Raw genomic sequence first — 57,671 nt, 5'->3', positions numbered from 1 at the left:
GTACCGCGGTACCACTGGGACGCTCGCGAAACGATCGGGCTAGTCCTTCCGCGACCACGCCTTCGCCAGGGCGAGCTTGCCCCCGGTGTGCAGCAGTGACCCCGAGTACACCCGGCTCGCCAGCAGCACGATCAGCACGACCGTCCCGGCCAGCAGCCCCAGGGCCACCAGCGGCTCCCACAGCGACACCTGGCCCGCGAACAGCCGCACCGGCATCGCGATGGCCGACGAGAACGGCACGTACGACAGCACGGTGAGCACGATGGCGTTGTCGGAGAAGAACAACACGCCGAAGTACGGGCCCATCACCAGCATCATCACCAGGCCCATGCTCGAACCCAGGTCCTCCTGCCTGCTGACCACAGATCCGGCGACCGCCCACATCGCCGCCAGCAGCACGAAACCGAGCACCAGGAACGGCACGTACCAGCCCAACGCGGGCGCGACCAGCGCCAGCAGCTCCGAGTGCCCACCCAGCCGCAACGCGATCGGCGCGACCACCGCGAGCACCAGGATCTGGCCGATGGCCAGCAGCGAGTGACCGACGATCTTGCCCGCGAGCAGCGCCCGCACCGGGATCGTGGACACCAGGATCTCCACGATCCGGGTCTGCTTCTCGGTGACCGTGCCCTGCGCGATGGCCGTCCCGCCCATCCCGAACAGCAGGAACACCATGGCGAACACCATGATCACGATTTGCCGCGGTCCCTGCCCGACCTCGGCGGGGTCGAGCAGGTCGACCGGCGGCGCGGTGCGCAGCGCGGCCACCACGTCGGTGGGCGGATCGGCCAACGCGATCACGCGCACACCCGTGGACGACTCGGCGGTCGTGTCCGGCACGACCGCCGCCTCCACCTCCTCGGACCGGACCAGGGCCTCGGCGGCGGGCACGTCGGCGACCGCCCGGACCTCCAAGTCCGTGCCCGCCAACGCCTCCGCGGCCTGCGCGCCGACCGTGACGACCTTGGTCTGCCCGCCGCCGAGCACACCGGGGAGGATCGACATCGCGAACAACCCGATGATGATCACCCCCAGGCCGATCCAGAAACCCTTGGCCCGCAGGAAGGTCTTGATCTCGCGTTCGGCGACCAACCGGGTGGCGGCGGCGAAACCCCGGGTCTCGTGCTGCGTCACGCCGTTCATCAGATCGCCTCCATGAAGATCTCGCCCAACGTGGGCACGACGGGGGTGAAGCTGCGGACGGTGCCCCGCCGCAGCGCGGCTTGCAGGACCACCTGGTCCGCGCCCGCGTCACCGTCCAGTTCGAACACCGCACGCGGGCCGTCGACGTCGACCACCCGGACACCCGGGACGTCGCGCACCCACCCGGCGTCGGACGCCACGACCAACTCGAAACGCGCGGGCCCGTACTGGGCGCGCAGCTCGTCCCGCGCGCCGCTGACGGCGATCTTGCCGCCGGAGATGATGACCACGTCGTCGCACAGCCGTTCCACCACGGACAGCTGGTGGCTGGAGAACAGCACGGGCACACCGTTCGCGGCACGCTCGCGCAGCACGCCCAGCACGGTCTCGACGGCGATCGGGTCCAACCCGGAGAACGGCTCGTCGAGGATCAGCATGACGGGGTCGTGCACCAGCGCGGCGGCGATCTGCGCGCGTTGCTGGTTGCCCAACGACAGCTCTTCGAGCTTGTCCTTCGCCCGGTGGCCCAGCTCCAGCTGGTCGAGCAGGCGTTCGGTGTTGCGCTTCGCGGTGGCCTGGTCGAGGCCGTGCAGCCGGCCGAGCCAGCCGATCTGCTCGGCGACACCCATCTTCGGGTACAGGCCGCGTTCCTCGGGCATGTACCCGAACCGCTGCCGCACCGCGCCCGTCATCGGCGAGCCGTGCCACGCGACCGTGCCGCCGTGCGCGGCGAGGACGCCCAGCACGATGCGCATGGTGGTGGTCTTGCCGGACCCGTTCGCGCCCAGGAAACCGGTCATGCGGCCGGGTCGGACCTCGAACGACACCCCGTCGAGGACCTGTTTGTCGCCGAAACTCCGGCTGACCGACGTCACTGTCAACATGGCCGCAACGCTATGCGGGCAGCGAGCGCGGCACGTCCGGCGCGAGATCGACTTCGCGGGTCATCCTCGCGGAGGACCCTACGGCCGGCCGGGCGCGACGATCCCCTGCTCGTAGGCGAACACGACGGCGTGCGTGCGGTCGCGCAGGCCCAGTTTGGCCAGGATGCGCGACACGTGCGTCTTCACGGTCGTCTCCCCCAGGTATAAGGCCGCCGCGATCTCCGCGTTGCTCGCCCCGCGGGCGAGGTGGACCAGCACCTCGAACTCGCGGTCGGTGAGTTCCGGTGGCCGTCGTGACGGCGTCGACGGGACCGGTGCGGTGAACCGGGCGATGACGCGGCGGGTGACCTCCGGTGACAGCAGGGCGTCGCCCCTGGCGACGATCCGGACGGAGTCCACCAGGTCCTCCGGTGAGGCGTTCTTGAGCAGGAAACCGCTCGCGCCCGCCCGCAGGGCCTCGAACAGGTAGTCCTCCCGGTCGAACGTGGTGAGGATGACGACCTTGATCGGGTTGCCCGCGCCGGCCGGTCCGAGGATGCGCCGGGTGGCCTCCAGGCCGTCGATGCCGGGCATCTGGACGTCCATCAGCACCACGTCCGGCTGGAGGCGTGCAACCACGTCCACGGCCTCCAGACCGTCCCGGGCCTCGCCGACGACCTCGATGCCGTCCTCGGTGCCGAGGATGACCCGGAAGCCCGCCCGGACCAGGTCCTGGTCGTCGGCCAGCACCACGCGCAGCGAAGTCGTCATGCCGGGAACCTCGCACGGACCCGGTAGCCGCCGTCCCGGCGGGGTCCGGATTCGAGTTCGCCGCCGTGGACCGCGACGCGTTCCCGCATGCCCACCAGGCCGAAGCCGCCGCCCTGGTCCGACGTGCCCGCCCCGCCGCGCCCGTCGTCGGCGACCTCGACCTCCAACGAGGTCTCCAGGAACCGCACGCGCACGTCGGCCTTGCGCGCGTCCGCGTGCTTCACCACGTTGGTCAGCGACTCCTGGACGATCCGGTACACCGACAGCGCGACGCCTTGCGGCACCGGCCGCGGCTCGCCGTAGACGCCGTGGTCCACCTCCAGCCCGGCGGACCGCGCCATGGCCGCGAGTTCGGGCAGCTGGTCCAGCCCCGGCGACGACGTCTCCCCCGTCACCTCCGGGACGTCCTCCACGGTGTCGGCACGCAGGACGCCGAGCAGCCCGCGCAGTTCATCGATGGCGGTGCGCGCGGTGTCCTCGACCGTCCGCAGCGCCTCGCGCGCCAAGTCCTGGTCGCGGTCGAGCACCCGCCGGGCCGCGCCCGCCTGGACACCCATCACCGACACGTGGTGCGCCACCACGTCGTGCAGGTCCCGCGCGATGCGCACGCGTTCGGCGACGATCGCGCCACGGGTGTTCTGCTCCTGGGACCGGCGCAACTGCTCCGCGCGGTGCTCCAGCTCTGCCTGTCGGCGCGCCGACACCCAGGCCATGTCGCCGAAGAAGTACGCGGCCAGGAAGAACATCGCGTTGAACGCGATGCCGTACAGCACCGACGCGAACACCGGGGCCAGCGGGCCGGCCGCGTCCTCGAACGGCGGGGCCGGCCGCACGAGGAACCCCACGAGCCAAACCCCGTGCCAGAGGAACATCGCGGCGATCACCGCGATCCGCGTCCACCGCCCGCGCGTCCGGTCCCGCGCCCACGCGCCCGCGCTGTAGATGGCCAGTAACAACGCGATCGCGGACACGACGTTGTCGCCGGTATGCCGGACCTGCGCGGCGATGAACAGCACGCCGACGACGAGCAGCACGACCAGCGGGAAGCGCCGCCGCAGCATCAGCGGCAAGGTCATCGCGGCACCCCAGGCGAACTGCTCGGCCAACGTCGGCGCCTCGCCCAAGGAGAACGCGCCCATGCTGTTGATCAGCACGGTCACGCTCACCGCGCCCGCCAGCACCGCGAACCCGAGCCAGACGTCGTAGCGCTGTTGGGCCGAGGAGGGCCGGGGACGCCGCCACTGGCTCCACACCGGCTCGTCCACGGGCGTCCCCTCGTCCGGACGGGCGGACAGCACGGCAGGACCAGTCATACCTGAGAACGTAACCCTGCCGGGAAGGGCCTCGACCACCGGACGCCCCGCCCGTTGAGCGGGACGACCGGCGGCGGAAGGGGCTCAGGCGAGCACGAAGTAGCGCAACCACAGGTAGGGCGCGGCGAGCAGGATCGACAGCGCGGCAACGACGATGCCGTAGCGGGTGAACTGCCAGAAGCTGATCGGCGTGCCGTTGCGGGCGGCGAGGCCGAGGACCACGACGTTGGCGCTGGCGCCCACGGCGGTGGCGTTGCCGCCCAGGTCCGCGCCCAGGGCCAGCGACCACCACAGCGACTCGGCCTGCGGTGTGCCGCCTTCGGCGGCGACGAGGTCCCCGACGATCGGGGCCATCGTGGCGACGTAGGGGATGTTGTCCACGATCGCCGACAGCACGGCGGACACACCGAGCAGCGCCATCACCGCGACCAGCGGCTGTCCGCCGACCGCGTCGGCGAGCGCCTTGGACACCTGGCCGATGACACCGGTCTCGACCAGGGCGCCGACCATGACGAACAGACCCATGAAGAAGACCAGGGTCTCCCACTCCACGTCGGCGATGGCCTCCTCGGTGGTGACCTTCGAGACCAGCACCAACAGGCCCGCGCCCAGCAGCGCGACCACGGACGGCTCGACGTGCAGGACACTGTGGAGGGTGAACCCGACCAGCACGAGCGCGAGCACGATCAGGCTCTGCACCAACAAGGTCCGGTTCTTGATCGCCTCCCGTTCGGACAGGGCCATGACCTCGGCGACGCGCTTCTCGTCGTAGTGGAACGCGTCCCGGAACAGCCACCGGCACACCACCACGAACACGATCATCAGCACCACGACGAACGGGGCGAGGTGGATCAGGAAGTCGTTGAACGTCAGGCCCGACCGGCTGGCGATGATGATGTTGGGCGGGTCGCCGATCAGGGTGGCGGTGCCGCCGATGTTGGAGGCCATCACCTCGGCGATCAGGAACGGGATCGGGTTCAGGCCCAGCCGGTCGCACACCAGGAACGTCACCGGCGCGATCAGCAGCACGGTGGTGACGTTGTCCAGCGCCGCCGAGGCGACCGCCGTGATCACCACCAGCATCACCATCATGGCGTAGGGCTTGCCCCTGGCGCGCTTGGCCGCGGCGATGGCGAGGTACTCGAACAGGCCGGTCTGCTTGATCACCCCGACGATGATCATCATGCCGAGCAGCAGGAACACCACGTTCCAGTCGATGCCCGCCTCGACCGAGTGGAACGCCGTCTCACCGTCGGTCAGGCCCAGTCCGAGCATCAACGCCGCGCCGCCGAGTGCCGCGGCGACCCGGTGGACGCGTTCGGTGGCGATGAGGATGTAGGCGCCCACGAAGACGACGACGGACAGGACTTGGGCGAAGCTCATGCGGGCGGCTCCGGGGTGGTGTGCAGGATGACGGCGAGCAGGTGCGAGGCGGTGACCACGCCGTGGAAGGTGTCGCCGTCGACGACCACGACCAGCGGGGTGTGCAGGCGCGCCATGGTGGCCGCGATCTCCAGCACCGTCGCGTTGCCCGACACCGCGGGCATGTCGTGGCGCTTCTCCTTGGGTGGCAGCACCTCCTTGACCGTGCGCCGCGCCAGGTTGTCCACGCACACCTCGGCACCGCCGCGTTCGTCGTAGACGCGGGCCAGCGACGGGTCGTCCTGCACGTAGCCGGGCACGCTGAACCGCAGCACCTGCGACCCCGGCAGCACCGTCACCGGCATCCCGTCGTCGTCCACCACGACCACCGCCGGCCGGTGCTGGTCGGCGATCAGCCGGGCCGCGCTCAACGCCGGGTCGCCCAGGCGGACCAGCTGGTAGTCCTCGGCGAGATCACGAGCGCGCATGGTCGCCACCCCCGACCGCGATGACCTCAGGCATGTCCGGTCTCACCGTCACTTTCCTGTTGATCGGCACGTTCCTGCCCGCCGGTCCGGGATCGATCGCCTCGACGGGCCGACCGGGGTGACTCGCGCAGGGCGGGCGGTGCAGGTGTGATGACCTCGGGGAGTCCCGTGCGGTGCGGGCGTCCATGAGCGGCTCCCGTGGGTGGGCGGCATTCCACTGCTCGCCGACCAGGCTTCCCGGCACACCGGTGAGTCAGCCTAGCGGTGGTCCGCCCCCGCGGCCGTTCCGTCCCCGAACCGCCGGCTACTTGTTCTTCACCAGTGCTTCGATGCCGTCGAGGACGCGTTGGAGGCCGGCGGCACCAAAGGGACGACGGTGAACGGCGCACCGTGCCTGCTGCTGGACTACCGGGGCCGGCGCAGCGGCCACTGGCGCCGCACGGTGCTGATCTACCGCCGTGACGGCGGGTCGTTCCTGGTCGTCGCGTCCAACGGCGGCGCGGACAGCGATCCGCAGTGGTACCGCAGCATCGCGGAGAACCCGGACGTGAGGGTGCGCGTGGGCCCCGACCGGTTCGCCGCCCGCGCGCACACGCTGTCCGGCGACGAGAAAGCCGACGTGTGGCCGGGACTGGTGGGAGGTGTTCGCGCCGTACGACGGGTACCAGCGGAAGACGTCCCGTGACATCCCGGTGGTCAGGCTGCGCCCGACGGACGGCTAGAACGCACCGCCTCGGCCTCGGCGAGGTGATCACCCGATAGTGGACGATCATCTTCATGGGCAGTGTGAACTCGACCGACCCCGTTGAACCGGAAGGACCGTTGTCGATCCGGTCCCCGCACCGCGGACCTCACCCACTAGACCGGGGTGGGCGCGGTGCTCCACCGGCTGCGCAGCAGGGAGACGTGGGCGGCGAACTCCTTGACCATCGGGACGCGGTCGGGCGCGACGAGCCACTGCTGCTGGAGCCCGTCCATCACCGCGATCGTGGTGTGGACCAGGGTCGGGACGGGTGCGTCGGGGTGGATCTCGCCGCGCTCCTGGCCGGTGTGGATCGCGTCGGTCAGCCACGCCCCCACCCCGGCGTAGTGCTCCTTGATCCAGCCGTGCGCGGGGTGCCCCGGCTCGGTGGCCTCGGCGGAGAGCCGGACGAACAGGCCCACCAGGTGGGGCCGCGTCGAGTTGCGCGCGACGAGCGCCGCGAGCGCGTCGAACGCGGCCCACCCCAGTGGGACCTGCCCGTCCTCGGTCGTCAGGAACCGCCCGTCCTCGGCGTCGCGTTCCTCCAGCACGGCCGCCAGCAGCGCGGCCTTGCTGGGGAAGTGGTGCAGCAGACCGGACTGCGACAGCCCGGTCTTCTCCGCGACCCTCGCCACCGAGGTGCCTTTGAACCCGGAGGTGGCGAACAGCTCCACCGCCGCCTGCACCGCCTTCGCGCGCGACGCCTCCCCGGAGAGCTCTCCCCTGGACTTCGCCCGCGCGGTCCGGTATCGCGGCGGGAACGACATGCTCGGCCCCTGTCTCTAGCTCTGGTCAGCCCTCACCGGCAGGGTAACCCGGATGTCACCGAGGCCGCGGGCGACCAGCACCTCACCGCCCAGCGGCAACGACTGCCACGCCCCGTCGACCCACCGGCGTTGCACCCGCCCGTCGCACGGCACGTCGACCCGCGCGGTCCGCCCCGGTTCGAGGTCGACCCCGGCCCACCCGATGAGCCGCACGGGTTCACCTTCCGGCCGCCAGTACACCTGCACGACCTCACGCCCGGCGCGATCGCCGGTGTTGGTCACCTCGACCCGCACGGACCGGATGTGCCCGTCGGTGGTCAGCGCCGCGTCGCCGTAACCCCATTCGGTGTAGCCGAGGCCGTGGCCGAACCAGAACAACGGCTCGGTCCGCCACCCGCGGTACCCGACCGCGGTGCCCTCGGCGTACGCCAGCTCGCCGTGCACGGGCACCGTCGACCACGCCGGGCCGTCGCCGTCCCGCGCCGGGAACGTGGTGACCAGCCGGCCCGCCGGTTCGACCTCGCCGGTGAGCGCGGCGGCCACCGCGGCGCCCGCCTCCTGCCCCGGCAGACCCGCCCACAGCACCGCGTCCACCTGGTCCAGCCACGGCATCAGCACCGGGGTGGCGGCGTTGACCACCACGACCGTGCGCGGTGCCGCCGCCGCGACGGCCGCGACCAGGGCGTCCTGGTCGCCGGGCAGCGCCAGGCTGATCTTGTCCTCGCCCTCGGTCTCCTGCTCCTGCGTGAGGCCGACGACGACCACGGCCACGTCGGCCTCACGTGCCGCGTGGACGGCGGCGCTGATCGCGGCGGCGGCGGGCTTGGTCGCCTTCCGGGTCACCAGACCGACGACCCGGAACGACTCTTCGGCCGTGGTGACCGCGGTGAGGCGCGCACCGGGTTCGAGGTGGACGTCGACGGTGCGGGTCGGTGGGTGCAGCACACCGCCGCCCGGCCCGCCGGGCGCGTGCAGGCGGACCTTCTCGTGGTGGCCCGGCGCGGTGAACTCCCACTCGCCGGGACCGCGGACCCCGATCTGGAGCCGTCCCGGCTCGGTCAGGGCGACCTCGGCGGACAGTTCGACGGTCGCCGCCACGTCGAGCCACCCGCCTTCACCCAACACGACCTCGGACGACTCGACGTGCCGCGACTCCAGCACCGCGCCGGCCGCGTCACGCGTGGTGACGCGCATGCCGAGCTCACCGGTCTCCGGGTCCCGCAGGGCGCCGGGCGCCGCCGAGAGCGGTTCACGGCGGATCTCGACCCCGTCCACGACGGACACCCGATCGCCCAACGCCGAAGTGATGCCGTCCGCGACGCTGATCACGTGCGGCGGCCGGACCTGCGCGGAACCGCCGCCCTGCGCGATGGTCTCCGTCGCGTGCCGCCCGATCACCACGACCTTCCCCTCGGCCGCGAGCGGCAGCACCGAACCGCGGTTGACCAGGACGGTCATCCCGCGCGCCGCCAGCAGGCGGAGCTGCTCGCGCCGTTGCGGGCTGTCGGGCGGCAGCACGTCGGACGACCGTTCACCGCCGGCGCCGAGCGCGCCGACCCGTCCCGCCAACCGCAGCAGCCGCCGCACGTGCTCGTCCACTGTGGACTCGGCCACCTCGCCGGCCCGCACCGCCGCGACCAGTTGGTCGCCCCACGGCCCCACCGGTCCCGGCATCACGAGGTCGAGGCCGGCGTTGGCGCTCGCGGCGGTGGAGGTGGTGGCGAACCAGTCGGACATGACCAGCCCGTCGTAGCCCCACTCCCCCTTCAGCACGCCCTCGACCAGCGGCGCGTGCTCGGTCGCGGTGATGCCGTTGATCCGGTTGTAGGACGCCATGATCGCCCACGGGTTCGCCTCGGCGACGGCCATCTCGAACGGCAGCAGGTACACCTCCCGCAACGTCCGCTCGTCGACCTCCGAGCTCATCGTGGTGCGGTCGACCTCGGACTCGTTGGCCAGGTAGTGCTTCGGCGTGGCGGCGACGCCCTTGTCCTGCAGGCCCTTCACGTACGCCACCGCCAGCGCGCCGGTGAGCAGCGGGTCCTCGCTGAACGCCTCGAACAGCCGTCCGCCCAACGGCGTCCGGTGCAGGTTGATCGTCGGGCCGAGGACGACGTGGACGCCCTGCGCCGCGGCTTCGTCGGCGAGCAGCGCCCCGACCTCGGCGGCGGTCGCGGTGTCCCAGTGCTGGGCCAGCAGCGTGGCGTTGGGCAGCAGGCAGGTGATGCGGCCACCGGCGAACTGGGTTCCGCGCACCCCGGTCGGTCCGTCGGAGAACACCATCTCGTCGAGTTCGACCCCCGGCTCGGGGTGCAGGGTGAACAGCGCGGCTCCGGTGAGCAGCCGCACCTTGCCCTCCAGGTCGAGGGCGCCGATCGCCTTGTCGATCCGGGATTCCAGGTCGGTCACGGTAGTCCTTCGGGGGTCGGCGGTTGTGATTGGCACTTCAGCGCACGTCGTGCGTCAGCGCACCTTTTTGATGGGCAGGATGGCCAGCGCGCCCACGACGCAGATCGCGGCGGCCGAGCCGAGCAGCAGGTCGTAGTTGTGCCCGCCGCCGATGCCGATGAGGAGCGCGCCGAGCGCGGGCGCGAGGGTCTGTGGACCGGCGTTGGCGATGTTGAGCACGCCCAGGTCCTTGGCCGAGTCGTCCGGGTCCGGCAGCACGTCGATGACCAGCGCCAGGTCGACGCCCATGTAGACGCCCATGCCGATGCCGAGGACCACCTCGGCCAGGTAGAACCCGTCCACGGTGTCGGCCTGCACCAGCAGCACCATGCCGATGCCGAAGACCAGCGTGGCGGCGGCGACGAAGACCTTCCGCCGCTGGAGCCGGTCGGAGAGCCACCCGGCGGCCTGGCCGGTGAGCGCGGTCATGATCGTGTAGAGCAGGACACCCGTCGCCATCACGGCGGTCGCGTCGGCGATCGACAGCGCCAGCTCGTGCTGCATGTACAGCAGTCGGTACGTGGTGAACATGAACGACGCCAGGATGATCATGAACCGGGAGACCCAGGCGAACGCGAAGTCGGGGTGCTTGCGAGGGCTGACCACGAAGGTCTTGAGGATCGTGCGGAAACCTTCGCTCGGCGGGCGTTGGGGCAACTGCTTGTCCGGCAGCACCACGGCGAACAGCAGGGTCAGCGCGAGCCCGACCAGACCGGGCACCATGAACAGCAGCAGCATGTCGGAACCGAGGAACTGCGCCGCGTAGGCCGAGCCGAGGATGCCGACCTGCTGCATGACGCCGATCAGGCCGCTGACCTTGCCGCGCTGCAGGGGCGGCACCTGGTCGGCGATCGTGGCCGTCAACGCGGCGAGCGCGGCGTTGGCGAGCAGTTGCGCGGCGAACCAGGCCAGGGTGATCACCAGGACGTTCGGCGCGACCGCGATCACCAGCAGGCACGCGGTGAGTCCGACGGCACCGATCACCAGCCACGGGCGGCGGCGCCCGAACCGGCCGGTCGTGCGGTCGCTGAGGCGGCCGAAGATCGGGTTGGCGACGAACGCGGCGATCGCGCCGATGCTCGTGACGGTGCCCAGCGCGGCGACCACGCCGTCCTCGCCGACGAGGGACTGCACCTTGATCGTCAGGCTCGCCATGACCGGGGTGAGCAGGGCGAAGAAGAGGCCGAGCTGGGCCAGCGCCATGGTCGTCACGACCCTGGGCGGCGCCTTCCGCACAGGCGGGAGGATGCGGGAACCGGACGGGGCAGCAGCTGCTGTCATGGCCATGATCGCCTCCTTGCGAACTGGCACGCCTTGAATGCCGGTCATGACACCACGCGGACCGACCGAGCACTCGGTCGGTATATGAGAACGAGACCTACGCGTTATCTCCGCTTAACCTGGAGATTGCTCGGCACATGGTTCGGCCACCGTCCGCTCGACGGGTTCACCGAACGGACGGTGGCCGTGTTCGTGCAGGTGAGAGCCGGTTTAGCGAGGGCGGCGGCGCCGGGGATCCGCGCGACTGGGTGGTCGGCGAGGGTGTCAGCTCGGTCGTACGCGGAACCAGTCGAACTCCGCCTCACCGGGCCTGTTCGCGGTCTCCGGGCTGGTGGCGAAGAGCCCCACGGTCGCGCCGATCCACCGGCCCGGCGTCGCCGTGAACGGCGCACCGATCGGGCTGAACCCGCGACCGTCCACATCGGCCTCGAACTGGCACACCGCTCCCGCGCTCACCGCGACGCGGAGCCGCACCGAGGCGTGCCACCTACCCAGCGGCACGGGTGGGGCGGCGTCCACCTCGGCGGCGTCCTTGGCCGCCGTGCGGTACACCAGCGAGATCCGGTCACCGTCGTGGCGCAGGCCCACCCAGGCGTAGGTGTCGCCCAGCACCACCAACCCGGCTCGGGCGCCCGCGGTCGTGGTGGACAGCGTCATCGAGGTCGTCGCGGTGAAGGATTCCGCGGGCAGCCGCTGCCCCAGCACGTTGGGCAGCAGCCGGAGGTTCTCGGTGGCCGCGCTGGGCCAACAGGTCAGCGCGAGCCGGTGCGGGAACCGGCGCAGCGACCACCACGGCGCGGTGACGTTCGCCTGCCACACCCACTGCTCACCCAGCTCCGCACCGGTGAACTCGTCGCTGACGGCAGGCGCGGTCACCCTCGTCCGGCCCTCGACCCGCGGCTTGGCGTGCACCAGCAGCGGGGAACCCCGGCCGGTGCCGTCGTCGACGCCCATGACCGGCCAGCCGTCGTCGCGCCACTTCATCGGCTGCAGGTGCACCACTCGTCCGTAGGCGTCGCGGTCCTGGAAGTGCAGGAACCAGTCCTCGCCGGCCGGGGTGCTCACCCACGCGCCCTGGTGCGGACCGTTGATGGCGGTGTCGTTCTGGGCGAGCACGATGCGGTCCTCGTAGGGACCCCAGATGCTGCGCGAGCGGAACGCCGACTGCCAGCCGTACTTGACCCCACCGGCGGGCGCGAAGATCCAGTACCAGCCGTCCCGCTTGTACAGCTTCGGCCCCTCCAGCGTGGTGTAGCCGGGGATGGTGTTGCCGTCGACCACGATCCGGCCCTCGTCGAGCACGCCGGTGCCGTCCGGGCTCATCTTGTGCAGTGTCAGGATGTTGTTGATACCGCTGCGGCTCTTCGCCCAGGCGTGGACCAGGTAGGCCTGCCCGTCGTCGTCCCACAGCGGGCACGGGTCGATCAGGCCTTTGCCCGGCTTGACCGGGTGCGGTTTGGTCCACGGACCGCTCGGGTCGGTGGCGGTCACCACGAAGATGCCGAAGTCCGGGTCGGGGTAGAAGATCCAGAACTTGCCGTCGTGGTGCCGCAGGGCGGGCGCCCACACCCCGCCGCCGTGCCGCGGCCGGCTGAAGTGGTCCTTGGGCTCCAGCTCGGTCAGGGCGTGCCCGATGATGGTCCAGTTGACCAGGTCGGTCGACCGCAGGACCGGCAGTCCGGGGATGCGGTTGAACGTCGAGGCGACCAGGTAGAAGTGCTCCCCCACCCGGATCACGTCGGGATCGGACCAGTCGGCGTTGAGCACCGGGTTCTGGTAGCGGCCGTCCCCCAGGTCGGCCACCCACGGCAACCGCGCCCGTGCCGGGCCGCCCGCGGCTTCGCCCAACTCGACCGGGCCGCCGCCCACCTCGACCCCGCCCACCTCGACCCCGCCGGCCTGCGCCGCGGCCTGGCCGGCGCCACCCAGCCCGCCGAGCACCACCGATCCGGCCACCGCGCCGAGACCGGCCCGCAGCACCCGCCTGCGACTGTGTTCGCTCACTTTGTCCTCCACACCTGTAATCCGGTTGTGCGCCATCCCCAGGACGGCCGTGAGCACACCCACGGCCGGCGACGGCGTGACGATCAGGCGGCGGCGGTATCAGACAAGAGGTCAGGCGGTATCGGGAGTCAAGCGGTATCGGGCAGGCGTCGGCCGTTCTCGTAGACCTCGCGCAAGCGCAGGCCGGTCACGTGCTCCACGATGTCGGGTTGGCTGACCTGCTTGAAGTTCACCCTGGTCAGCCGGACGTCCTGGATCGGGGCATCGGCGTAACCACGCAGGGAAAGAGCGCGCTGGGCGGTGTCCACGGTCATGTCGCGGATGTCGATACCGCGCACCAGCGGGTTGAAGCCGTGTCCGGAGCCTTCCTCGTAGTTGAAGTCGATCACGATCGCCGAGGTGGCCACGGTCCCGACGGTGATGTCCCTGGCGTTGAAGTTCTCCACGAAACCGCCGCGCACCGAGTTGGTCTTGAACCGCAGCGCGATGTCGAGGTCCGGGCTGCTCATGTGCAGGTCGCGGGCGAACACGTCACGCACGCCACCCGACATCTCGCTGCCCACGGTCACGCCACCGTGGCCGGCGCGGAACCGGCAGCCCTCGATCAGGATCAGCTCGCTGGGCACGTTCACCCGCCTGCCGTCGGCGTTGCGGCCGGACTTGATCGCGATGCAGTCGTCGCCGGTGTCGAACGTGCAGTCCCGGATGACCACGTAACGACTGGACTCGGGGTTGCAGCCGTCGTTGTTCGGCCCGTGGCTGTCCACCGTCACGTTCCGCACCAGCACGTTCTCCGACAGGACCGGGTGGATCTCCCACATCGGGGAGTTGACCACGGTGATGCCCTCGATCAGCACGTCGCGGCACCGGTAGGGCTGGATGAAGCTCGGCCGCAGGTAGCCGCCCTCACCGAAGACCCGTTCCGCGACCGGGACCCCGTTCTCGGCCATCGCCCGGAGCCTGTCGCGTGCCGCCGTCTGGCTGGGTTGCCCCGGCTGCCAGCCGTACGACGTCTTGCCGGACCACGGCCACCAGTGCGCGTTGTCCGACTGCGCGTCCACGGTGCCGGTGCCGGTGATCGCGATGTTGCGCCGGCCGTACGCGTAGATCATGGGCGAGTAGTTGTGCAGCTCGGTGCCCTCGAACCTGGTCAGCACCACCGGGAGGTAGGCGCGCGGGTCGGGGGTGAACGCAATCGTGGCGTCCGCGGTGATGTGCAGGTCGACGTTGCTGAGCAGGTGGATGGCGCCGGTGGAGAACCGCCCGGCCGGTACCACCACATGGCCGCCACCACTGCGTGCGCACGCCTGGATCGCGGCCCGGAACGCGGCGGTGCAATCCGTGACGCCGTCGCCGATTGCGCCGAATCCGGTCACATCCATGAACCGGTTCGGAAAACGCGGAGGTCGCACCCGTGCGGCGATGACCTCGGCCTGCCACCACGGGTTGCCGGACGTCGGCGCGGCTTGCGCGTTCCCGTAGCCGAGCAGTCCGCCGGCCACCACTCCACCGGCGAGCAAGCTGGTGTTTCTGAGGAAGTCCCGCCGCAAGAACTCCTTCGCCATGCTCGAATCTCCCTTGGTCTCATGCGGCGGTTCCAGGGCAGGCAAGCGCTTTCCATCGAGTCTGTCAGCGGTGTGCGCCAGTGGTCAAGAACCGATCAGGGGCCTGGCCGCAGTCCTCGACGCGCCCTCTCCGCGAGAAGGTCGAGCACGGGCATGTCCATTGTGGACTCGACGGCTGCGACAAGACATGCCTGCGACGAACGTGTGACGGTCGAGCGCGGCCTAGACGCAACGTTGCGACTAGCCTAGGCTTGCGCACGGGGGGTGTCGATGCGAGGCGATGTCACGGGTGCCGCCACCGCACGCGGCGGGGTCCACCGGGGGAACCGGCACGGGCGCAGTGAAGAAGCCCGGCAGGCCGTGCTGGAGGCGGCCGACGACCTGTTGGTGGAACGCGGGTTCGCCGGGGTGACGATCGAGGGCATCGCGGCACGGGCGGGCGTGGCCAAGCAGACCATCTACCGGTGGTGGCCGTCCAAAATGGACGTTCTGATGGACGCGTTCATCGACGACATGGCCCAGGAGGTGACGCCGCCAGATCGAGGCGATCTGGGCGACGACCTCCGCGTCCACCTGGCCAGGCTCGCCGAGTTTCTGACCCGGTCGGACTCCGGTGCGGTGTTCCGCGCGCTGGTCGGGCAGGCGCAGCACGACCCGGAGCTGGCCGTCCGGCTGCGCACCGACTACCTCGGCCGGCAGCGCGTCCGCGACCGGCTGCCGTTGCTGCGGGCGATCGAACGGGGCGAGCTGAGCCCCCACCTCGACGTCGACGCCGCCGTCGACCAACTCGTGGGCCCGATCTACTACCGGGTGCTCGTGACCGGTGATCCCGTGTCCCCCGGCTTCACCGACCAGCTCGTGCACCAGTTCCTCAGCCTGCACGCACGCTAGGCGAGGCACCGAGACGTCCCGTCGTCCGTCTGATGTGGACCAAACGCGCCCACGCCCACGGCCGACTGCCCCCTGCCCTCCCGACCGAGGAAGACCGGTGTGACCGATGTGCTCAACATGCCCCGAGCCCACGCCCGTGCCCGCACCGGTACCTACGCCGCCACCGGCACCAACTCCAACTCCAACTCCGGCACCAACTCCAACTCCAACTCCAACTCCGGCACCGGCACCGGCACCGGCACCGGCACCGGCACCGTCGAAGCCGGCCAGATTCGCCGCCCTGCGCAACCGGGACTGCCGCCCGTACCTGTTCGGCACCGGGCTGGCCATGATGGCGGACAACATCGAGCACGTGATCACGTACTGGGTGCTGTGGGAGAAGTTCCACTCCCCCGCGCTCAGCGGGTTCCAGGTGATCAGCCACTGGGTGCCGTTCCTGGTCTTCTCGGTGTGGTTCGGCTCGCTGGCCGACCGCTACGACTGCCGTCGGCTCATCCAAGGCGCACAAGCCCTGTTCATGCTGGTATCCGCGGCCTGGGGCGTGTTGTTCCTGACCGACTCGCTCCAGATCTGGCAGGCGTGCGTGCTGCTCGTCCTGCACGGCTGCGCCGGTTCGCTGTGGACGCCGGGCGAGCAGATGATGCTGCACGACTTCGTCGGCCGGGACGAACTGCCGAGCGCGGTCCGGCTCAACGCCACCTTCCGCAGCCTCGGTGTGCTGTTCGGGCCGGTCATCGGCTCGGCCCTGCTGCTCGGGCTCGGGCCGACGGCGGGGATCTTCGTCAACATCGCGTTCTACCTGCCGCTGACGCTCTTCCTGTTCCGGACCAAGTACACCGGCCACGTCCGCGACCAGGGCGTCACGCGTCCACGGGTCGGGATCCGCGAGGCGTTGCGGGTGCTGCGGGACATCCGGTCCGACCGCACGCTGGTCAGCATGATCCTGATCGGCGGGGTCGGGTCGTTCTTCATCGGCGCGTCGATGCAGTCGTCGATGCCGATCTTCGCCCACGACCTGGGCGCGGGCAGCGCGGGAGCCGCGTACGGCGCCCTGCTGTTCGCCAACGGCGCGGGCGGCGTCGTCGGCGGCCTGCTGCTGGAGGTCACGGGGCGGATCAAGCCCAACGTGACCGCGGCTCTGGTCAGCACCGCGATCTACGGCGTGACCAGCTTCCTGTTCGCGCTCACGGCGAGCTATCCGCTGGCGCTGTTCCTGCTCGTGGCCGGTGGGGTCGCGAACCTGGCGTCGATGTCCATCAGCCAGACCGTGGTCCAGTTGCTCGCACCCCCGGCGCAGCGCGGGCGGGTCATCGGGCTTTACGGCATGTCGTCCGGTGGGCTGCGGGCCGGCAGCGGGTTCACGGTGGGGCTGCTCGGCACCGCCATCGGCATCCACGCTTCGGTGGCGTTCAGCGCCGCCGCGCTGGTCGTCTGCACGGTCGCGGTCGGCGGGTATGCGCTGCGCCGATGACCTACACCGATGATCTCGTGGTTGCTCGGGGCTCCTTCTTCGTTTCAACCGACGTTTCAGATGAAATATTACAGCGTTATTTGAGGTCGTCCGGCGATGTTCACTCGATCGTGGCACGGGGACCGGCCACGGAGACCGGGGAGACCTGCGAAAACTCAGCGGTAGGTTACGCCGTCCGGGGCGTACCGGCAGCTGTCGTCCGGGCCGCTGCCGAGCTTGGCCGCCTCGCCGTCGGTGACCCCGCGGTACTGCTCGCAGATCGGGATCTTCCGGCCGGGGTCGCCGACGATCGTGATGCCGGACAGCTCCGCGGTGTCGCCGTAGTTGGGGTTGATGCCGACCACGGACTTCGCCGGCACGGTCACCACGACGTTCTCGACCACGACGTGGCGCTCGTACTGCGTGTCGCAGTTGCCGCACGACCGGTACAGCTTGCCGATGTTCTCGACCCGGAAGTTCCGGATGATCATCGTGCCGGGTCCGTTGTGCTGGAACACCTTGTCCGCGGCCGAACGCGCACCGCCGCCGTCGATCGTCATCACCTGCGACGCCGAACCGCCCTTGAACGTGGCCGCGTCCTCACCGACGTCCTCCCACCACACGTTGCGCAGCACGCAGGTACCGCGGCAGTGGACGCCGTCCGCCGCCGGCGCGCCGAGGATCACGTTCTCCAGCGTGGCGCCGTCGGCCAGCTCGAACATCGGGGGCTGGCTCTCGCCCTGCCCGCCGTCGCCGAGCGCGGCCGTGCCCTGGTAGCGCTGCATCCCGCCGTCCAACGTGCCCGAGACGCGGATGGTGGCGGGCACCGGAACCGAGCCGGCGGGCGTCGGCCACCCGGCGGGCGCGGCCACGGCCGGTTTCGTCGACGGTGTCGTCGGCGTGGTGGAAGCGGATGCGGATGTGGTGGACGGAGCGGAGGACGGGACCGAAGAAGAGCTGGGTACCGGCGATTCCGTGGACTGCACGGTCGTCTGGATAGGACTGTCGGTGGCGGACGGTCCGGCGGAGGGCACCGAGTCGTCACCGGACGTGATCACCGCGAACGCGGCGGCGGCCGCACCGACGACGACGGCCGTGATGATCCCGACGACCCGACGGGTCCCCGTGGACGGCCCGGATCTGTGGTCCTCCGACGGCGACTGGTCGTCCACATCCACGTCGGACATGCGTTCCGCGTCCTCTCGGCGACTCCGTTTGCTGCGCGGAACAAGAACACGTCACATGTTGAGTAGTCAACTAGCCGCGGGCCACACCGCGAGGCCCGTTGACGGGGACCACGGCGTCGCGGACCTCGGCCAGCAGGGCGCGCATGGCGAGCTCGGCCGCCTCTGGATGGCGCGACGCGACCGCTCGGGCGACTTCCTCGTGCAGGTCCAACGCGCTGGGCACGGGCTTCTCCGGCATGAGCCCGAGGGTCGTCCGCCCGCGCAGGACCACGGCCACCACGTCCTCAAGGGCGGCGAACATCTCGTTGCCGCACGTCTCCAACAGCAGGCCGTGGAAGGCGATGTCGAGTTCGAGGAACGTCTCCAGCTCGCCCGCCTCCCCCTCCCGGCGCATCCGCGCGGCGAGGTCGAGCAGGCGCCCGCGTTCCTTCGCCGACGCGTTCCACGCGGCCCGCGCCGCCGCCACCGGTTCGACGGCGATCCGCAGCTCGGTGAGGGAACGCAGCTGGGTGTCGCGGTTCGGGCCGGCCAGCTGCCACCAGATCAACCGCGGGTCGTAGACCTGCCACGACGACCTGGGCTGGACGGTGATGCCGACCCGACGACGGGACGTCACCAGCCCCATCGATTCCAGCACCCGCATCGTCTCGCGGGCGACGGTCCGGGAGACCCCGAACTCCTCCTGGATGCCGTCGAGGGTCAGGACCCACCCCTCCGCGAGATCACCGCAGGCGATCCGCAGTCCGATGGTGTCGAGCACGGAGGCGTGCAGGGCATCGCCGCCCGTCCCGCCCTCCTGACGTTGTACCGGCACGGCAGAAGCGTATCCCGGTGGGCCTTCCCGAGCCCGCTCATTGGTGTTACCTTTCGTCATCAAAGGTACTACTTTTACTGGTCGAAGTTCTCGTCACCGCAGCCGAGAGGTGTCCCATGACCACGAGCACCGACGCCGCCGTGCCGACCTGCGTGGTCGTGATGGGCGTGTCCGGGGCGGGCAAGAGCACGGTGGCCCGGTTGCTGGCGGACCGGCTGGGCCGGCCGATGGCCGAGGCCGACGAGTTCCACCCGGCCGCCAACATCGAGAAGATGTCCGCGGGCACCCCGCTCACCGACGCCGACCGCGCGCCCTGGCTGGCGGCGATCCGCGACTGGATCACCGCGCAGGCGACCGCGGGCACGAGCACGGTCGTCACGTGCTCGGCGCTCAAGCGGGCCTACCGGGACGTGCTCCGCGAGGCCGGCGCACGGGTCCGCTTCCTCTTCCTGAACGGCGCCGGCGACGTGATCGGCGACCGGATGGCACGTCGGGCCGACCACTTCATGCCGCCGTCGCTGCTGCGGTCGCAGTTCGACGCGCTGGAGCCGCTCCAGTCCGATGAGGACGGGATCACCGTCGACGTGCGGGAGACGCCCGAGCTCATCGTCGAGCACGCGGCCGTCCGCCTCGACCTCTCCGCCGCCGACCCGGCGACCCACTGACCCCGAGGAAAATCGAAGAGCAACGGAGCTGCCGATGACCACCAACGACGACTGGGTCCAAACGCTCGGCGCGGGTGCCCTGCTGGGCATCGCGGGAGGCGCGATCGCCCTCCTGCTGATCATGATCATGTACCTGCGGGTGCACGCGTTCCTGGCGCTCGTGGTGGTCAGCCTGCTGACCGCGTTCGCCGCCGGCATCCCGGCGACCTCGGTGATCTCCACCCTGACCGGCGGGTTCGGCACCACCCTCGGCAGCGTCGCGCTGCTCGTCGGCCTCGGTGCGATCCTGGGCAGGTTGGTGGAGGTGACCGGCGGAGCGCAGTCGTTGACCGACGCGCTGATCGCCCGGTTCGGCGAGCACCGGGCTCCGCTGGCGCTCGGCGTCAGCTCGCTGGTCTTCGGCTTCCCGATCTTCTTCGACGCGGGCCTGGTCGTGATGCTGCCGATCGTGTTCGCGGTGGCGCGCCGGCTCGGCGGCGGCGTGCTCCGCTACGGCCTGCCGGCCGCGGGCGCGTTCTCCGTGATGCACGTGTTCGTGCCGCCGCACCCCGGCCCGGTCGCGGCGACCGAGCTGTTGGGCGCGGATGTCGGGCTCGTCATCGCGTTCGGCCTGCTGCTGGCGATCCCGACCTGGTACGTGACCAGCTACCTGTACGGGCTGTGGGTGGGCAAGCGGCTGGTGCTGCCCGTGCCGACGATCCTCACCGGCGGCCCGCAGGCCGCGCTGGACGAGAACCCGCCGCGTCCGGCGACCGTCATCGCGCTCCTGCTGCTCCCCCTGGTCATGATCTTCACCAACACCGGTCTGGACGCCGCGCGCGCCGCGGGTTGGGTCGACGGGGACGCGTCGTGGTTCGGGGTCGCCCGAGCGCTCGGCGCGACGCCGGTGGCCCTGCTGGTGACCGTGCTCGTGGCCTCGTACGTCCTGGGGGTCCGACGCGGGCAGGGCAAGGAGACCGTCGAGAAGCTGGTCGACTCGGCTCTCGGGCCGGTGTGCGCGGTCATCCTCATCACGGGCGCGGGCGGCATGTTCGGTGCGGTGCTGCGTGCCGGCGGCATCGGTGACGCCCTCTCCGACGGCCTGTCCGACCTGGGCTTGCCGGTGCTCGTGGCCGGTTTCGTCGTCGCCGCCGCGCTGCGCGTCGCCCAGGGATCGGCCACCGTCGCACTGACCACCGCGGCGGGGCTGGTGCAGCCGGTCGTGCAGGCGGGCGGGTTCAGCGCGGTCGAACTGGCCGCGATCGTGCTGGCGCTGGCGGCCGGGTCGGTGATCGCGAGCCACGTCAACGACTCCGGCTTCTGGTTGGTCGGCAACCTGATGGGCATGGACGTCCGGACCACGCTGAAGACGTGGACCGTCATGGAGACCACGATCAGCCTGGTCGGCTTCGGACTGGCCTCGCTCCTGTTCGCGGTCGGCTGACCGGCGCCGGCTCGAACCCGTCCGGCACGCCGGGTATGTGCCCTGCTTCTGCCCCGCGCCACATCGGTGCGGGGCAGAAGCACGTTGACGACGCCGGAGTCGTGATCGGTTCCCACTGCCCGGGTACATAAGCTTGTGCGGTTGGTGTGCCGGAAAGGGCGGGGTGCTGGTGATGGACGAGGGGCGCTTGGTGGCCGGGAGGTACCGGCTGCGCCGACGCGTCGGCGCCGGTGCGATGGGCGTGGTGTGGCAGGCGTTCGACGAACGCCTGGACCGGGTGGTGGCGCTCAAGCAACTCGTGGTGCCCGACGGCGCCGATCCGGTCGAGGCGGTGGGGCGTGCGGCACGGGAGGGGCGCATCGCCGCCCGGTTGCAGCACCCGAACGCGGTGACCGTGCACGACGTCGTCGAGGAGGACGGCAGACCGGTGCTGGTCATGGAGTACCTGCCCGCGCGGACCCTGGCCGACCGGATCGCGGCACACGGCGCCCTGCCCGCCGAGCACGTCATGGGCATCGGGGCGCAGATCGCGGGCGCGCTGGCCGCCGCGCACGCGGCCGGCATCGTGCACCGCGACGTCAAACCGGGAAACATCCTGCTGACCGACGACGGCACCGCGAAGATCACCGACTTCGGCATCGCCCGCGCGGTCGGGGACGTCACCGTGACCAGGACCGGTCTGCTCGCCGGCACGCCCGCGTACCTGTCACCCGAGGTGGCGCGCGGCGGCGAACCGGGGCCTGCCTCCGACGTGTTCGCCCTCGGCGCCACCCTGTACGCGGCGGTGGAGGGACGTCCGCCGTTCGGCGACGGGGACAACGCGATCGCCCTGCTGCACGCCGTGGCCGCGGGCCGCTTCGCCCCTCCGACGCAGGCGGGACCGCTGACCGACGTGCTGTCGGACGTGCTGCGCACCGACCCCGCCACCCGGCCGACCATGGCGCAGGTCGCCGACCGACTGCGCGCGCCGCGACCCGCGCCGACCCGGCTCGACCTGCACCCGGCCGGCCCGCCACCGCGATCGGCGTTCGGGCGTGGACGTCTCGTCGCGCTGAGTGCCGTGGCCGTCGTCGGTCTGGTCGTGCTGAGCTTGGTGCTGGCGACCGGGGGCTCGGACAACACGGGCGCAACGGCCACGCCGACGGCCACGTCGACGGCCAGACCGACCGCTCTGGCCCCCGCGCGGCTCGAACAGGCAGTAGCGGACTACTACGCGCTGCTGCCGAAGAACACCGCTCAGGCCTGGGACCGGCTCGGGCCTCGTCTGCAAGAGCAGGGCAGGCAGCAGTACGAGAAGTTCTGGCGCGACGTCAAGGACCTCGGCATCAGCTCACCGCCCGCAGCCTCCGGTACCGACACCGTCACGGTCGGTATCGACTACACCGGTGCGGAGGGCAAGAGGTTCCGCGAGTCGCACCGGCTGGGACTCGTCGTCCAAAATGGCCGGCCGCTGATCGACTCCGATGAAGTCCTGTCCTCCCAGCGCATCGACGACGACAAGAAGGACGAGGAAGGCGAGGGCGACGACGAGAAGGACGACAAGAAACGCGGCGGCGGCAAGAGCGGCAACGGCTGAGGATTCAAGCCGCCACGGAACTCAAGCCGCGACTTCGCCCCACACGGTCTTGTAGGCGGCGTGGGGGTCCACGCCCCAGCGTGACGACAACCGGTTGACCAGCAGCAGACCGCGGTGCCGCACCCCGAGTCCGCCCAGTTTGCCGAGCACCGGCAGCCGTTCCGGGCTGCCGTCGGCGACCTCCACCCGGACCACGCGCCCGTCCTGCGGGTAGCTCAGCCGCAGCCTGCGGGGCCCCAAGGCGTGCTCGAAGGCGTTGGTCAACAGCGCGTCGGCGATCAACAGCAGGTCGAGCAGCCGCGACTGGTCCAGGTCCGGCACGTTCTCGGCGATCCACCTCCGCGCACGGCGCATCGGCGGAACGCTGTCCCCCAAGTCGAACTCGACGTGACGAGGGGACAGTTCGACAACGTCCACAGCATGTGCCTTCCAACAACCGGTACGCCCTGCGGTCTCAAGGCGCAGCGGTCGGGTTCCCCATGGCCACAACGGCAAACGGTGACACCGACGACGCCTCTGTCCCGCACCCGCGCCGAAACGATTCAGACGACCCGACCACCTATGATGGCAGAGTCCCGGCTACTCGAGACGCAGGATGGTCTCTTCGGTTTCGGCTTTCCGCGCGGATGCGTAGGAGACCTCGGTGCCGACCACCGTGAAGCCCGCCTTGCGCAGGACTCGGAGCGATCCGAGGTTGTCGCTGGCGGCGCGGGCGTGCAGCGGCCGGACCGGGACCACGTCGAGGAACAGGGCGAGGGCGCGACCGGCGATCCCCTGTCCCCAGGCCGAACGGTCGATCCAGTAGGTGACCTCGGTGTCACCCTCGACGACGAAGCTCCCGATGCTGCCGACGAGTCGCCCGTCGCGGGTCACCGCGCGAACGGTGGTGCCGTCGGTGGTCCTCACCTTCGCCATGTGGGCGTCGAACGCTTCGCGGTCGTCGGGGTCCTCGGCGGTGAAAGCGGCCATCAGGACCGCCTCGGGGTCGCGCATCTGCTCGAACAGCGCGTCGAGGTCGGAATCCTCGATCGGCCGCAATGCCACCTCTGCCACTGTTTTCTCCCCCACTGCGCCCCGGCCGGTCCGGTTGGCCAAACCTATCAGCGGGTTGCGGTTGTGTTGCCGGCTCTTGACGGGAAGAGGTCTGACTGCGTAGACATGACTACGCAGTCAGAGCGACTGACCTGGCAAGATCGGCAGAGCGGCCACCGGGAGTTACCATGACGCGACAGCTTGGACGGAGTGGGGACTCCTCTATGCCGCGCAGTGTGGACGTAGCCCGGATGGCAGGGGTCTCGCAGAAGACCGTGTCCAGGGTCTTCAACGACGAGCCGTACGTCTCCGTCGAAGTCCGCCGCCGCGTCCTCGAAGCCGCCGAAGCCCTCGGCTACCGCCTGAACAACGCGGCACGGGCGCTCGCCTCCGGACGAACCCGGTCCATCGGCGTGGTGACGCTCGGTACCGCTTTGTACGGGCCCGTGTCCCTGCTCATGGGCATAGAGCGGGCCGCACGGAACACGGGTTACGCGATCCGCGTGGTCAACACGGTCGAGGGCGACCCGGCAGGCGCCGCCGGCGCCGTGGACTCGCTCCTCGACCAGGGCGTGGACGGCATCGTCATCTCCGAGCCGATCGACGAGGGGCCGGCCTCCACCCGCGTCGACGTGCCCGTCCTCGTCCTCGGTGCGCCGCCGTCGTTCGCCGCCCCCCGGGTGGTGACCGCCGGGGTCAGCTCCGACCTGATGGCACGGGTGGCCACCGAGCACCTGCTGGATCTGGGCCACGCGACCGTCCACCACGTCGCCGGTCCGCAGCGGTGGTACGCCGCCAGGGATCGGCTGGAGGGGTGGCGGGCCGCGTTGGCGGCACGCGGCCTCGATCAACCGCCGGTCGTCGAGGGCGACTGGTCGGCCGCGTCCGGCTACGCCGCGGGCCGCGAGCTGGCCGCCGATCCTGTCGTGACCGCGGTGTTCGCCGCGAACGACGACATGGCGATCGGCGTGATCCGCGCGCTGCTGGAAGCCGGCCGGCGGGTGCCGGACGACGTCAGCGTCGTCGGTTTCGACGACATCCCGCTCTCGGCCTTCGTCACCCCTCCCCTGACCACCGTGCGCCAGCCGTTCGACGCCGTGGCCGAGGAAGGGCTCAACCTCCTCGTGCACGCCATCGAGAAGCCGGAGGCGGATCCGCCGCCGGCGATCGACCAACCGGTCGACCTGATCGTCCGTTCCTCGACCGCGCCACCACCGCCCCGGACGACCCCGGCACGCGGGCGGCGCACGCCGAGCTCGAACAGGGGGTTATCCCGCTAGCACTGGTCGGCGTCGATCACCCGAGCGAGACGCCGACCACGTGATCCCGAAGCCGGTCCCCACACCGGCCGTGCAGACGTGCCGAACACCCGAGTCGCCACGTCCCCCTCTTCGCATCCGCACCGCATCCGCCTGCACGCCACCGCTTCGCGTGCCGGTCACGCTTCCCTGTCGACGGGAGTTCAGCCATGCCCGAATCCGTACCCGGCCACCCCTTGGTGAGCCGTCGATTCTTCCTCGCCGCGGCGGGAGCGGTGTCGTTGAGCGCCGCGCTGGCCGCGTGCGGCGCCGACACCGGCTCCACCGCCGCCGCGGGTCCCGTCAGCCAGGCCGACATCGACAAGGCGATGTCCACCCCGACCGAGCTGACGTTCTGGACCTGGGTCCCGGACATCGACCAGGAAGTCGCGCTGTTCCAGAAGAAGTACCCGGCCATCAAGGTCAACGTCGTCAACGCCGGTCGCGGCACGCCGGAGTACACGAAGCTGCGCACGGCGCTCCAGGCCGGCACGGGCGCCCCCGACGTCGCGCAGGTCGAGTACCAGTACATCCCGACGTTCACGATCATGGACAGCCTGCTGGACTTGCGGCCGTACGGCGCGTCGGCGCTCAAGGACAAGTTCGTCGACTGGACGTGGGGGCAGGTCACCGGCCCCAACGGCGAGATCTGGGCGATCCCGCAGGACACCGGTCCGATGGGGATGTTGTACCGGCAGGACATCTTCGACCAGTACGGGATCCAGCCGCCGAAGACGTGGGACGAGTTCGCCGACGCGGCGCGCAAGCTCCACGCGGCCAACCCGGAGATCTACCTGACCAACCTCTCGACCAGCGACGCGGCCCCGTGGCACGGCCTGCTGTGGCAGGCGGGCGCCAAGCCGTACGTGACCTCGGGCAAGAGCGACATCGCCATCAGCGTCAACGACGAGGCGTCCAAGAAGCTGGCGCGCTACTGGGGAGGGCTCGCCCAGGAAGGCGTCATCGGCGCGGAGCCGGACTTCACCGACGCGTGGTTCGCCGCGCTGAACAACGGCAAGTACGCCACCTGGATCACCGCGGCGTGGGGGCCGGTGTTCCTCGCCGGTTCCGCGAAGTCCACCACGGGCAAGTGGCGGGCCGCGCCGCTGCCGCAGTGGGACGCGTCCGCGCCCAGCTCGGGCAACTGGGGCGGCTCGACCAGCGCGGTCATCAAGACCACGGCGAACCCCATCGCGGCGGCGGTGTTCGCGCAGTTCCTCAACAGCGACCCGGAGAGCGCGAAGCTGTTCGCCACCAAGCAGTTCTTCTTCCCGGCGACGAAGGCGCTCCTCTCGGACCCGAGCTACGTCGGTGACGCGCCGGAGTTCTTCGGCGGGCAGCAGGTGAACCAGGTGTTCGCCGACATCGGCACCACGGTCAACCCCACGTTCGGGTGGCCGCCGTTCCTCGACCAGGTGGTGACGGACTGGACCGAGACGGTCGGCAAGTCCCTCGCGGGCAAGGCGGACACCGTCGCGGCGCTCGACCAGTGGCAGTCGCGGATCACCACGTTCGCCAAGGACCAGGGCTTCACCGTCAAGGGTTCGTGACGGCCGGCGGGTCCCGCGCCGGCGCGGGACCCGCCACCGGACAGTTCCGACCGCAGAAAGGCCCCCGATGACCGCCACAACCGCGGCGTCCTATGAGGACTCACAGCGAGCGGCCGCGACCCGTCACCGGCGCGTCGGCGCGCGCAACGGTGCGACGGGGGCGCTGTTCGCCGCCCCGTTCCTGGTGCTCTTCCTCGTGCTCTTCCTGGCTCCGCTCGGCTACGCCGCCTACCTCAGCCTGTTCCAGACCAAGATCGTCGGCGGGACGACGTTCGTCGGGCTGGACAACTACCTGAAGGCCGTCCAGGACCCGCTCCTCGTCCGAGGGGTCGTCCGGGTGGCGACGTTCTTCGTGATCCAGGTTCCCGTGATGCTGCTGCTGGCGCTGCTCTTCGCGCTGGCGCTCGACAGCGGCCTGGTGCGGCTCGCCCGCGTGGTGCGGCTGGGCATCTTCGTCCCGTACGCCGTCCCGAGCGTGGTCGCCTCGCTCATGTGGGGGTACCTCTACGGGCCGGACTACGGGCCGTTCGCCCAGCTGAGCCGGGCGTTCGACCTGCCGGTGCCGCGCTTCCTCAGCGAGGGCTGGATGCTCGGGAGCCTGGCGAACGTGGTGACGTGGGAGTTCGTCGGCTACAACATGATCATCCTGTACGCGGCGTTGCGCGCCATTCCCGGGGACCTCTACGAGGCGGCGGCGGTGGACGGGGCCGGCGCGTGGCGGATCGCCTGGTCCATCAAGCTCCCCGCGTTGAGGCCGGCGCTCCTGCTCGCCCTGATGTTCTCGGTGATCGGCAGCTTCCAGCTGTTCAACGAGCCGAACCTGTTGCAGCGCATCGCCCCGGACGTCATCGACAGCGCCTACACCGCGAACCTCTACGCCTACACGCTCGCCTTCACCGGCCAGCAGACCAACTACGCGGCCGCGGTGTCCTTCCTGCTCGGGCTGGTCATCGTGATCGTCTCCTACGCCGTCCTGCTCACCGCGAACCGCAGGAGGACACCGTGACCCGTCGGCGCAGCACCCCGTTGACGATCGCCATGCTGGCCGCGCTCGCGTACTTCCTGCTGCCGCTGTTCTGGCTGGTCGTCGCCTCGACCAAGAGCACCGAGGACCTGTTCACGACGTTCGGGCTGTGGTTCTCGGACTCCCCGCGACTGTTCACGAACATCTACGGGACGTTGACCCACGACGGCGGCATCTTCGCGCACTGGATGCTCAACACCGTCGTCTACGCCGTGGTCAGCGCGCTCGGGGCCGCACTCCTGGCCGCCGCCGCGGGGTACGGGTTCGCCAAGTTCCGGTTCCGCGGTCACAGCGCCGCGTTCAACGCGGTGCTCGGCGCGATCATGGTCCCGACCACCGCCCTGGCGATCCCGACCTACCTGCTCTTCGCGCAGGTGGGCCTGGTCAACACCCCGTGGGCCGTCATCCTGCCCTCGCTGGTCAGCCCCTTCGGCTTCTACCTCATGCGCGTCTACGCGCAGGACGCCGTGCCGGACAGCATCCTGGAGGCCGCCCGCCTCGACGGGGCGAGCGAGGTCCGGATCTTCTTCCGGATCGTCATGCGGCTGCTGGCACCGGGCCTGGTGACGGTCGTGCTCTTCACGCTCGTCGCGACCTGGAACAACTACCTGCTCCCGCTCATCATGCTCAACGACCCGAGCCTGTACCCCGTCACGGTCGGGCTCGCCTCCTGGGGTTCCCAGGCCGTCGGAGGCGGGTCCGGTGCGAACAGCGACATGCTCGCGCTCCTCCTGACGGGCTCCACGCTCTCGGTCGTCCCGCTCGTCGTGGCCTTCCTCCTGCTCCAGCGGTACTGGCAGAGCGGTCTGGCCACCGGTGGCGTCAAGGGCTGACGCGCCCCCACATCGATCCCCTTCGGAGGTTCCCCCATGGCGGTTCTGCCCGCCCGCGTTCTCTTCGGCGCCGCCTACTACCACGAGTACCAACCGTACGAACGGCTCAAGACCGACCTCGACCTGATGGTCGACGCGCGCTTCACGGTCATCCGGGTCGGCGAGTCGGTCTGGTCGACCTGGGAGCCGGAGAACGGGCGCTTCGACCTCGACTGGCTCCAGCCGGTGCTCGACGGCGCCCACGCCCGCGGGATCTCGGTCATCCTCGGGACGCCCACCTACGCGGTGCCGCCGTGGCTGGCCCGGCTCTACCCGGAGATCACGGGTGAGCGGGCCACCGGGCAGCGCATCGGCTGGGGCGCCCGCCAGGAGGTCGACTTCACCCACCCCGCGTTCCGGTTCCACGCCGAGCGGGTGATCCGCGAGATCGTCGGCCGGTACGCCGGGCACCCGTCGGTCATCGGGTTCCAGGTGGACAACGAGCCGGGCAACGAACTGCTGCACAACCACGGCGTCTTCCAGCGTTTCGTGGACCACCTGCGCGACACCTACGGCGACGTCGAGACGCTCAACCAGGAGTGGGGCCTGGTCTACTGGTCGCACCGCCTCTCCACGTGGGCCGACCTGTGGACGCCGGACGGCAACTTCCAGCCCCAGTACGACGTCGCGTGGCGGGAGTTCCAGGCGCGCCAGACGACCGAGTTCATCGGGTGGCAGGCCGACATCGTCCGCGAGTACGCGAGCCCCGACCAGTTCGTCACCACGTGCATCTCCTACACCCGGCCCGCCGTGGAGGACGACGAGCTGACCGACCGGCTCGACATCGCCACCGGCAACCCGTACTACGACATGCAGGACGGTCTCGCGCTGCCCGACCGGACGCCCGACGACTTCGAGCAGAAGTGGAAGACCACCGGCGTCTGGGCGCTGCACCAGACCGCGGACTGGATGTTCTCCTCGCGCCAGGAACCGTTCCTGGTCACCGAGACCAACGCCCAGTCCATCGGTTTCGCGTGGGACAACCGCCCCGCCTTCGACGGCCAGTGGCGGCAGGCCGCGTGGGCGCTCGTCTCACGCGGGGCGCGGATGATCGAGTACTGGCACTGGCACACGCTGCACTTCGGCGCGGAGACGTACTGGGGCGGGATCCTGCCGCACAGCGGTCAGCCTGGCCGGACCTACGCGGAGCTGGCCCGCCTGGGTGCCGAGTTCGACACCGCAGGCCCGCTCGTCGCCGGGCTCGAACCGGACGCCGACATCACGATGGTCTACTCGACGCCGAGCAAGTGGCTCATGCAGAAGTACCCGCCGTTGTCGACGCCCGACGGCGGCCCCGATCCCGCCTCCTACCACCGGATCTTCGACCCCTTCTACCGCGGCGCCTTCGACGCGGGCCGCCAGGTGCGGATCGTCCACGCCCGGCAGTTGCACGACCCGCGCGGTGAGCGGGAGGGCATGACGCCGGAAGAGGCCGTGCGCCGCCACCCCGTCCTCGTCGCCGCGGCGCTGTACATGGTGGACGACGCGACGGTCGACTGGCTCGCCGCCTACGCCGAGGCGGGCGGCCACCTGGTCCTCGGTCCGCGGACCGCGTACGCCGATCACGAGGCCCGCGCGCGCCACGAGCCGGCACCGGGACGCCTGGTCGACGCCGCGGGCGTCCGCTACGACGAGTTCAGCAACCTGCGTCGCGAAGTCCCGGTTCGTGCCGTGCCCGACGGCCCGTTCGGGCTGCCGGAGAACGCGACGGCGACGCAGTGGGCCGACGGCCTCACCGTGGTCGACGCCGACGTGCTGGTGGAGTACGACCACCCGCACTTCGGTCGCTGGCCGGCCGTCACGACCCGCCGTCACGGCGAGGGCCGCGTGACCTACGTCGGCACGGTGCCCGGACGTGACCTCGCGCGGGCACTGGCCGGGTGGATGGCACCTGCCGCCGTGAGCGGGTGGCGGGACCTCCCGGCGTCCGTCACCGCGACGACCGGCACGTCCCCGGACGGACGCCGCGTCCACGTGGTGCACAACTGGAACTGGGAGCCCGTGCGCGTCGAGGCCCCCGTGGAGCTGTCCGACGTCCTGGACGGCGGTTCCGTCCCCGCAGGCACGGCACTCGACCTCGGCCCGTGGGACGTGCGCGTGTTCGTCGCCGCCGAGGTCGGCTGACCCCTGACATCGGTTCCGATCGAGTAAGGAGCAGACAATGAAGTCGCTGCAGAAGCCAAGGGCGTGGTTGCTCGCGGTGCTGCTCGCATTGGTCGGCAGCATGTTGACGGTGGTCCCGGCTCAGGCCTACGGCCCGTCGGTGCTGGTGTCGCCGTCGGGATCGTGCACCCGCCCGTACTGCTTCACCTACGCCAAATCGGTGCAACTGCCCAGCGGCAGGCTCGTCGCCACGTACGAGGACAACAACCAGCCGCTGGAGAACATGACGTTCCCGATCTGGACGAGCACCGACAACGGTGCGTCGTGGGCGCGGACGTCATCGGTCGCGGACACGTCACCGCGCCGGTGGGGCAACTGGACCAACCCGCACCTCTACGTGCTGCCGCAGCAGATCGGCACGATGCCGGCGGGCACCCTGCTGCTGGCCGGCATCTCCTCGCCGCCCGACCGGTCGGCCACCGCGGTCCAGCTCTACCGGAGCAACAACGAGGGTCAGACCTGGTCGTGGGTCAGTGAGGTGGCGCTCGGCGGCGGCCAGTGGGGCAGCGCGAACCCCACGCCGATCTGGGAGCCGTACATGCTCGTGGCCAACAACCGGCTGATCGTGTACTACTCCGACGAACGCGACAAGGCGGACCACGACCAGAAGATCGTGCACCAGACCTCGACGAACGGCGTCAACTGGGGCCCGGTGGTCGAGGACGTGGCGATGGCGGACCGCGCCCTGCGTCCGGGCATGCCGATCGTGACGCGCATGGCCAACGGCCAGTACCTCATGGTGTTCGAAATGGTCGGGCAGTCCAACACGCCCAACAACTTCAAGATCTCGGCGAACCCGGAATCGTGGAACTCCGGCAACGGCGGGACGACGATCGACCACGGCGGCAGCCCCATGGTCATCACGCTGCCGAACGGGCGTCTGGTCTACAACTCGTACGGCTCGACGGACGTCCGGGTCAACACGAACAACGGCGCTGGTGCGTGGACACCGATGCGCACCCTCATGCCGCAGGGCTACAGCCGCATGTTGCAGTACGTGGCCGGCACCGGTCGGGTGCTGATCCTGTCGGTGGACGGGTTCTGGACCGACACGCCGAACACCGTCCGCTACGGCGACGTGGACCTCGGCCACTCCGCCGGTCCGTACTACAAGCTCGTCAACCGGCGCAGCGGAAAGGCACTGGACGCCTACCAGGCGGACCTCCGGGACGGGGCGAACCTGGTGCAGTGGGCCGACAACGGCGGCGCGAACCAGCACTGGCACGTGACCGATGTCGGCGGCGGGTACCGGACCCTGTTCAACCGGAACAGCGGCCGGGTCCTGTCGGTCTGGGAAACCAGCACCGCCGACGGTGCGCGAGCCGTGCAGTGGGTCGAGAACTACGGCGGCGACCAGCAGTGGCAACTCGTCCCGGTCGGGTCGTACTACAAGATCGTGGCCCGGCACAGCGGCAAGGTCCTGTCGGTCCTCGGCGGTTCGACCGCGGACGGCGCCCAGGTCGTGCAATGGGCTGACACGGGATCACTCGACCAGCAGTGGCAGCTCGTGCAGATCTGACACCTCGCTCAGGCAGGAAGCCCGGTCCTCGATCTCGAGGGCCGGGCTTCCTGGTGCTTCGAACGTCTCCGTGATCGCGGTCAGCGGGTCGCGGGGCCGGTCCAGCCGGTGGGGACGTGGCCGATGCGGACTCGCTGCGGGTGGTCGCCCACCGGTACCGAGACCAGTTTGCGGCCGGTGGCGAAGTCGATCGCGGTGACCTGGTCGGAGCCGCTCTCGGAGATGACGCAGCTGCGGCCGTCGCCGCTGACGGTCGCCCAGTACGGCTTGGAGGCGGTCACCGGCGGGGCTTCGCGCAGGGTCGCCCGGTCGATGATCACGGCGTAGTCGTCCATCGTCCCGGCGATGCACAGCTTGTCGCCGGCCGGGCTCATCGACATGCCGTGGTGGCGGGAGTCGTTGACCCAGGTGGTGCGGTCCGGGCTGGTGTTCGGGTTCTTCGGCAGCTCCTTGACGCGCGTGATGCGGTCGGTGGCGACGTCGTACTCCAGGAAGCCGTGGAAGAACGACACCTGGAAGTACAGCTTGGACTCATCGGGTGTGAACGCCACGGGCCGCACCGAGTCGGACAGGTCCGAGCGGCCGAACGCGTCCAGGCGCTGCCTCATGTCGATCACCTTCACCTGCTGGAAGGTGGCGGCGTCGACGACGGTGATGCGGCGGTCGCCCTTGGTGAAGTCCATGGCGGGGTCGTCGAGCGCGGTGTTGACCTCGCCGATCGACATGTTCCACAGGTACCGGCCGCCGTTGGTGAACACGTTCTCGTGCGGCTTGTCGCCGGTGCCGAACGAGCCGACCTCGCGGCCGGTCTCGATGTCGAGCACGTGCACCGTGTTGGACGTCGAGGCGGACACCGCGACCCGGCGCCCGTCCGGGGAGACGGCCATGTGGTCGGAGCGGAAGCCCGACACCGGGAAGCGCCACTTGACCCGGCCGGTGGCGAGGTCGATGGACACCACGTCGGCGAAGCTGGGCCGGGACGCGACCACGGCACTGCCGTCCGGGGTGGTGTACATGTCGTCGACGAACTGGTCGTGGCCCTCACCGGGGCCGGACCGGATGCCGAGGAAGAACGCCAGCTTGATCGGGTTGAGGTAGATCTCCCAGAGCCGCTCTTCCTTGTCCGGGATGATGTTCACCCGGGCGATGCGGGCGAAGTTGCCGCTGGAGGCGATGACGTCGGCGGTGCCGTCCCAGTTGTTGCCGACGAACATCACCTCGCGCAGCGCGGCGCCCGACGGCGGGGCGGCGACCGCGGCAGGGGCAGCGGTGGCGACCAGGGCGCAGGTGGCGACGACGCCGAGCAGACGCGCGGTGCGGGCGCGCTTCCGCCCTTTCGAAACGGATTTCTTGCTCACGAGAGCTCCAAATCGGTACGGATATCTGTCACGTCCGTGCAGGGTCGATTCGTCCACGCCGGCCCGAGAGCGCCACCGATGACGTTCGACGCCGAGTCGCGAGCGAGCTGTTACCGTTCAGTAGCAATAGATACCGGTTCGCGACGCGTCGGCGGTAGGGGCCGATGGCCAACGAGTCGGGGTGCCCGTTATGCCACTGCCACAACGTCGGACGCGAGGAGGGGTCGTGTCGACAGCGCAAGACAGCGGTCGCCTGCTCGGACAGGTGCTCAGGGGCATGGCCACCGACGGCCGCGTGGTCGACGAGCTGGTCCGGGCCGCCCGCAGCCACTCCCCCGAGGTCGCCACCCTGCCGGAAGCGGAGAACCGCCGGCACGTCGAGGTCCTGCTCGCCACCGGGCTGGACTTCTTCGAACGGTCCGGTGAACCCGACGAACAGGACTTCGAGGCCGCCGAGACGCTGGGCGCCGACCGCGCGGCGCAGGGCATCGCCATCGACAGCCTGCTGCGCGGTGTGCAGGCGGGCCGCACCCAGGCCATGCGGATCGCCATCGCCCGGAGCCGGGCCGCGGGTGTGCCCGACGAGGTGATCCTGGAGGGGATGGTCGAGCTCGACCGCTACACCGGCGCCCTGGAACGCCACGTCATCAACGGCTACCACACCGCCGAGCTCGAACTGTCGCGCACCAACCGGGACGTCAACACGCACCTGCTGCGGCGGCTGCTCCTGCACGGCGACGGCACGCCGCCGGAGCCCGAGGAGGTGCGCCGCGCCGGCCTGTCGTCCGACGGGCTCTACCACTGCCTGGTCTCCGACGTCACGCAGCCGGACCAGGCGCGCGCCCTGGAGCAACGCCTGCTGGGCTGCGGCGGCGTCTACGGCTTGGTGGAGGGACGCCTGACCGGACTGGCCGCACGCCTACCGACCACGGCCGACGTCGCCCCGGACGCCCTGCTGGTGGCGGCGCCCGCCGTCGGGCTCGCGGTCATGCGCGACGTCCACCCGCTGTGCGTGGCGGCCCTGAGGATCGCGAGCCGATCGGGCCTGCGGGGCGTGCACGACCTGACCGACCTGTCCGGCGAGGTCGCGCTGGCCTCCCAGCCCGTGCTCGCCGACCTGCTGCGCGGCACGCTCGTCGGCCTCGACCACGACGACGACTTCCACCGCGAACTGGTCTCCACGGCCCTGGTCTACCTCGACCACGGACAGCGCCTCGGCCACACGGCGACCGCACTGCACGTGCACCCCAACACCGTCCGGTACCGGCTCGACCGGCTCGCGGAGATCACCGGCACACCGTGGGACGACAGCACCGCGGAGAACCCGTCGACCGTCCTGGCCACGTTGCGCCATTGGTGGGCTTTGCGCCATTGGCTCGATCACCGGGCACCGCGCCTGTGACAGGTTCACGCCGGGGTCGGCCTGCCCCGCTGGATCGGGAAAGCGGCGTTGCCCAGGCCCGGAGGTGACGGCTCGGGTGTGATCGTCGCCGGCGGGAACGGCGCTTCGGCGGTCGTGCCGAAGGTGTCGGTGGCCGGCGTCGACATCGTGAAGAACGGCTTGAACGCCGCCCCTGTCGCCGCCGTGCCGATGTAGTCGCCGACGAAGAAGCCGCGGGCGAACGGCGCCTGGCGCATGTCGAAGGAGGACGGGCTCACCCGCTCCTCGCTCCACGTCGCGCCGCCGTCGCTCGACCTCAGGGACCACACGTCCGTGTCGAGGGACTCACTCGCGATCGTGTCGTTGCGGAAGTCGTAGTGGGTGACCGAGATGTTGCCGGCGTCGTCCACCTCGACGGCAGGGGTGAACGCCTGCGTCGAGGACACCGCGTTGATCCGGACCGGTGACGACCAGGTGCGGCCACCGTCGGTCGACTTCGCGAACGCGATCTGGTCGCGCTGGAACCCGCTCCACCGGGCGTCCTGCCACACCAGGTACACCTCGTCGTGGCCCGGCCGCTCGTCGGTGGCGATCGACGGGATGATGTCGCCCGTGCGGACCGGCGTGCCGTCACGCGGGTCCACGACGCCGACCGTGCCCAGGCGGCTCACCGGGATCTCGCCGGTCCAACTCGCACCCCTGTCGGACGAGCGCAGGACGGACACCGTGGCGCCCTGCCTGCCCACCGCGTTGTCGTTGCGGAACACGGTCATGGCGTTGACGAGGTCGCCCTGGCCGGTGACCGAGATCTGGTTGCCGATGGTCTGGTCGTTCTGGCCGGGGTCGAAGATGTTGCGGGCCGGTTCCCACGTCGCGCCGCCGTCGGTGGTCCGGGTGAAGTACGTCGGGCCGCGGAACGCCGCCGCGGTCGTGTGCGAGACGCCACTGGCGCGTTCGTTCGGGAACACGAGCCGGTCCCACACCGCGTAGACGTTGTTCGCGTCGTGCGGGTCGGCGGTCATCGAGTTCTTGTCGTTGAACACGCTGGGGTCGGTGTCCCGGATCAGTTCCTTCGGCGGGCCCCAGGTCAGACCGCCGTCGGTGGATTCGCTCACCAGCATGGCGTTGGCGAGGTCGCGGGTGTCGTTGAACGACAGGCTCATCTGGTAGGCGTGGCCGTCGACGCCGAACGTGACCCACGGGTCGGTCGCGCGTTCGTAGTCGCCGACACTGCCCGGCGCCGCGCCCGCGCAGCGGGAGAACGTGGGCAGGGTCCCGACGCCCAGCTGCGTCCACGTCGCGCCGCCGTCATCGGACACGCTCGTGCCGAGGCCGTTGGCGCCGCCGGTCGAGATGCGGTCCTGCTGGTACACGCCGATCAGGCGTTCGGGGTCGATCGGGCTGACATCGACCCACGGTTCCACTTCGGAATCGCGGTACGTCACGCCACCCTGGGGCGCGCCGTTGCAGTTCGGCGCGAAAGTGCCGGGCCCGCTCGCCTGGCTCAGCGGCCCCACCGCCGCCGATGCCGACGCGCCCACCGCGATGGTGAACAGGCCCACTGTCGTCATGATCGCTGCTGGATGGCGCAGAGACATGATCCAACCGCCTTCCCGTTTCGCCCCTTCGGGAGGTCGAACGGCCTGTGACCTGCGTTACACGGAAATGCGCACAGTGAAATGCCGGCCACGTTGGGCTGCCGCGATCGGCCGGGTGCCGGCCGACGTGCGGTCAGGTGCGGTCAGGTGGCCGTCTCCCGGAGCTGCACGGCGTCGTCGCGCACGGGTGCGCCCGCGGGCGCGGCGGCTTCCCTCCGAGGTCGCGGTGCCGCCGTGGCGCCGATCTGGTACGCCACGGTTGCAGATCGCTGCGCCCGTCGACCACGTGCACGTGGCAGTCGATGAGGCCGGGCAGTAGGGTCGTGTCGCCCAGCGCGATCACTTCACCCGACAACGGGACGGGCCCGACCCGGTCCACCGCGACTACCTCGGCGCCTTCCACGAAGATCGCCGTGGGACCGGACGGTCGCTCACTCGTGCCGTCCCAACAACGGTCGGCCAGAACCGTGAAACGCGACAAACCGCCCCCCCCTCTTCGCGCCCTGTGTACCCGTGGCAGGCCGCCGGAACAGTCACGCCCTCTGATTCACTCGGTCGAGCGACTTCCCAGATCCCGCGGGGCACCGATGCGATGCCCGTTCCGGGACGTTAGGTTCGGCGCATGAACGAGACCCCCGACATCAAGCCCCGCAGTCGCGACGTGACCGACGGCCTGGAGCGGACCGCCGCGCGCGGCATGCTCCGGGCGGTCGGCATGGGTGACGACGACTGGGTCAAGCCGCAGATCGGTGTCGCGTCGTCGTGGAACGAGATCACGCCGTGCAACCTGTCACTGGACCGGCTCGCGAAGGCGAGCAAGGACGGCGTGCACGCGGCGGGCGGTTACCCGTTGGAGTTCGGCACGATCTCGGTGTCCGACGGCATCTCGATGGGCCACGAGGGGATGCACTTCTCGCTGGCGTCGCGCGAGGTGATCGCGGACAGCGTGGAGACGGTCATGCAGGCCGAGCGGCTGGACGGGTCGGTGCTGCTCGCGGGCTGTGACAAGTCGCTGCCCGGGATGTTGATGGCAGCCGCCCGGCTGGACCTGGCCAGCGTGTTCCTCTACGCGGGCTCGATCCTGCCCGGCCGGGTCACGCTGACCGACGGCAGCGAGCGCGAGGTCACGATCATCGACGCGTTCGAGGCGGTCGGGGCGTGTGCCCGGGGGCTCATGAGCCGTGAAGACGTCGACCTCATCGAACGGGCCATCTGCCCTGGTGAGGGTGCGTGCGGCGGGATGTACACGGCGAACACGATGGCGAGCGCGGCCGAGGCGTTGGGCATGTCGCTGCCGGGCAGCGCGGCGCCGCCCGCGACGGACCGGCGGCGGGACGGGTTCGCCCGGCGGTCCGGTCAGGCGGTGGTCGAGATGCTGCGCAAGGGCATCACCGCCCGGCAGATCATGACGCGTGAGGCGTTCGAGAACGCGATCGCCGTGGTGATGGCGTTCGGCGGGTCCACCAACGCGGTGCTGCACCTGCTGGCCATCGCGCACGAGGCCGAGGTGGAGCTGAGCCTGGACGACTTCTCCCGGATCGGCGCGAAGGTGCCGCACCTGGCGGACGTGAAGCCGTTCGGCAGGCACGTGATGACCGACGTCGACCGCATCGGCGGCGTGCCCGTGGTGATGAAGGCGCTGCTGGACGCGGGTCTGCTGCACGGCGACTGCCTGACCGTCACCGGCCGCACGGTCGCCGAGAACCTGGCCGACATCGCGCCGCCCGACCCGGACGGCACGGTGCTGCGAGCCATGGGCGAGCCGATCCACCGGACCGGCGGCATCACCATCCTGCGCGGCTCGCTGGCGCCGGACGGCGCGGTGGTGAAGTCGGCCGGGTTCGACTCGGACGTGTTCACCGGCACGGCGCGGGTGTTCGACCGGGAACGCGCGGCGATGGACGCGCTGGAAGACGGCACGATCACGGCGGGCGACGTGGTGGTCATCCGCTACGAGGGCCCGAAGGGCGGGCCGGGGATGCGGGAGATGCTCGCGATCACGGCGGCGATCAAGGGCGCGGGGCTGGGCAAGGACGTCCTGCTGCTCACCGACGGCCGGTTCTCCGGCGGCACGACCGGCCTGTGCGTCGGCCACGTCGCGCCGGAGGCTGCGGACGGCGGGCCGATCGCGTTCGTCCGCGACGGTGACCCGATCTCGCTCAATGTCGCCAACGGCACGTTGGACATCGGTGTCGACCCCGCCGAGTTGGCCGCCCGCCGTGACGGCTGGGAGCCGCTGCCCGCCCGTTACCAGCGCGGTGTGCTGGCGAAGTACGCCAAGCTCGTCGGCTCGGCTTCCAACGGCGCGGTCTGCGGGTAGCTACGCGGTCTGCGGGCAATCATCTGCGGGCGATTAAAGGAGGCGCGGGGCGTCCGGGCGGTGTGTTAGGCACTCCGTCGTGGATCGACAGACACTCAGCACCTTGACGCACGCGGATCACCCGATCGCCGCACCCGTCAACGACCTCACGGTGACGGACCTCCTCGATCGGGCGATCCGTCGGCCGGACGCCCACCTGCTCGACCTGGGCTGTGGTGAGGGCGCTTGGCTCCTGCGCGCGGCGCAGCTGCACGAGGGCATCACCGCAGTGGGCGTGGACATCTCCGATGCGGGGTTCGACCGGACCCGCGCGGAGGCCGACCGGCTCGGCGTGGGCGACCGGCTCGACCTGGTCCAACAGGACGTGGTCGAGTACCGGTCGCCCCGCAAGGCGGACGTGGTGCTCAGCATCGGCGCCGCCTACGCCTTCGGTGAGCTGCTGCCCGCGCTCGCCGCCGCACGCCGCCACCTCGCCGAGGACGGGGTGGTCGTGCTCGGCGACTGCTTCTGGGAGCGCGAGCCGGACCCCGCGCTCCGGGCGGAACTGGAGGACGGCCCGCAGAAGTACGCCGACCTGCCGACCACGGTCGCCCGCGTGGTCGCCGACGGGTGGACGCCGGTGCACGGGCACGTGAGCACCTTGGCGGAGTGGGACGAGTACGAGTGGAGCTGGACCGGCTCGCTGGCCGCCTGGGCGCTCGACCACCCCGACCACCCGGACAGCGGACAGGCGCTGGCCACCTCCGCCGCCCACCGCGACAGCTGGCTCAACGGCTACCGCGGCGTGCTCGGGTTCGTCACCCTCGTGCTCCGGCCCACGCCCTAGACCTCCAGCTCGCGCGGCAGCTCGTCCGGCGCCACCACGAAGTCGAGCCGCCTGATCAGTCCGTTGTGGACGGTTGAGCAGGTGTACTTCGCGGTGGCGCCGACGAGCACGGCGACCCCCGGGCCGCCGTTGACGGTCAGCGGCGACCCGGGGCATCTTGCGGCGCACCCCCACAGTGATCTTCATCGCGTGAAGGCTCCGAACGGACGAAATTCACCCGCTGTGGAAAAAATCTCGCTAGGCTCGATTCAGTGAAAATCCTCTTCTCAAGCCTCAGCGCGCACGGACACACCTATCCCCTGGTGCCGCTCGCGATCGCCGCCAGCGAGCTCGGTCACGATGTCATCTTCGTCAACGGGGAAGCGTTTGCCAACGCGTTAACCGCACGCGGCATCGAGCACGTCACCGGCGGCGTGGACATGCGCGAGGCGTTCGGGATCGCGACCGAGGGCGCCGCGCTGGGCACCCCCCGGGACGTGATGCCGACGCTGATCTCGCAGGTCTTCGGCTCGGTGCTGCCGCGCCGCTTCGCCGACGACGTCGGGCGGGTCATCGCCGACCGCAAGCCCGACCTGGTCGTGCACGAAGTGGGCAACGTCGGCGCGGGCCTGGCCGCGAAGCTCGCGGGCGTGCCGGCGCTGTGCCACTCGTTCGGTCGGATCTGGAAGGGCGACGACCTCGCCGCGGACGTGTGGAAACACCTGGCCGATGTGGCCGCGGACCTCGGCGTCGAGATGACCGACGACGACAACCGGTACATGCTGCTGGGCAACCCCTACATCGACATCTGCCCGCCGTCGGTGCAGGACCGGGAGTTCCTGGCCGCGACGCCGAACCGGATCCCGCTGCGGCCGGTGCCGTTCACCGAGCCGGGCGAACTGCCCGCGTGGGTCCTCGAACACCGTGAACCGCTGGTGTACCTGACGTTGGGCACGGCGTTCGGCGACCCGGGCGTGCTGCGCACCGCGATCGAGGGCCTGGCGACGTTGAACGCGCGGGTGCTCGTGGCCTCCGGGCCGACGGTGGACGTGAACGCGCTCGGTGAGGTGCCGGACAACGTCGTCGTGCTGCCGTGGGTGCCGCAGGCCGACCTGCTGCCGCACACGGACCTCGTGGTGCACCACGGCGGGAGTGGCACGACGATGGGGTCGTTCGGCGCGGGCGTGCCGCAACTCCTGCTACCGCAAGGTGCGGACCAGTTCAGCAACGCCGAGATGGTGGTCGGGGGCGGGTTGGGCGACCGGCTGTCGGGTGACGAGATCACCGCCGAAGCGATCGCTGCCAAGGCCCGGCACCTGCTCACCGACGATGCCGTGCTCGGTGCGGCGCGGTCGATCGCCGCCGAGGTGGCCGCCATGCCGTCACCGCACGACGTGGCCCACACGTTGCCCGACTACGCCTGAACCGCTTGTCCGCCTGACCGCGCCCGGGTCGCGCGGTCAGGCGGACACGGCGTTGACCCGACACGTCAACTTAAGCGTTAAGTCGAACCACTCATCGCAACTCTTACACCACTCGTCGTGGGTTACTTGACCGGTTAATTTGATCGCTGCCAACGTCGGCGACGCCACCAATGACGACTGGCGTAGGGAGTCCTTCATGGCAAGACACGTGGTGAAGCTGGCCGTGATAGCCGCGCTCGTGGCGACCGCGGCGGTGCAGCCGGCCGCCGCCGCGCACGGCAAGCCCTGGGTGGCCGGCTGGGCGGCGAGTCCCGTGGTCGGCAGCGAGATCCCCTGGAGCGACTGCCCGGCGGGCAAGGGTCTGCAGGACCAGACCGTGCGCAACGTGGTGTTCCTCAGCGCCGGCGGCGGGTCGGTGCGGGTCCGGTTGACCAACGCGTTCGGCACCACGCCGTTGCAGGTCGGACGCGCCTCGGTCGCGGTGCAGGCGTCCGGTGACGCGGCGGTGCCCGGCACGCTGCGCACGTTGACGTTCAAGGGCAGGCGGGGCGTCTCGGTGCCGGCCGGTCAGGAGATCTTCAGCGACCCGGTCGCGTTGGACGTGAAAGCCCTGTCCACCCTGCTGGTGAGCGCGTACGTGCCGCACGCCACCGGACCGCTGACCAACCACCCGTTCACCGCGCAGGGCAACTACCTGGCGCCGGGCGACCGGACCGGCGTGCTGTCGGGCGGGTTCCAGGGCACCCCGTGCTGGATGGTCGTGAACGGCGTGGACGTCAAGCCCGCCAAGCGGGTCGCGGGCACGGTCGTGGCGTTCGGCGACTCGATCACCGACACCGCCAACACCACCGGCAACGCCAACCGCCGCTGGCCGGACTTCCTGGCCCGCCGGCTGAACGCGGTGCCCGGCAGGACGCTGTCCGTGGTGAACGCGGGCCTGGGCGGCAACCGCCTCATCGCCGACCGCGAGGGTGAGCCGTACTACGGCGTGGCGGGCGTGACGCGCGTGCAGCGGGACGTGCTGTCGCAGACCGGCGTGAAGGCGATGATCCTGCTGGAGGCGGTGAACGACATCGGCTACAGCGCGTCCGCCGCGGACCTGATCGCGGGGCACCGCGAGGTGATCGCACAGGCGCGGGCGAAGGGCGTGAAGGTGTACGGGGGCACGGTCCTGCCGTTCAAGGGGTCGTTCATCTGGACCGAGGAGCGCGAGGCGACCTGGCGGACGCTGAACGACTGGATCCGCACGTCGGGCGAGTTCGACGGCGTGGTCGACTTCGCCGCCGCGACCGCCGTGCCCGGCGACCCGGCCACGCTCGACCCGGCGTACGACAGCGGCGACCGCCTGCACCCGAACGACGCGGGCACGGAAGCCATGGCGAACGCGGTCGACCTGGCGATGCTGCTGCGCAGCTGACCCGAACCCGGCCGTGCTGTCCGGGGCGTGCTGTCCGGGACGTGCTGTCCAGGGCGGTGCTGTGCAGCGAGTCCGCTGTCGGCGAACGCCCCGGACAGCACGCTGGCCCTGAGCGCACGATTGAGGTGTAATCGTGTAATCCGGGAGGCGCCGATGGATCCGCTGGACGCCTACTCGCAGGCGGTCATAGCCGTGGCGAAGTCGGTCACACCGCACGTGGCCAGCGTCCGGATGAGGCGCGGCACGGGTTCCGCGGTGGTGTTCACCGACGATGGGTACCTGCTGACCAACGCGCACGTCGTGGGCGGCGGGCAGGCGGGCACGGCGGTGTTCGCGGACGGCTCCGAGTCGCCGTTCACCGTGGTCGGCACCGATCCCCTGGCCGATCTGGCGGTGCTCAAGGCCTCGGCGGACGCGCCCGGCGCGGCGAAGTTCGGTGACGCCGACAGCCTCCAGGTGGGCCAACTCGTCATCGCGGTCGGCAATCCCCTCGGCCTGGCCGGTTCGGTGACCGCAGGCGTGGTGAGCGCGTTGGGCCGGGCGGTCCCGGTCAGCAACGGCCGGGCGGGACGCGTGATCGAGGACGTGATCCAGACCGACGCGGCGCTCAACCCGGGCAACTCCGGCGGCGCGCTGGCCAACTCGGCGGGCGAGGTGGTCGGCATCAACACGGCGTTGGCGGGCATCGGCCTCGGCCTGGCGATCCCGATGAACAGCACCACCGAGCGGATCCTGTCGACGCTGATGATCGAAGGCCGGGTGCGCCGGGCCTACCTGGGCGTGGTCGGCGCCCCCGCTCCCCTGCCCGACGACGTCGCCGCCCGCACCGGGCAGAACGCGGGTCTGCGGCTGGTGCACGTCGTGCCCGGCGGCCCGGCCGAACGAGCAGGCCTGCGCGACGGCGACCTGGTGCTCAGCGTGGCGCGGACACCCGTCAGCGACGCCCAGGGCATCCAACGGCAACTCTTCGCCGAAGCCATCGGCCTGCCGCTACCGGTCACCGTCCTGCGCAACGGCGCCATGGTCGACGTCATCGCCACGCCCACCGAACTGTCCAGCTGACCCCGCCGACCCCATCGCGAACCGCCGGCACACCTACACCCGCGCGACCTCCCGCCGCAGCCGCTCCTCGTCGGCCGGGCCGATGCTGCCCGACGCGACGTTCGCCCTCGCCGTCGGCGTGCAGGCGCGACCGGAGGACTACCCGTTCCCACCGCGCCCGGAGACGTTGTCGCCCCTGGAGCCGGCCCCCATTCGCGCCGACCGTGATGCGGTCGGGCCCCGGCCGACAGAACGGCACCTGGTACACCACCGTCACACCGTCATCGCCGAGCGCACCAGCGGCGACTGAGCCGCGCGGGGGTCAGCGGAACGGTGCGGTGAAGCAGGCGAGCCGCGCGCCCGCGGTGCCCGCCTTGCCGTGCTCGGTCGCCGTCTTCTGCTGCTCGTGCACCACGATCGAGGCCGGCACGCGGTCGCCGAACACGAACGGCACCGTGGCCTCGGTCGAGCCGCTGCCCTGCCCGTCGGTGGTGAGGTCGAGCCAGATCTCGTTCTGCGGGTTGGCGTAGGCCGGGTCGACCGACGGCTTGTCCGGTGTCGCGGCGGGGTCGATCTCGTGCTGGTAGTGCGGACCCGCGTCGGTGCCGACGCGGCCGCACGGCTGGGTGTGCGCGTGGATGGCGTAGCCGCGGTCCGGTAGCAGCCGGTCGACGCTCAGGCGCACGGTCGTCATGCTGTCGGCTTCGACCACTTCCAGTTCCAGTTCGGCGCCCGGCGGCGCGACGGCCGGGTTGTAGGTGAACGCCGTGTCGGCCGCCTCGACCGGGGCGAGGGTCCCGGTGTGCCGGGTGGACGCCGCAGGCTCGGACGTCGTGGTCTGCGCGGGTTGTGTCTGCGCGGGTTGCGCCGGTCCGGGGTCGCTGCTGCCGCACCCCGCCGCGGCGCAGAGCGCGGCCATGACGATGACGATGCGCATATCGGTTCCCTTCGACGTCCGCTACGAGCACCGTCCTACTACCTCGCCCCTCCCCGCGAAACCCGCGCCACACGGGCCACGCGTGGCAGATCACTCTGGTGGGTGGTTCGGCACTACATCGGAGAACGACGGGAAACCTCCGTGTTGCCAACGCCGCGGCGTCCGCGGCACACGCGACCCGAAGGGAAATCGATGAACACGCGCACCCTGATCGCCGTCCTGGTCTGCACGGCGACGTTCCAGGCACCGGTCGCGCACGCGGCCGACGATCCCGGGCCTACGGTCGCGTGCGGCACCACGCCGCAGGACCGTGCGACCTCGCGCAGCGAGACGCAGGCCCGATCACAGTCCTGGTTGGACGCACGGGTGCCGTACAGCCAACAGGCCTGTCACCAGAACGAGTACGGCAACTACCGCACCGACTGCTCCGGCTACGTGTCGATGGCGTGGGGCCTGACCCACTCCCACACCACGGCCACGCTCCGCCAGGTCGCGAGCGAGATACCGCGCGCGGACCTGCGTCCGGGTGACGCTCTCACCAACTCCTACCACGCGGCGCTGTTCGTCCGCTGGGCGGACGGCGCGAGGTCGGAGCCGGTCGTGCGCGAGCAGACCGGCCCCGACGGCGCCCCGCCCGTGGAGCGGAAGTGGTCGGCGGCGACGGCGAACACCTACACGCCGATCCGCTACCACAACGTGATCGAGGGCTGATTGGCTCACCCCGGGCTCAGGTCTCTGCCCCGGCTCCGCGACTGGTGCCTCGCCCGCCGGGACTGCGCGTTCGAGGTCGATCGGGTGATCGACGACCTGCTCGCCGAGGCGGCCGAACGTCCGTTGCCCGCGCCGAGTGCCGGCGCGGGCAAGACCGTCGACCTCACCCAGTTGCGGGTGGGCGTCAACTCCGGCCTGAGCCGGTCGGCGTCTGGCAGGCCACCCCGTTGAGGGTGAACGCGGTCGGCTTGGTGTTGGCGCCCGTCCAACTGCCGAGGAACCCGAACGCCACCGAGCCGCCCGGCGCGATGGTGCCGTTCCAGGACGCGTTGCGCACGTTCACCGCGGCGCCGTCCTGGGTGTGGACGCCGCCCCAGAGCTGGGTGATCCGCTGACCGTCCGCAAAGGACCAGCCGACCGTCCACGGGGTGATGGCCGTGGTGCCCCGGTTGGTGATGCGCACCTCGCCCTGGAAACCGCCCTGCCACTGGCCGACGGTCGTGTACGCGACCGTGCAGTTCGACGGCGGCGCAGTCGTCGTCGTGGTGGTCGTGGTGGTGGTTGTAGTAGTGGTCGTCGTGGTGGTGGGGCCGCCGATCTGGCTCGGGTCCACGACACCCCAGTAGGCGTCCTTCGCCTGCAACCGCGTGTCGAACAGCAGCGGGTGGTCCTTGCGGGTCACCGGGAAGCTGTCCAGCCAGGTGCCGTCGTCCGCCAGGCCCCACAAGGTCACCGAGCTGATGTCGTCGGAATACCGCTTGTAGAGCTCGAAGAAGTCGCGGTACCGGTGGGCCTGGGTGAGCAGCACCTCGCGCGGCGGGGTCGGGTAGGACTGGCTGCTGTCGGTGTAGATGGAGACGTCCATCTCGGTGATCTGCTGGTCCACGCCGAGCGGCACGAACTTGGCCAGCATCGCCTCGGTCTCGGCCAGCGACGGCCACTGCACGTTGACGTGCATCTGGTGGCCCACCGCGTCGATCGGCACGCCCTCGGCACGCAGTCGCACGACCAGGTCGTAGAGCTTGTCGCGCTTCGACGGGACGTTGGTGTTGTAGTCGTTGATCACCAGCTGGGCGTTCGGGGCGACTTCGCGGGCCACCCGGAACGCGGTGCGGAGGTAGTCCAGCCCGGTGATCTCGAACCACTTGCTGCGGCGCATGCCGTCGGACTGGGCCTCGTCGATGACCTCGTTCACCACGTCCCACACGGGGATGTCGTCGCCGTAGTGGCCGACGACGGCGCGGATGTGGGCCTCCAGGCGGGCGAGCAGCAGGGCCTTGTTCTCCGGTGTCGCGGTCATGTCGTTGCCGGCGGCGTCCTTGAACACCCACGCCGGGGTCTGCTGGTGCCACAGCAAGGTGTGTCCGCGCACGGCCGTGCCGTTGGCCTTGGCCCAGGCGACGATGGTGTCCGCGTCGGTGAAGCGGAACGTGCCCTCGGTGGGCTCGGTGGCGTCCCACTTGAGCGCGTTGCCGATGGTGATGGAGTTGAAGTGCTTGGCGAGCAACTGCCCGTGGTTGTTCAGGATCTGCGGGACTTCGACGGCGGCGCCCACCTTGAAGTGGTCGGCCAGCACGTCCTTCACCGACGGGATGTCGGTCTGGATCGGCGGCAGCGGGGTGTAGGAGAGGGTGAAGTCGTCGATGTGCAGGGCCGCGGTGGCGCTGTTCATCTCGACGTAGGTGGTGAAGAAGTCGACGTCGGCGGCGAGGGTGTAGGTGCCCTTGAGGTTGACCCAGCCGTCGGCGGTGACGTTGGTGTTGCCGACCACCGACTCGTAGCTCGGCGTGCCGGCGGTGCGGCGTTCGACGGAGAGCCGGGCCTGCGTCGCCGCCTCGCCCGCCGCCAGGCGCACCCACACCGACAGGTCGTAGCGGATGCCCTTCTGCACCTTGTCCAGCAGGCTGAGCGAAGGGCCCTGCCAGTTGGCCGTGCGGCCGGTGACCGCGAGGCTGTGCGCGCCGCCGCGGGCGACGGCGGTGCTCGGTGCGACCACCTCGCTGGCGCGGGACGTCCAGCCTTGGGCCGTGCCGTCGTCGAACGTGCTGGAGACGACCACCACGGGTTCGTCGGCCGCGGTCTGCGGGCTCGCGTGCGCTGCCATCGTGACCAGGCCGGCCACGACCGAGGTCGCGAGCACACCGGCGAGAACTCTCCTCATCGAGAATCCCTCTTCCGTCGGGCAAGCTCTGGGAGCGCTCCCAGAGTCATCTCGCCCGGACTATAAGCAGGTAGATCGACCGCCGCCCAGCCGCCGTTCAGCCCAACCGCTCGCGCGGAGTGGCCACGGGGTTATCGGGCCGGACCGAGGGTCAGCAGTTCGGACACGGTGACGAAGCGGTAGCCGCGTGAGCGCACCTGGTCGATCAACGGGCCCAGCGCCTGCCTGGTCGCGTCGCGTCCTTCGTACATGCCGTGCAGCAGGATGATCGAGCCGGGCGTGACGTGGTCGGCCGTGTAGCTCGCGGTGGCTTCGGCGCTGCGGTCGACTTCGGGGTACGTGTTCGGCTCGACGTCCCACATGATCGTCTTGCGGTCGTGTTCGGCGAGGTAGTGCGGGAGGGCCAGCAGCTTCTTGCCGTTGGGCGGGCGGAAGGTGATCTCGCCGGTGTAGCCGGTGTCGCGGATCAGCCGGTCGGTTCGCTCGACCTCGTCGGCCGCGAAACCGGGCGTCACGAACACCATCCGCTCGTGCGAGTACGTGTGGTTGCCGATCTCGTGGCCCGCCCCGGCGATGTCGCGGCCCAGGTCGGGGTGGGCTTCCAGGTCGCGGCCGATCAGGTAGAACGTCGCGGGCACGTCCTTCTCGGCCAGCACCGCCAGCAGTTCCGCCGTGCCGGCCGGGTGGGGCCCGTCGTCGAACGTCAGCGCGACCACCTTCTCCGCGGTGTCGACCGCGCTGGTCAGACCACCGAAGAACTGGAAGTCACGGGCACTGGTCAACCGCATCAAACCGAAGCCGCCCAACGGCACCAGCACCACCACGACGACCGCCACCACGACCATCCACCTGCGCACCCGAAACCGCCGCATGGCCGACGATCATGGCGTACCGGGACACCGCGCTCGCAGCCGCCCCTTGCCGCCGTTGCCCGTCCAGGGCCTACTACTCGCAGCCGACGCCGTCGTTGTCATTGTCCAGGTCGTACTCGTCCGGGCCGACGACGGTGATCGGACCCCGTGCGTACGCCGGACCGTTGCCGGAGCCGCCCGCGCAGTCGACATCGCTCGCGAAAGGCACGCACGGCTTGTAGCTGGGGTGGCAGCCCTGGTTGGGCGCGGGCTCCGCCGGGGCGGGCTGGGGGTTCGGTTGCGGGTTGGGCTGGGGATTGGGTTGGGGGTTGGGCTGCGGCTCCGGGTTCGGGGCGGGCTGGGCGACGGTCGTGGTCGTCGTCGGCGGCGTGGTGGTGGTCGTCGTGGTCGTGGTGGTTGTTGTCGGCACGGTGGTGGTCGTGGTGACGGGCGTGGTGGTCTTGGTCGTGCTCAGAGCGGCGGCCGGGTTCGGGGTGGACGGCGAGTCGTCCGCCAGGGCGCCGATGACGACGAACAGGAACACCACGGCGGCAGCGGCGATCCACACCGGTCGGCGTGACTTGCGCTTCGCCTGCGGGGCGAAGGCGGCGGTCTGCTGGGGCGCCGTGACCTGGGGCGCGGTGATGACCCCCGAGGTGTCGCGCGGCAGGCGGAGCACGACTTCCAGGCCGCGGTTCCCGAGTTGGATCACGGCCTCGCAGCCCGGCTTGCCGCCACGGTCGATGACCTGACCGAGCACGTCGGCGTAGCGCCGCGACATCAGGTACGTCAGCTCACCGACCCGCTGCCCGTCCAGCCGGACCTCGATGGCGTACTGGCCGCGGTGCTTGCCCGAGTCGATGGTGCACCAGGCCAGTTCAACGGCGACGTGCCGCTGCCCGCCGGGCGCGACGGGGTACCTGGACAACCAGGCCTGGTGGTGCTCCTCCCTGGTCACGGCCACGGAGACCCCGGCCTCCAACATGTCCAGACCGACTGCCGAATTCTCCACCACTGCGCACTCCCAGACGCCGAAAGGATGTACGCGGCTCATCGGTGCGACACACCAGGCGTTACCAGCGGACGCAGTGCGTGGCGGATCAGTAACGGTTGGTTCCACCTATGGGCGACAGCAGGCCGGACACGCCCGATCCTGGAGTCGTCATGAGCACCCCTGTAGCCGAACGTCCGACCACCTCAACCACGGCGACCACCGCCCTGATCGCGACCGTCGTGCTGGCGGTGGCGAACGCGGTCGCCTTCCTGGCCTTGGCCGGACAGTGCTGGAAGTCAGTGCATGAGAAGGTGTCGGAGCGGCGTAGAACCGCCCCGACACCTCACCGAACGCCTTCCACAGGATCAGTAGTGGAAGCCGGGCTTGAGCACCATGTCGACCAGCTGCTCCTCGGTGAACGGCACACCGTCACGCGTGGGCCCTTCGGTGCTCGGGCTACCGCCCACCATCACCTCGACCTGGTTGCGCACCCCGGCGTACACGACCGTGCCGTCGGGGAAGCGCGCCTTCACCGACAGCGACGTCGGTTGCCCCTGGGCGGGGATGCGCATCACCGTGAGTTCGACACCGTCGACGAACCGCACGGTCGGCACCACGTCCGGCACATTCGCGTTCGACACCGGGGTACCCAAGACGCAGTCGTTCTGCGGCGTGCACTGGGGATGGGTGGACGCGGACTGCACGAACATCGTCAACGACACGCGCCCCTTGGCGTCCTCGAAGACGGCGGTGGCCTTGTAGCCGTCCGAGCTGTCCTCGCCGAAGCGGTAGAACTGCATCGGCCCCGCCTTCGCACCGACGGCCTCGACGAGCCGGTAACCGCCGGGGATGACGTTCGCCCCAGCCAGCTTCGCGGTCAGTTCGACAGCGCGCTCGGGGGTGTTCGGCACCGGTGGCACCTCGGTCGGCAACACCACGGGCGGTTCAGCCGTGGTCGTGAGCACCGCACCAGCAGCGGACTCCACAGTGGACGGACGGTTCACGGTGAGGAACACGCCTGCCCCGGCCGCCAACACGATCCCCACGGACAACGCGCTCGCCACCACCGCCCGCCGCTGCACCGTCGCCTTGCGCGCCGACCTCAGCACCTCCTCCGGCGAGTACCGAGGCCCGGTGTCGCCCTCCAGCACCGAGTCCAGCATTGCCCGCACGTCACGCCCCTCGTCAACGCCGTTCATCACGCCACTCCTCCTTTGTCCAGCACGCCTTCCAACTCGCGGCGCAACGCGGCGAGCCCCCTGGCGCACTGGCTCTTGACCGTTCCCTCACCGCACTTGAGCAACTTCGCCGTCTGCGCGACCGACTGGTCCTCCCAGTACCGCAGCACCACGGCCGCGCGCTGACCCGGCGGCAGCGTCGCCAACGCGCGCTGCACGTCGACGCCGTGACCGAACTCGACCTCGGCGGCCGGCAGGTCCGGCGGCTCGGCCACCGGTTTCTCCCCGCGCTTCAACGGCCGCCGGTGGTCGATCACCGTGCGCACGAGCACCTTGCGCCAGTAGGCGTCGACCGAATCGGCCCGCTGCACCCGTGACCACGACCGGTACAGCTTGACCAGCGTGGCCTGCGCCATGTCCTCGGCCAGGTGCCAGTCACCGCACAACAGGAACGCGGTGCGCCGCACGTGGCGGTGTTTGGCACGCACGAACTCGACGAACGCGGCGTCTTTGTCCTTCACACGTCCACCTCCTCAGCCATCACGACGAGGTGGGGTGGAGGTCCGGTTGTCATCGGCCGCCCGTCCGCTGAGGGGATGCCACGCTAATGGACGCTCCGGATCGACAACCCCTAGTGCAACAATCGTCACTCCTCGTAGCGGTTGAGGGTCCGACCCCAGGAGGTTTGCGATGAACTCCGATGTCCTGACCGCTATCGCCGCCCTGGCGCCGCAGTTGACCGGCGCCGCAGCCCGAGCCGACGCCGAACGCCGACTGGCCGACGACACCCTGGCGGCGATGCGGGAGGCGGGCGTCTTCCGCATCGCCACGCCCGCGCGGTACGGCGGCGGCGAGGCGTCGGTCCGCAGGCACCTCGAGGTGACGTCCGCCGTGGCCGCGATCGACGGCGGCGCGGGCTGGCTGACGGCGTTGTGGAACGGCGGGAACTGGCTCGTCGCCCTGTACCCCGAACAGGCGCAGGACGACGTGTGGGGCGCCACCCCCGACGCCCTGATCAGCGGCGCCCTGAAGCCCAGCGGCCCGGTCCACCGCGCCCCTGGCGGGTACTGGCTCAGCGGCGGCTGGAGCTACGCCTCCGGCATCTGGCACGCCACGTGGGCGGTGGCGACCGCCGTCCTCGACGACGGCCCGGCGCTGTTCTTGGTGCCGCGCGAGGACTACAAGATCGTCGACGAGTGGTACGTGGCCGGGATGAAGTCGACCGGCAGCAACCGCTTCGTGGTCGACGACGCGTTCGTGCCCGACCACCGCGTGCTGCGGCTCGGCCCCCTGGTGGCGGGCTCGAACGCCACCGCCGCCACCGCTCCCGCCTACCGCGCCGCCCTGGTGCCGGCGCTCGTGCTGATGGTCGCCGCCCCTCAACTCGGGCTGGGCCGCGCCGCCCTGGCCCACGTCGTCGACGCCGCCCGGCACAAGGGCATCGCCTACACCGACTTCACCAGCCAACGCGACTCGGTCGCCTTCCAACTCCAGGTAGCCGAGGCCGCCACCGCGCTGGACACCGCCGACCTGCACGCCTACCGCGCCGCCGACGCCCTCGACCGCCACGCCGAGCAAGCCACCTACCCCACCGAACTCGTCCGCGCCCGCTGCCGCGTCGACGCCACCACGGCCGCCCGCCACGTGAACCGCGCCCTGGAAACCCTCATGACCGCGCACGGTTCGAGCGGCTTCGCCGACGCCAGCCCGCTTCAACGGATCTGGCGCGACGCCAACGTGGCCGCACGCCACGGCATGCTCATCCCGCAAGTCAACCTGGAGCTCTACGGCGCGGCTCTGGTGGGTGCGGAGAACAACGTGACCCCGTTCGTGTGAGCTTCAGCGCCCACTCGTCAGGGCACCACTCGTCAGGGCACCACTCGTGCCGTGCCCCGCTCCGGCTCGCACGGCGCGCGGCGAGGCGCCCAGTTCGCGGCGGCACGCCTTGTTGAACGCCTGCAGATCGGTGAACCCCACCACCGCCGCGACAGCCGGGATGGGCAGCGTCGACTCGCGCAGCAGATGGCGAGCCCGCTCCAGACGACGACGTCGGATGTAGGCCACCACGGTGTCGCCGGTCTCGGCGCGGAACAGCCGGGTCAGGTGGTTGTGCGACACCCCCGCCGCCGTCGCGATGTCGGGCACGGTCAGCGGTTCGGCCAGGTTCGCCTCGACGTGCGCGATCGCGGCGGCCACCGCGCCGTGCGGTCCCCCGGACGCCGTCAGGCGGGCCACCCGCCACAACACGGTCCAGACCTCCGCCGCCGCCATGGCCGGCGACGCGGGCGCGACCGTGATGGCGTGCCGCAACAGACCCGCGAGCAGCGGTGTGTCGGCGCCCGCGTCCTGCATCACCGGCACGGTCAGCGCCTCACCCTTCCCGGACAGCCGCAGGTGGACGTAGAGGTGCTCGGATCGGCCCTGGTACCGGTACGACACCCTCACCCCCGGCGGAACCAGGCTCACGTGCCCCTGGCGGATGGGATGCGTCGTGCCGCCGACCGACAGCTCGGCGGTGTAGCCGTACAGGTGCAGCTGCCACAGCTCGGGCAACAGGAACTCGTCACGACGGTTGCCGACACCGTGCACACCCACGCCGAGGTTCACCACGACCGGCGGCGCGTCCAGCCGGACCGTCACGTGCTCCATGGTGAAAAATTACCACTAATGGTGAACACGACCCACGACACCACACGGACTTCGCCCCTACCGTCTGACGCATGGAAACCACTAGCCACCCGCTCTCCTCGGTGCTGATGGCGCGCTTCGCGGCACAGGGGTTCCTCCGCCTCGACTCGGTCGTACCCGACGACCTGAACGCCTTGGCCATCGCAACCATGGAGAACGGCGTCCCAGGCGTGCCGTACGGCACTCCGCTGGGCGAGGCCTTCCCGGAGGGCTCGTTCACCCGCCGTCTCGTCGACCTGCCACCCATCGCCGGGGCGCTGCGCGGCCTCGTCGGCCCGGACCCCACCGTCGACCACCTAGCCGTCCACGTGCGCGAGCCGAACGAGGGCAGCGCCCAGCCCCTCCACGGTGACGCGATCATCGACACCCGGCGCGACGCGTTCGACGTGCAGCTCATGTACTACCCGCACGAGGTCACCGCGGAGATGGGCGGAACGCTCCTCGTCCCCGGCAGCCACCTGCGCCTCACCAACGAAAGCGACACCGGGCGCTACCAGAACCTGCGCGGGCAGGTCCGGCTGACCTGCCCGGCGGGCACCGTACTGCTGCTGCACCACGGCATCTGGCACGGCGGCAGGCGCAACGACTCCGCGCACCGCCGGTACATGTTCAAGATCAGGTTCAACCCGACCGTGCCCCAGGTCCGGCTCTGGGACACCGGCGACCTGGACGACCCCGCCGTCGTGGCCGAGCTGTCGACCACCTTCCCCTGGTACGAGTACGCGACCGGACGACTGGAGATCTACAACAGGATCGCGCTGTGGCGTGCCCTGACCGGCGACGACACCTTCGACATCGAGTACTGGGCGACCCGTGTGAGCAACCGTCCCGGGAGGACCGCGTGAAGCAGCAGGTGCTGGTGCTCTACTTGTCCTCGTCGTCGCTCGACGATCGAGTCGTCGGCTGGTCGTCGTACGACGGCACCGGCCGCACCAACCCCACCACCGGGGACAGCGACGACCCGCCGTACGAGACCGGGACCGACGCCCTGCGCGACGGCTGGCGGCTCTTCCAAGCTTCCCAACTCATCCCGCCCTACCCCGGGCACGAGTACGACACGTCCTTCCTCAAGCACGAGTTCCTGTTCGAGAAGTTGGAATGACGACCCACGCGGCTTGACGCCGACGAGCTTCCCCCCTTGGCCGAGGCAGATCCGCGTCAGGCCGCGTGGGCCGGGCGGAACACCGCCTCGAACAAGGCCTGCGCGAGGCGCACCGCGAGCGCTTCGAGCAGAGCGATGCCCACCTTGGTGAGGATGCTGGCGAGCAAGTCCGGCATGATGATCTCCTGAGTGGCGGCGTGGTGTGGAATCCGGCGCCACGCTGGCTCCCCCAGGTAATGCCTGAGTGTCCTACGGGTTACGTCCAGGTGAATCCACGCGCAAGTCCCCGTGCTGGCGGATCACTTGGAACACGATCGCGGCCGCGGTGGTGACCAGGGCGATGAACCACTGGTGCGGCCACAGCGGCTGGTTGCCGAAGAACTGGCTCACCCCCGGGACCTGCACGAACGCGACCAGCGCGAGGAGCGATCCGACGCCCGCCGCGACGACCAGCGGCGTGCGACCACGCACGGCCACCGTCTGCCCGAGCTGCGCGCCGACGAGCGTCACCAGAGCGGTCGTGCCCGCCTGACCGGGGGTGCTGACGGGCCGCGCGAGCAGCCAGCCGAGCATGGCCGCGCCCGCCGTGGTGGCGGCTCTGGCGTAGATGTCGCGGGTCAGGCTCGCGCCGAGCGACGCGTCGGGTCCCTCTGCCAGGAGCTGCTCGGGCGTGGTGTGCGGCGGGGGTCGGACGGCTATCGCGAGGGCGGGCAGGACGTCGGTGAGCAGGTTGATCAACAGCAGTTGCCGGGCGTTGAGCGTGTCGCGCGTGCTGAGCAACCCGGCTGCCAGCGTGAACGCGATCTCACCGAGGTTCCCGCCGAGCAGGATCGACAGCGCGGCGCGGACGGACGACCACGTCCCGCGTCCCTCGACGATCGCGTCGGTGATCGTCTCGATCCGGTCGTCGGTGACCACGAGATCGGCCGCCTCCCGCGCGGCCGGGGTCGCCCGTGCCCCGAGGGCGATGCCGACGTCGGCGAGCCGGATGGCCGGCGCGTCGTTCGCGCCGTCACCGGTCATGGCGACCACCCGGTCCGCGTCGTGCAGCCGGCGCACGATCCTCGCCTTCTGCTCGGGGCTGACCCTGGCGAACACGGTGACCTCCGCCAGGACCTTGGCCAGTTCGTCGTCGCCGAGGGCGTCCAGCTCGGGGCCGGTCATCACGCGCCCTCCATTGAGGACGTTGAGCTCGGCCGCGATGGCTTCGGCGGTGCTGGGGTGATCACCGGTGATCATGACGACGTCGACGCCCGCTCGCCGAAGCCGGTCGACGGACGCCGCGGCGGTGGGGCGCACCGGGTCGGCGAGCGCCACCAGGCCGAGGAAGTCGAGATCGCCGATGTTCGACTCGGTCAGCTCCGACGAGCCGGAGTCGTTGCGCTCGGCCACGGCGAGTACCCGGAAACCCTTGCGCGCCAAGCGGTCCACCGACGCTTCCACATCACTGCGGGCCTGCGCGTCGAACGGTTCGCCCCGCCATCGGCTGCACGCCGCGAGCACCGCTTCGGGCGCGCCCTTCACACTCACCACGAGTCCCCGCGGCGAACGGGCGAGCATGGCGTGGTAGCCGCGGGACGGCTCGAACGGGAGCGAGGCGACGTGCTCCCAGTCGTCGGGCACCGGGGAAAGCCGACGGCCGGCGTCGAGCACGGCGCCGTCGGTCGGGTGCGCCGGCGGGCGAGTCGTTTCGTGCCAAGGACTTGCCCGCGTCGCCGCGGCGAGAACCTCCCGGAGCGACGGGGTCAGGTCCGACACCGACCGCTCGGTCCGGCCGTCACCGACCAGCCGCACCGTGATCCGGCCTTCGGTGAGCGTGCCCGTCTTGTCGAAGCACAGCACGTCGACCCGGCCGAGCGCCTCGATCGTCGACGGACTCCGGGCGAGCACGCCGTGCCGGGACAGGCGCTTCGCGGAGGCCAGCTCGGCGACCGTGGCCACGAAGGGAAGAGCTTCCGGCACCGAGGCCACGGACAGGCTGACCGCACGCCCCAGCGCCTGGCTCATGCCGCGGCCCCGCAACAGGTCCATCACCATCAGCACGCCACCCGCACCGAGGGAGACGGGCAGGGCCTGCTTGGTCAACGAGCGCAGTCTCGACGCCACACCCGTGACCGGCGCGTCGCCGTCGGCCAGGCGCGTGGTGCGGCCCGCCTCGGTGCGCTCACCGGTGGCCACGACGACGCCGACAGCCCGTCCGGCAGCCACCACCGTGCCCTGGTACAGCATCGACGAGCGGTCGGCCACCGTGGCGGCAGCGGTCGCCCGCGCGGTCTTGGCCACGAGCTGGGACTCGCCGGTGAGGCTCGACTCGTCGACTTCGAGCCGGTCGGTCTCCAGCAGCCGGCAGTCGGCGGGCACCGCGTCACCGGCGTGGAACTCGATCACGTCACCGGCGACCAGCTGATCAGCGCGCACGTCCTGCGCTTTTCCCTTGCGCCGCAGCCGTGTCCGCAGCGCGCTCGTGTCCAACAACCGCCGCAACTCGCGGTTGGCGCCGATCCGCTGCGCCCCGCCGATCAGGGCGTTGAGGCCGAGCACGCCGGAGATCATCACGGCGTCGGTGATCGAACCGAGGCTCGCCGACACGCCCGCTCCGGCCGCGAGCGTCGGTGTCAACGGGTTGACCAGCTCCTCCACCGAGGCTCTGGCCAACCCGACCCGGGCCGGATCGTCGCCGGCGGGCTCCTGTGCGCGCCTGCGTTCGGACTCGGCGGCGTCCAACCCGTCATGAGAGGAGGTCAGCGCGCCGAGCACGGCGTGGGGCGACATCGCGTGCCACGGCGTCCGGTCCACGGGGACCGGGGCAGGCCGACGCCGGGGCTGCGAACCCCACCACGTCCCCGCGGCGAGGGCGAGCAGGGCGGCGAGCTGCACCGGGTAGATGGCGCGATCGGGTGCACCGCGAGCAGGCCCGAGCGCGCCGAGCAGCGCGCCCAACGACGACCCGGCGACGGCCAGCTCGGCGCTGTGCCTGCTCGCCTTCCGGGCCACGGTCGCCGCGTCGAGCAACTGGCAGGCCTGCGCCAGTCCCACGCACATGACGTCGGCTCCCCACGGCACGGCCCCGGTCCGTCCGGGCACGCCGATGCCGAGGTCGGCGGCGGCCAGCGCGGCACGGCCGCGTGCCGACACGACGGCGACCACGTGCCCTTCCGCCTGGAGCGCTCGCACCGACGTGACCAGCCGGTTACCGCCCGGAACCACCCGGTCGACGTCCAGGCGTCGGTCGAGCCCGCCGGTCGCCCCGCCGAGAACCACGGTTCCGGCTCGCCGCGCCGCCGTGATCAGCGCGTCGGCGAGCGGGTCGGCTTCCGCGACGACGCCGACCAGGCCGACCGGCCGAGCCCGCCGCGTCAGCGCCACCACGGTCGCGCCCTCGCGTGCCTTCTCGCGCGCGACCTGCCTCGCGTGGCCGGGCAGCGACGCCTCCAGCTCGCTCACCGGGGCCACCGCCCAGTCGTCGTCCTGCCGGGGAGTCCTCGGCGCGTGCA

Annotated in this window: 48 protein-coding genes (1 of these 48 only partly in view); 23 read left to right on the top strand and 25 right to left on the bottom strand. The window is 70.7% G+C overall.

From position 1 onward, the window contains the following. Window positions 1–39 precede the first annotated feature (39 nt). The 6 genes from FM051_RS32880 to FM051_RS32855 all read right to left on the bottom strand — a co-directional run bounded on the left by FM051_RS32880 (window position 40) and on the right by FM051_RS32855 (window position 5,940). Window positions 40–1,143 (bottom strand): ABC transporter permease, encoded by a 1,104-nt coding sequence (locus FM051_RS32880; RefSeq protein WP_158850242.1) that lies wholly within the window; start codon window positions 1,141–1,143, stop codon window positions 40–42. Continuing rightward, a complete protein-coding gene (locus FM051_RS32875) occupies window positions 1,143–2,027 on the bottom strand; it encodes an ABC transporter ATP-binding protein (protein WP_158850240.1) in 885 nt (294 codons plus the stop codon). Before FM051_RS32875 ends, FM051_RS32880 begins: the two co-directional genes overlap by 1 nt. A 78-nt stretch (window positions 2,028–2,105) precedes the next feature. After that, window positions 2,106–2,777, bottom strand: coding sequence for a response regulator (locus FM051_RS32870; protein ID WP_158850238.1), 672 nt, complete (start codon window positions 2,775–2,777; stop codon window positions 2,106–2,108). Next, window positions 2,774–4,090 (bottom strand): sensor histidine kinase, encoded by a 1,317-nt coding sequence (locus tag FM051_RS32865; RefSeq protein ID WP_158850236.1) that lies wholly within the window; start codon window positions 4,088–4,090, stop codon window positions 2,774–2,776. The genes FM051_RS32870 and FM051_RS32865 overlap by 4 nt, the downstream gene beginning before the upstream one ends. Before the next feature lie 84 nt (window positions 4,091–4,174). Next, window positions 4,175–5,473 (bottom strand): ArsB/NhaD family transporter, encoded by a 1,299-nt coding sequence (locus tag FM051_RS32860; protein ID WP_158850234.1) that lies wholly within the window; start codon window positions 5,471–5,473, stop codon window positions 4,175–4,177. Next, window positions 5,470–5,940 carry a CBS domain-containing protein gene (locus FM051_RS32855; RefSeq protein WP_158850232.1) on the bottom strand — a complete coding sequence of 157 codons (471 nt, stop codon included), beginning with the start codon at window positions 5,938–5,940 and terminating at the stop codon, window positions 5,470–5,472. The genes FM051_RS32860 and FM051_RS32855 overlap by 4 nt, the downstream gene beginning before the upstream one ends. A 346-nt stretch (window positions 5,941–6,286) precedes the next feature. On the opposite strand from FM051_RS32855, the gene FM051_RS32850 reads away from it, so the two are divergent. Continuing rightward, the gene (locus tag FM051_RS32850; RefSeq protein ID WP_420803643.1) at window positions 6,287–6,625 is read left to right on the top strand and encodes a nitroreductase/quinone reductase family protein; all 339 of its coding nucleotides are present in this window, start codon (window positions 6,287–6,289) and stop codon (window positions 6,623–6,625) included. Window positions 6,626–6,798: 173 nt separating this feature from the next. Here FM051_RS32850 and FM051_RS32845 read toward each other — a convergent pair whose 3' ends face one another. The 5 genes from FM051_RS32845 to FM051_RS32825 all read right to left on the bottom strand — a co-directional run bounded on the left by FM051_RS32845 (window position 6,799) and on the right by FM051_RS32825 (window position 14,747). Further along, entirely contained in the window at window positions 6,799–7,449 is a 651-nt protein-coding gene (locus FM051_RS32845; protein ID WP_158850230.1) for a TetR/AcrR family transcriptional regulator, read from the bottom strand. A gap of 15 nt (window positions 7,450–7,464) precedes the next feature. Then, window positions 7,465–9,858, bottom strand: a complete 2,394-nt coding sequence (locus FM051_RS32840) for a glycoside hydrolase family 3 protein (RefSeq protein ID WP_158850227.1) — start codon at window positions 9,856–9,858, stop codon at window positions 7,465–7,467. A gap of 54 nt (window positions 9,859–9,912) precedes the next feature. Beyond that, window positions 9,913–11,184, bottom strand: coding sequence for an MFS transporter (locus FM051_RS32835; protein ID WP_158850225.1), 1,272 nt, complete (start codon window positions 11,182–11,184; stop codon window positions 9,913–9,915). A 258-nt stretch (window positions 11,185–11,442) separates the two neighbouring features. Beyond that, window positions 11,443–13,182 carry a glycoside hydrolase family 43 protein gene (locus FM051_RS32830; RefSeq protein WP_238412817.1) on the bottom strand — a complete coding sequence of 580 codons (1,740 nt, stop codon included), beginning with the start codon at window positions 13,180–13,182 and terminating at the stop codon, window positions 11,443–11,445. 128 nt (window positions 13,183–13,310) lie between these two features. Continuing rightward, a complete protein-coding gene (locus FM051_RS32825; RefSeq protein ID WP_158850223.1) occupies window positions 13,311–14,747 on the bottom strand; it encodes a glycoside hydrolase family 28 protein in 1,437 nt (478 codons plus the stop codon). Window positions 14,748–15,017: 270 nt separating this feature from the next. Between FM051_RS32825 and FM051_RS32820 the strand changes: the two genes are divergently transcribed. Further along, complete coding sequence (locus FM051_RS32820; protein WP_158850221.1) at window positions 15,018–15,638, top strand: TetR/AcrR family transcriptional regulator; 621 nt, start codon at window positions 15,018–15,020, stop codon at window positions 15,636–15,638. A gap of 106 nt (window positions 15,639–15,744) precedes the next feature. After that, on the top strand, window positions 15,745–17,109 hold the full coding sequence (locus FM051_RS32815; RefSeq protein ID WP_158850219.1) for an MFS transporter: 1,365 nt from the start codon (window positions 15,745–15,747) through the stop codon (window positions 17,107–17,109). 155 nt (window positions 17,110–17,264) lie between these two features. Here FM051_RS32815 and FM051_RS32810 read toward each other — a convergent pair whose 3' ends face one another. Both FM051_RS32810 and FM051_RS32805 read right to left on the bottom strand, forming a co-directional pair. Continuing rightward, the gene (locus FM051_RS32810) at window positions 17,265–18,275 is read right to left on the bottom strand and encodes a pectate lyase (protein WP_158850217.1); all 1,011 of its coding nucleotides are present in this window, start codon (window positions 18,273–18,275) and stop codon (window positions 17,265–17,267) included. Window positions 18,276–18,345: 70 nt separating this feature from the next. Beyond that, window positions 18,346–19,089 carry a FadR/GntR family transcriptional regulator gene (locus FM051_RS32805; RefSeq protein ID WP_238412815.1) on the bottom strand — a complete coding sequence of 248 codons (744 nt, stop codon included), beginning with the start codon at window positions 19,087–19,089 and terminating at the stop codon, window positions 18,346–18,348. 116 nt (window positions 19,090–19,205) lie between these two features. Between FM051_RS32805 and FM051_RS32800 the strand changes: the two genes are divergently transcribed. The 3 genes from FM051_RS32800 to FM051_RS32790 all read left to right on the top strand — a co-directional run bounded on the left by FM051_RS32800 (window position 19,206) and on the right by FM051_RS32790 (window position 22,753). Then, entirely contained in the window at window positions 19,206–19,754 is a 549-nt protein-coding gene (locus FM051_RS32800; RefSeq protein WP_158850213.1) for a gluconokinase, read from the top strand. Window positions 19,755–19,788: 34 nt separating this feature from the next. Further along, window positions 19,789–21,177, top strand: a complete 1,389-nt coding sequence (locus FM051_RS32795; protein ID WP_158850211.1) for a GntP family permease — start codon at window positions 19,789–19,791, stop codon at window positions 21,175–21,177. Window positions 21,178–21,349: 172 nt separating this feature from the next. Next, window positions 21,350–22,753: a serine/threonine-protein kinase gene (locus FM051_RS32790; protein ID WP_158850209.1), complete on the top strand. Its 1,404-nt coding sequence runs from the start codon at window positions 21,350–21,352 to the stop codon at window positions 22,751–22,753. Between the two features lie 21 nt (window positions 22,754–22,774). On the opposite strand, the gene FM051_RS32785 is transcribed toward FM051_RS32790, so the two are convergent. Both FM051_RS32785 and FM051_RS32780 read right to left on the bottom strand, forming a co-directional pair. Beyond that, window positions 22,775–23,170, bottom strand: coding sequence for an ATP-binding protein (locus FM051_RS32785; protein ID WP_158850207.1), 396 nt, complete (start codon window positions 23,168–23,170; stop codon window positions 22,775–22,777). 162 nt (window positions 23,171–23,332) lie between these two features. Next, the gene (locus FM051_RS32780) at window positions 23,333–23,806 is read right to left on the bottom strand and encodes a GNAT family N-acetyltransferase (protein ID WP_158850205.1); all 474 of its coding nucleotides are present in this window, start codon (window positions 23,804–23,806) and stop codon (window positions 23,333–23,335) included. 203 nt (window positions 23,807–24,009) lie between these two features. Between FM051_RS32780 and FM051_RS32775 the strand changes: the two genes are divergently transcribed. The 6 genes from FM051_RS32775 (at window position 24,010) to FM051_RS32750 (ending at window position 32,211) form a co-directional block, all read left to right on the top strand. Continuing rightward, window positions 24,010–25,065 (top strand): LacI family DNA-binding transcriptional regulator, encoded by a 1,056-nt coding sequence (locus FM051_RS32775; RefSeq protein WP_202919136.1) that lies wholly within the window; start codon window positions 24,010–24,012, stop codon window positions 25,063–25,065. A gap of 188 nt (window positions 25,066–25,253) precedes the next feature. Beyond that, on the top strand, window positions 25,254–26,633 hold the full coding sequence (locus tag FM051_RS32770; protein ID WP_158850202.1) for an ABC transporter substrate-binding protein: 1,380 nt from the start codon (window positions 25,254–25,256) through the stop codon (window positions 26,631–26,633). A 67-nt stretch (window positions 26,634–26,700) separates the two neighbouring features. Beyond that, window positions 26,701–27,639 (top strand): carbohydrate ABC transporter permease, encoded by a 939-nt coding sequence (locus tag FM051_RS32765; protein ID WP_158850201.1) that lies wholly within the window; start codon window positions 26,701–26,703, stop codon window positions 27,637–27,639. A gap of 32 nt (window positions 27,640–27,671) precedes the next feature. After that, complete coding sequence (locus FM051_RS32760) at window positions 27,672–28,490, top strand: carbohydrate ABC transporter permease (protein ID WP_158850380.1); 819 nt, start codon at window positions 27,672–27,674, stop codon at window positions 28,488–28,490. Between the two features lie 36 nt (window positions 28,491–28,526). Next, a complete protein-coding gene (locus tag FM051_RS32755; RefSeq protein WP_158850200.1) occupies window positions 28,527–30,653 on the top strand; it encodes a beta-galactosidase in 2,127 nt (708 codons plus the stop codon). A gap of 37 nt (window positions 30,654–30,690) precedes the next feature. Then, the gene (locus FM051_RS32750; RefSeq protein ID WP_158850199.1) at window positions 30,691–32,211 is read left to right on the top strand and encodes an RICIN domain-containing protein; all 1,521 of its coding nucleotides are present in this window, start codon (window positions 30,691–30,693) and stop codon (window positions 32,209–32,211) included. Window positions 32,212–32,291: 80 nt separating this feature from the next. Here the strand turns inward: FM051_RS32750 and FM051_RS32745 are convergent, their stop codons facing one another. Then, window positions 32,292–33,491 carry a YncE family protein gene (locus FM051_RS32745; RefSeq protein WP_476655323.1) on the bottom strand — a complete coding sequence of 400 codons (1,200 nt, stop codon included), beginning with the start codon at window positions 33,489–33,491 and terminating at the stop codon, window positions 32,292–32,294. Window positions 33,492–33,795: 304 nt separating this feature from the next. Between FM051_RS32745 and FM051_RS32740 the strand changes: the two genes are divergently transcribed. Then, a complete protein-coding gene (locus FM051_RS32740) occupies window positions 33,796–34,971 on the top strand; it encodes a PucR family transcriptional regulator (RefSeq protein ID WP_238412814.1) in 1,176 nt (391 codons plus the stop codon). 5 nt (window positions 34,972–34,976) lie between these two features. On the opposite strand, the gene FM051_RS32735 is transcribed toward FM051_RS32740, so the two are convergent. Beyond that, a complete protein-coding gene (locus FM051_RS32735) occupies window positions 34,977–36,521 on the bottom strand; it encodes a sialidase family protein (protein WP_158850195.1) in 1,545 nt (514 codons plus the stop codon). A gap of 649 nt (window positions 36,522–37,170) precedes the next feature. Here FM051_RS32735 and ilvD point away from each other — a divergent pair. From ilvD to FM051_RS32710, 5 genes are all read left to right on the top strand, one after another. Next, window positions 37,171–38,868: a dihydroxy-acid dehydratase gene (gene ilvD / locus FM051_RS32730; RefSeq protein ID WP_158850193.1), complete on the top strand. Its 1,698-nt coding sequence runs from the start codon at window positions 37,171–37,173 to the stop codon at window positions 38,866–38,868. Window positions 38,869–38,971: 103 nt separating this feature from the next. Further along, window positions 38,972–39,694, top strand: coding sequence for an SAM-dependent methyltransferase (locus tag FM051_RS32725; protein ID WP_238412813.1), 723 nt, complete (start codon window positions 38,972–38,974; stop codon window positions 39,692–39,694). A gap of 251 nt (window positions 39,695–39,945) precedes the next feature. Further along, window positions 39,946–41,097, top strand: coding sequence for a glycosyltransferase (locus FM051_RS32720; RefSeq protein WP_158850189.1), 1,152 nt, complete (start codon window positions 39,946–39,948; stop codon window positions 41,095–41,097). A gap of 196 nt (window positions 41,098–41,293) precedes the next feature. Next, on the top strand, window positions 41,294–42,514 hold the full coding sequence (locus FM051_RS32715; RefSeq protein WP_158850187.1) for an SGNH/GDSL hydrolase family protein: 1,221 nt from the start codon (window positions 41,294–41,296) through the stop codon (window positions 42,512–42,514). A gap of 153 nt (window positions 42,515–42,667) precedes the next feature. Beyond that, window positions 42,668–43,576: a S1C family serine protease gene (locus tag FM051_RS32710; RefSeq protein WP_158850185.1), complete on the top strand. Its 909-nt coding sequence runs from the start codon at window positions 42,668–42,670 to the stop codon at window positions 43,574–43,576. A 301-nt stretch (window positions 43,577–43,877) separates the two neighbouring features. On the opposite strand, the gene FM051_RS32705 is transcribed toward FM051_RS32710, so the two are convergent. Further along, window positions 43,878–44,492, bottom strand: coding sequence for a superoxide dismutase family protein (locus tag FM051_RS32705; protein ID WP_158850183.1), 615 nt, complete (start codon window positions 44,490–44,492; stop codon window positions 43,878–43,880). A 192-nt stretch (window positions 44,493–44,684) separates the two neighbouring features. Between FM051_RS32705 and FM051_RS32700 the strand changes: the two genes are divergently transcribed. Together FM051_RS32700 and FM051_RS32695 are read left to right on the top strand one after the other, a co-directional pair. Further along, entirely contained in the window at window positions 44,685–45,203 is a 519-nt protein-coding gene (locus tag FM051_RS32700) for a hypothetical protein (protein WP_158850181.1), read from the top strand. Then, a complete protein-coding gene (locus tag FM051_RS32695; RefSeq protein WP_158850179.1) occupies window positions 45,204–45,434 on the top strand; it encodes a hypothetical protein in 231 nt (76 codons plus the stop codon). It begins immediately after the preceding gene. Here FM051_RS32695 and FM051_RS32690 read toward each other — a convergent pair. From FM051_RS32690 to FM051_RS32670, 5 genes are all read right to left on the bottom strand, one after another. Beyond that, window positions 45,388–47,364, bottom strand: a complete 1,977-nt coding sequence (locus FM051_RS32690; RefSeq protein WP_158850177.1) for an endo-1,4-beta-xylanase — start codon at window positions 47,362–47,364, stop codon at window positions 45,388–45,390. The two genes, FM051_RS32695 and FM051_RS32690, sit on opposite strands and share 47 nt — an antisense overlap. A 131-nt stretch (window positions 47,365–47,495) precedes the next feature. After that, entirely contained in the window at window positions 47,496–48,236 is a 741-nt protein-coding gene (locus FM051_RS32685) for a polysaccharide deacetylase family protein (protein ID WP_158850175.1), read from the bottom strand. Window positions 48,237–48,309: 73 nt separating this feature from the next. Next, window positions 48,310–49,227, bottom strand: a complete 918-nt coding sequence (locus FM051_RS32680) for a hypothetical protein (protein WP_158850173.1) — start codon at window positions 49,225–49,227, stop codon at window positions 48,310–48,312. 347 nt (window positions 49,228–49,574) lie between these two features. Continuing rightward, window positions 49,575–50,408, bottom strand: a complete 834-nt coding sequence (locus tag FM051_RS32675; RefSeq protein WP_158850171.1) for a hypothetical protein — start codon at window positions 50,406–50,408, stop codon at window positions 49,575–49,577. Next, a complete protein-coding gene (locus FM051_RS32670) occupies window positions 50,408–50,908 on the bottom strand; it encodes a SigE family RNA polymerase sigma factor (protein WP_158850169.1) in 501 nt (166 codons plus the stop codon). The genes FM051_RS32675 and FM051_RS32670 overlap by 1 nt, the downstream gene beginning before the upstream one ends. A gap of 169 nt (window positions 50,909–51,077) precedes the next feature. Here FM051_RS32670 and FM051_RS32665 point away from each other — a divergent pair, with 169 nt between their 5' ends. Continuing rightward, window positions 51,078–52,223 carry an acyl-CoA dehydrogenase family protein gene (locus tag FM051_RS32665; RefSeq protein WP_158850167.1) on the top strand — a complete coding sequence of 382 codons (1,146 nt, stop codon included), beginning with the start codon at window positions 51,078–51,080 and terminating at the stop codon, window positions 52,221–52,223. A gap of 3 nt (window positions 52,224–52,226) precedes the next feature. Here the strand turns inward: FM051_RS32665 and FM051_RS32660 are convergent, their stop codons facing one another. Next, window positions 52,227–53,036, bottom strand: coding sequence for a helix-turn-helix domain-containing protein (locus FM051_RS32660; protein WP_158850165.1), 810 nt, complete (start codon window positions 53,034–53,036; stop codon window positions 52,227–52,229). A gap of 71 nt (window positions 53,037–53,107) precedes the next feature. Between FM051_RS32660 and FM051_RS32655 the strand changes: the two genes are divergently transcribed. Then, on the top strand, window positions 53,108–53,920 hold the full coding sequence (locus tag FM051_RS32655) for a phytanoyl-CoA dioxygenase family protein (RefSeq protein WP_202919135.1): 813 nt from the start codon (window positions 53,108–53,110) through the stop codon (window positions 53,918–53,920). Next, the gene (locus tag FM051_RS32650) at window positions 53,917–54,177 is read left to right on the top strand and encodes a hypothetical protein (RefSeq protein WP_158850164.1); all 261 of its coding nucleotides are present in this window, start codon (window positions 53,917–53,919) and stop codon (window positions 54,175–54,177) included. The genes FM051_RS32655 and FM051_RS32650 overlap by 4 nt, the downstream gene beginning before the upstream one ends. 249 nt (window positions 54,178–54,426) lie before the next feature. Here FM051_RS32650 and FM051_RS32645 read toward each other — a convergent pair whose 3' ends face one another. Then, window positions 54,427–57,671, bottom strand: partial view of a cation-translocating P-type ATPase gene (locus FM051_RS32645; protein ID WP_158850162.1) — the 3' portion only. Its footprint extends 1,111 nt past the window's final position; 3,245 of the gene's 4,356 nt are visible here — the last part of the coding sequence; its start codon lies beyond the right edge, outside the window — the gene reads right to left on this strand; the stop codon is at window positions 54,427–54,429.

The organism is Saccharothrix deserti (assembly GCF_009769385.1).
Taxonomy (GTDB): Bacteria; Actinomycetota; Actinomycetes; order Mycobacteriales; family Pseudonocardiaceae; genus Actinosynnema; species Actinosynnema deserti.
The sequence above is the reverse complement of the archived record's forward strand: the minus strand, read 5'-3'. Positions and strand labels throughout refer to the sequence as shown.

Coding starts and splice junctions, on each gene's coding strand:
- FM051_RS32760 (WP_158850380.1), top strand. CDS start 27,672: ATGCTGGCCGCGCTCGCGTACTTCCTGCTGCCGCTGTTCTGGCTGGTC.
- FM051_RS32865 (WP_158850236.1), bottom strand. CDS start 4,090: ATGACTGGTCCTGCCGTGCTGTCCGCCCGTCCGGACGAGGGGACGCCC.
- FM051_RS32715 (WP_158850187.1), top strand. CDS start 41,294: ATGGCAAGACACGTGGTGAAGCTGGCCGTGATAGCCGCGCTCGTGGCG.
- FM051_RS32800 (WP_158850213.1), top strand. CDS start 19,206: ATGACCACGAGCACCGACGCCGCCGTGCCGACCTGCGTGGTCGTGATG.
- FM051_RS32700 (WP_158850181.1), top strand. CDS start 44,685: ATGAACACGCGCACCCTGATCGCCGTCCTGGTCTGCACGGCGACGTTC.
- FM051_RS32860 (WP_158850234.1), bottom strand. CDS start 5,473: ATGAGCTTCGCCCAAGTCCTGTCCGTCGTCGTCTTCGTGGGCGCCTAC.
- FM051_RS32870 (WP_158850238.1), bottom strand. CDS start 2,777: ATGACGACTTCGCTGCGCGTGGTGCTGGCCGACGACCAGGACCTGGTC.
- ilvD (WP_158850193.1), top strand. CDS start 37,171: ATGAACGAGACCCCCGACATCAAGCCCCGCAGTCGCGACGTGACCGAC.
- FM051_RS32765 (WP_158850201.1), top strand. CDS start 26,701: ATGACCGCCACAACCGCGGCGTCCTATGAGGACTCACAGCGAGCGGCC.
- FM051_RS32810 (WP_158850217.1), bottom strand. CDS start 18,275: ATGTCCGACGTGGATGTGGACGACCAGTCGCCGTCGGAGGACCACAGA.
- FM051_RS32855 (WP_158850232.1), bottom strand. CDS start 5,940: ATGCGCGCTCGTGATCTCGCCGAGGACTACCAGCTGGTCCGCCTGGGC.
- FM051_RS32675 (WP_158850171.1), bottom strand. CDS start 50,408: ATGAACGGCGTTGACGAGGGGCGTGACGTGCGGGCAATGCTGGACTCG.
- FM051_RS32815 (WP_158850219.1), top strand. CDS start 15,745: ATGTGCTCAACATGCCCCGAGCCCACGCCCGTGCCCGCACCGGTACCT.
- FM051_RS32835 (WP_158850225.1), bottom strand. CDS start 11,184: ATGGCCATGACAGCAGCTGCTGCCCCGTCCGGTTCCCGCATCCTCCCG.
- FM051_RS32820 (WP_158850221.1), top strand. CDS start 15,018: ATGCGAGGCGATGTCACGGGTGCCGCCACCGCACGCGGCGGGGTCCAC.
- FM051_RS32775 (WP_202919136.1), top strand. CDS start 24,010: ATGCCGCGCAGTGTGGACGTAGCCCGGATGGCAGGGGTCTCGCAGAAG.
- FM051_RS32710 (WP_158850185.1), top strand. CDS start 42,668: ATGGATCCGCTGGACGCCTACTCGCAGGCGGTCATAGCCGTGGCGAAG.
- FM051_RS32690 (WP_158850177.1), bottom strand. CDS start 47,364: ATGAGGAGAGTTCTCGCCGGTGTGCTCGCGACCTCGGTCGTGGCCGGC.
- FM051_RS32655 (WP_202919135.1), top strand. CDS start 53,108: ATGGAAACCACTAGCCACCCGCTCTCCTCGGTGCTGATGGCGCGCTTC.
- FM051_RS32685 (WP_158850175.1), bottom strand. CDS start 48,236: ATGCGGCGGTTTCGGGTGCGCAGGTGGATGGTCGTGGTGGCGGTCGTC.
- FM051_RS32665 (WP_158850167.1), top strand. CDS start 51,078: ATGAACTCCGATGTCCTGACCGCTATCGCCGCCCTGGCGCCGCAGTTG.
- FM051_RS32750 (WP_158850199.1), top strand. CDS start 30,691: ATGAAGTCGCTGCAGAAGCCAAGGGCGTGGTTGCTCGCGGTGCTGCTC.
- FM051_RS32770 (WP_158850202.1), top strand. CDS start 25,254: ATGCCCGAATCCGTACCCGGCCACCCCTTGGTGAGCCGTCGATTCTTC.
- FM051_RS32755 (WP_158850200.1), top strand. CDS start 28,527: ATGGCGGTTCTGCCCGCCCGCGTTCTCTTCGGCGCCGCCTACTACCAC.
- FM051_RS32880 (WP_158850242.1), bottom strand. CDS start 1,143: ATGAACGGCGTGACGCAGCACGAGACCCGGGGTTTCGCCGCCGCCACC.
- FM051_RS32795 (WP_158850211.1), top strand. CDS start 19,789: ATGACCACCAACGACGACTGGGTCCAAACGCTCGGCGCGGGTGCCCTG.
- FM051_RS32825 (WP_158850223.1), bottom strand. CDS start 14,747: ATGGCGAAGGAGTTCTTGCGGCGGGACTTCCTCAGAAACACCAGCTTG.
- FM051_RS32705 (WP_158850183.1), bottom strand. CDS start 44,492: ATGCGCATCGTCATCGTCATGGCCGCGCTCTGCGCCGCGGCGGGGTGC.
- FM051_RS32790 (WP_158850209.1), top strand. CDS start 21,350: ATGGACGAGGGGCGCTTGGTGGCCGGGAGGTACCGGCTGCGCCGACGC.
- FM051_RS32735 (WP_158850195.1), bottom strand. CDS start 36,521: ATGACGACAGTGGGCCTGTTCACCATCGCGGTGGGCGCGTCGGCATCG.
- FM051_RS32845 (WP_158850230.1), bottom strand. CDS start 7,449: ATGTCGTTCCCGCCGCGATACCGGACCGCGCGGGCGAAGTCCAGGGGA.
- FM051_RS32660 (WP_158850165.1), bottom strand. CDS start 53,036: ATGGAGCACGTGACGGTCCGGCTGGACGCGCCGCCGGTCGTGGTGAAC.
- FM051_RS32875 (WP_158850240.1), bottom strand. CDS start 2,027: ATGTTGACAGTGACGTCGGTCAGCCGGAGTTTCGGCGACAAACAGGTC.